This is a genomic window from Novosphingobium sp. ST904, from assembly GCF_001298105.1.
Lineage (GTDB): Bacteria > Pseudomonadota > Alphaproteobacteria > Sphingomonadales > Sphingomonadaceae > Novosphingobium.
In genome coordinates this window covers 57,046-111,600 of record NZ_LGJH01000151.1, presented here as the reverse complement: position 1 = coordinate 111,600, position 54,555 = coordinate 57,046, and the positions used below count along the sequence as shown (strand labels likewise).

At 67.0% G+C, this 54,555-nt stretch carries 50 protein-coding genes and 3 pseudogenes (1 of these 53 only partly in view); 29 read left to right on the top strand and 24 right to left on the bottom strand.

Annotated features, from left to right (window positions below; all coding sequences use genetic code 11):
• Positions 1-162 precede the first annotated feature (162 nt).
• Positions 163-543: a hypothetical protein gene (locus ADT71_RS16920; protein ID WP_054438672.1), complete on the top strand. Its 381-nt coding sequence runs from the start codon at positions 163-165 to the stop codon at positions 541-543.
• Between the two features lie 48 nt (positions 544-591).
• Positions 592-1,358 (top strand): IS5 family transposase gene (locus ADT71_RS30485; protein WP_132470547.1). Its coding sequence is split into 2 segments (ribosomal slippage): positions 592-904 and positions 904-1,358, totalling 768 coding nucleotides; the frame shifts between segments, so codons are not numbered across the junction.
• Between the two features lies 1 nt (position 1,359).
• On the opposite strand, the gene ADT71_RS16905 is transcribed toward ADT71_RS30485, so the two are convergent.
• The 3 genes from ADT71_RS16905 to ADT71_RS16895 all read right to left on the bottom strand — a co-directional run bounded on the left by ADT71_RS16905 (position 1,360) and on the right by ADT71_RS16895 (position 2,549).
• Positions 1,360-1,623 carry a DUF6356 family protein gene (locus tag ADT71_RS16905; protein WP_054438669.1) on the bottom strand — a complete coding sequence of 88 codons (264 nt, stop codon included), beginning with the start codon at positions 1,621-1,623 and terminating at the stop codon, positions 1,360-1,362.
• A 36-nt stretch (positions 1,624-1,659) separates the two neighbouring features.
• The gene (locus tag ADT71_RS16900; protein ID WP_054438668.1) at positions 1,660-1,890 is read right to left on the bottom strand and encodes a hypothetical protein; all 231 of its coding nucleotides are present in this window, start codon (positions 1,888-1,890) and stop codon (positions 1,660-1,662) included.
• Positions 1,891-2,078: 188 nt separating this feature from the next.
• Positions 2,079-2,549, bottom strand: a complete 471-nt coding sequence (locus ADT71_RS16895) for an Lrp/AsnC family transcriptional regulator (protein WP_054438666.1) — start codon at positions 2,547-2,549, stop codon at positions 2,079-2,081.
• A gap of 115 nt (positions 2,550-2,664) precedes the next feature.
• Between ADT71_RS16895 and alr the strand changes: the two genes are divergently transcribed.
• From alr to ADT71_RS16880, 3 genes are read left to right on the top strand one after another with little or no spacing between them, the layout of a single operon-like run.
• Positions 2,665-3,792 (top strand): alanine racemase, encoded by a 1,128-nt coding sequence (alr, locus tag ADT71_RS16890; protein ID WP_054438664.1) that lies wholly within the window; start codon positions 2,665-2,667, stop codon positions 3,790-3,792.
• A complete protein-coding gene (locus ADT71_RS16885; protein WP_054438661.1) occupies positions 3,789-5,039 on the top strand; it encodes a D-amino acid dehydrogenase in 1,251 nt (416 codons plus the stop codon). Before alr ends, ADT71_RS16885 begins: the two co-directional genes overlap by 4 nt.
• 38 nt (positions 5,040-5,077) lie before the next feature.
• Positions 5,078-5,425 (top strand): RidA family protein, encoded by a 348-nt coding sequence (locus ADT71_RS16880; protein ID WP_054438660.1) that lies wholly within the window; start codon positions 5,078-5,080, stop codon positions 5,423-5,425.
• A 12-nt stretch (positions 5,426-5,437) separates the two neighbouring features.
• Here ADT71_RS16880 and ADT71_RS16875 read toward each other — a convergent pair whose 3' ends face one another.
• The 9 genes from ADT71_RS16875 to ADT71_RS33880 form a co-directional block, all read right to left on the bottom strand.
• Positions 5,438-6,301: a CopD family protein gene (locus ADT71_RS16875; RefSeq protein WP_156336641.1), complete on the bottom strand. Its 864-nt coding sequence runs from the start codon at positions 6,299-6,301 to the stop codon at positions 5,438-5,440.
• Between the two features lie 4 nt (positions 6,302-6,305).
• Positions 6,306-6,683 carry a copper homeostasis periplasmic binding protein CopC gene (copC, locus tag ADT71_RS16870; RefSeq protein ID WP_054438658.1) on the bottom strand — a complete coding sequence of 126 codons (378 nt, stop codon included), beginning with the start codon at positions 6,681-6,683 and terminating at the stop codon, positions 6,306-6,308.
• 124 nt (positions 6,684-6,807) lie between these two features.
• Positions 6,808-7,296 (bottom strand): Lrp/AsnC family transcriptional regulator, encoded by a 489-nt coding sequence (locus tag ADT71_RS16865; RefSeq protein ID WP_054438688.1) that lies wholly within the window; start codon positions 7,294-7,296, stop codon positions 6,808-6,810.
• 16 nt (positions 7,297-7,312) lie between these two features.
• On the bottom strand, positions 7,313-8,002 hold the full coding sequence (locus ADT71_RS35065) for an aminotransferase class III-fold pyridoxal phosphate-dependent enzyme (RefSeq protein WP_255351660.1): 690 nt from the start codon (positions 8,000-8,002) through the stop codon (positions 7,313-7,315).
• Entirely contained in the window at positions 7,942-8,727 is a 786-nt protein-coding gene (locus ADT71_RS35060) for an aminotransferase class III-fold pyridoxal phosphate-dependent enzyme (protein ID WP_255351659.1), read from the bottom strand. Before ADT71_RS35060 ends, ADT71_RS35065 begins: the two co-directional genes overlap by 61 nt.
• A 111-nt stretch (positions 8,728-8,838) precedes the next feature.
• Complete coding sequence (locus ADT71_RS16855; RefSeq protein WP_082370414.1) at positions 8,839-9,912, bottom strand: tartrate dehydrogenase; 1,074 nt, start codon at positions 9,910-9,912, stop codon at positions 8,839-8,841.
• A 63-nt stretch (positions 9,913-9,975) separates the two neighbouring features.
• A complete protein-coding gene (locus tag ADT71_RS16850; RefSeq protein ID WP_054438656.1) occupies positions 9,976-11,454 on the bottom strand; it encodes an NAD-dependent succinate-semialdehyde dehydrogenase in 1,479 nt (492 codons plus the stop codon).
• Positions 11,454-12,305: a GNAT family N-acetyltransferase gene (locus ADT71_RS16845; protein WP_054438654.1), complete on the bottom strand. Its 852-nt coding sequence runs from the start codon at positions 12,303-12,305 to the stop codon at positions 11,454-11,456. Before ADT71_RS16845 ends, ADT71_RS16850 begins: the two co-directional genes overlap by 1 nt.
• Before the next feature lie 114 nt (positions 12,306-12,419).
• Positions 12,420-13,070 (bottom strand): ABC transporter ATP-binding protein, encoded by a 651-nt coding sequence (locus ADT71_RS33880; protein WP_054438652.1) that lies wholly within the window; start codon positions 13,068-13,070, stop codon positions 12,420-12,422.
• Here ADT71_RS33880 and ADT71_RS33875 point away from each other — a divergent pair.
• The 5 genes from ADT71_RS33875 (at position 13,041) to ADT71_RS32250 (ending at position 19,919) form a co-directional block, all read left to right on the top strand.
• On the top strand, positions 13,041-13,415 hold the full coding sequence (locus tag ADT71_RS33875) for an RNA polymerase sigma factor (protein ID WP_231635962.1): 375 nt from the start codon (positions 13,041-13,043) through the stop codon (positions 13,413-13,415). The genes ADT71_RS33880 and ADT71_RS33875 overlap by 30 nt on opposite strands.
• On the top strand, positions 13,412-14,452 hold the full coding sequence (locus ADT71_RS16830; protein WP_054438648.1) for a FecR domain-containing protein: 1,041 nt from the start codon (positions 13,412-13,414) through the stop codon (positions 14,450-14,452). The genes ADT71_RS33875 and ADT71_RS16830 overlap by 4 nt, the downstream gene beginning before the upstream one ends.
• A 136-nt stretch (positions 14,453-14,588) precedes the next feature.
• Entirely contained in the window at positions 14,589-17,705 is a 3,117-nt protein-coding gene (locus ADT71_RS16825; RefSeq protein WP_082370408.1) for a TonB-dependent receptor, read from the top strand.
• A 106-nt stretch (positions 17,706-17,811) separates the two neighbouring features.
• Complete coding sequence (locus ADT71_RS16820) at positions 17,812-19,299, top strand: PD40 domain-containing protein (protein WP_197283056.1); 1,488 nt, start codon at positions 17,812-17,814, stop codon at positions 19,297-19,299.
• Positions 19,233-19,919, top strand: coding sequence for a S9 family peptidase (locus tag ADT71_RS32250; protein WP_054438641.1), 687 nt, complete (start codon positions 19,233-19,235; stop codon positions 19,917-19,919). Before ADT71_RS16820 ends, ADT71_RS32250 begins: the two co-directional genes overlap by 67 nt.
• Here the strand turns inward: ADT71_RS32250 and ADT71_RS16810 are convergent.
• Positions 19,832-20,287, bottom strand: a complete 456-nt coding sequence (locus ADT71_RS16810) for a helix-turn-helix domain-containing protein (RefSeq protein WP_082370406.1) — start codon at positions 20,285-20,287, stop codon at positions 19,832-19,834. The two genes, ADT71_RS32250 and ADT71_RS16810, sit on opposite strands and share 88 nt — an antisense overlap.
• Positions 20,288-20,389: 102 nt before the next feature.
• Between ADT71_RS16810 and ADT71_RS16805 the strand changes: the two are divergent.
• A pseudogene (locus ADT71_RS16805) lies at positions 20,390-21,507 on the top strand (NADH:flavin oxidoreductase).
• Positions 21,508-21,739: 232 nt separating this feature from the next.
• Here ADT71_RS16805 and ADT71_RS31460 read toward each other — a convergent pair.
• Complete coding sequence (locus tag ADT71_RS31460) at positions 21,740-22,177, bottom strand: hypothetical protein (RefSeq protein ID WP_156336638.1); 438 nt, start codon at positions 22,175-22,177, stop codon at positions 21,740-21,742.
• A 68-nt stretch (positions 22,178-22,245) separates the two neighbouring features.
• Here ADT71_RS31460 and ADT71_RS31455 point away from each other — a divergent pair, with 68 nt between their 5' ends.
• Both ADT71_RS31455 and ADT71_RS16795 read left to right on the top strand, forming a co-directional pair.
• The gene (locus ADT71_RS31455) at positions 22,246-22,536 is read left to right on the top strand and encodes a hypothetical protein (RefSeq protein WP_156336635.1); all 291 of its coding nucleotides are present in this window, start codon (positions 22,246-22,248) and stop codon (positions 22,534-22,536) included.
• Between the two features lie 106 nt (positions 22,537-22,642).
• Positions 22,643-23,245: a TetR/AcrR family transcriptional regulator gene (locus tag ADT71_RS16795; protein ID WP_054438638.1), complete on the top strand. Its 603-nt coding sequence runs from the start codon at positions 22,643-22,645 to the stop codon at positions 23,243-23,245.
• Between the two features lie 82 nt (positions 23,246-23,327).
• Here ADT71_RS16795 and ADT71_RS16790 read toward each other — a convergent pair whose 3' ends face one another.
• Positions 23,328-23,537 (bottom strand): hypothetical protein, encoded by a 210-nt coding sequence (locus ADT71_RS16790; protein WP_054438636.1) that lies wholly within the window; start codon positions 23,535-23,537, stop codon positions 23,328-23,330.
• A gap of 33 nt (positions 23,538-23,570) precedes the next feature.
• On the opposite strand from ADT71_RS16790, the gene ADT71_RS16785 reads away from it, so the two are divergent.
• The 3 genes from ADT71_RS16785 to ADT71_RS33870 all read left to right on the top strand — a co-directional run bounded on the left by ADT71_RS16785 (position 23,571) and on the right by ADT71_RS33870 (position 27,199).
• On the top strand, positions 23,571-25,919 hold the full coding sequence (locus ADT71_RS16785; RefSeq protein ID WP_054438635.1) for an adenosylcobalamin-dependent ribonucleoside-diphosphate reductase: 2,349 nt from the start codon (positions 23,571-23,573) through the stop codon (positions 25,917-25,919).
• A gap of 105 nt (positions 25,920-26,024) precedes the next feature.
• On the top strand, positions 26,025-26,798 hold the full coding sequence (locus ADT71_RS16780; protein ID WP_231635961.1) for an FAD-dependent monooxygenase: 774 nt from the start codon (positions 26,025-26,027) through the stop codon (positions 26,796-26,798).
• Positions 26,795-27,199 carry an FAD-dependent monooxygenase gene (locus tag ADT71_RS33870; RefSeq protein WP_231635960.1) on the top strand — a complete coding sequence of 135 codons (405 nt, stop codon included), beginning with the start codon at positions 26,795-26,797 and terminating at the stop codon, positions 27,197-27,199. The genes ADT71_RS16780 and ADT71_RS33870 overlap by 4 nt, the downstream gene beginning before the upstream one ends.
• Before the next feature lie 77 nt (positions 27,200-27,276).
• Here the strand turns inward: ADT71_RS33870 and ADT71_RS16775 are convergent, their stop codons facing one another.
• Positions 27,277-28,947 (bottom strand): M28 family metallopeptidase, encoded by a 1,671-nt coding sequence (locus ADT71_RS16775; RefSeq protein ID WP_082370405.1) that lies wholly within the window; start codon positions 28,945-28,947, stop codon positions 27,277-27,279.
• A gap of 577 nt (positions 28,948-29,524) precedes the next feature.
• Between ADT71_RS16775 and ADT71_RS33865 the strand changes: the two genes are divergently transcribed.
• Together ADT71_RS33865 and ADT71_RS16770 are read left to right on the top strand one after the other, a co-directional pair.
• Positions 29,525-29,806 carry a hypothetical protein gene (locus ADT71_RS33865; protein ID WP_231635959.1) on the top strand — a complete coding sequence of 94 codons (282 nt, stop codon included), beginning with the start codon at positions 29,525-29,527 and terminating at the stop codon, positions 29,804-29,806.
• Positions 29,749-31,479: a DPP IV N-terminal domain-containing protein gene (locus ADT71_RS16770; RefSeq protein ID WP_231635958.1), complete on the top strand. Its 1,731-nt coding sequence runs from the start codon at positions 29,749-29,751 to the stop codon at positions 31,477-31,479. The genes ADT71_RS33865 and ADT71_RS16770 overlap by 58 nt, the downstream gene beginning before the upstream one ends.
• A gap of 26 nt (positions 31,480-31,505) precedes the next feature.
• Here the strand turns inward: ADT71_RS16770 and ADT71_RS16765 are convergent, their stop codons facing one another.
• Together ADT71_RS16765 and ADT71_RS16760 are read right to left on the bottom strand one after the other, a co-directional pair.
• Positions 31,506-32,327 (bottom strand): protein-glutamate O-methyltransferase CheR, encoded by an 822-nt coding sequence (locus ADT71_RS16765; protein ID WP_054438633.1) that lies wholly within the window; start codon positions 32,325-32,327, stop codon positions 31,506-31,508.
• A gap of 23 nt (positions 32,328-32,350) precedes the next feature.
• Positions 32,351-35,769, bottom strand: a pseudogene (locus tag ADT71_RS16760) (response regulator).
• A gap of 408 nt (positions 35,770-36,177) precedes the next feature.
• Between ADT71_RS16760 and ADT71_RS16755 the strand changes: the two are divergent.
• Positions 36,178-37,848, top strand: a complete 1,671-nt coding sequence (locus ADT71_RS16755; protein ID WP_054438631.1) for an ATP-binding protein — start codon at positions 36,178-36,180, stop codon at positions 37,846-37,848.
• The gene (locus tag ADT71_RS33860) at positions 37,827-38,207 is read left to right on the top strand and encodes a response regulator (RefSeq protein ID WP_054438629.1); all 381 of its coding nucleotides are present in this window, start codon (positions 37,827-37,829) and stop codon (positions 38,205-38,207) included. Before ADT71_RS16755 ends, ADT71_RS33860 begins: the two co-directional genes overlap by 22 nt.
• A gap of 24 nt (positions 38,208-38,231) precedes the next feature.
• On the opposite strand, the gene ADT71_RS16745 is transcribed toward ADT71_RS33860, so the two are convergent.
• Together ADT71_RS16745 and ADT71_RS16740 are read right to left on the bottom strand one after the other, a co-directional pair.
• Complete coding sequence (locus ADT71_RS16745) at positions 38,232-38,948, bottom strand: TetR/AcrR family transcriptional regulator (RefSeq protein ID WP_054438627.1); 717 nt, start codon at positions 38,946-38,948, stop codon at positions 38,232-38,234.
• A 91-nt stretch (positions 38,949-39,039) separates the two neighbouring features.
• A complete protein-coding gene (locus ADT71_RS16740) occupies positions 39,040-39,552 on the bottom strand; it encodes a hypothetical protein (protein ID WP_054438626.1) in 513 nt (170 codons plus the stop codon).
• A 192-nt stretch (positions 39,553-39,744) separates the two neighbouring features.
• Here ADT71_RS16740 and ADT71_RS16735 point away from each other — a divergent pair, with 192 nt between their 5' ends.
• The 7 genes and pseudogenes from ADT71_RS16735 (at position 39,745) to ADT71_RS16710 (ending at position 46,968) form a co-directional block, all read left to right on the top strand.
• Positions 39,745-40,917 carry a hypothetical protein gene (locus tag ADT71_RS16735; RefSeq protein ID WP_054438624.1) on the top strand — a complete coding sequence of 391 codons (1,173 nt, stop codon included), beginning with the start codon at positions 39,745-39,747 and terminating at the stop codon, positions 40,915-40,917.
• 30 nt (positions 40,918-40,947) lie between these two features.
• On the top strand, positions 40,948-41,754 hold the full coding sequence (locus ADT71_RS16730) for a sulfotransferase (protein WP_231635957.1): 807 nt from the start codon (positions 40,948-40,950) through the stop codon (positions 41,752-41,754).
• A gap of 219 nt (positions 41,755-41,973) precedes the next feature.
• Complete coding sequence (locus tag ADT71_RS33855; RefSeq protein ID WP_231635956.1) at positions 41,974-42,135, top strand: hypothetical protein; 162 nt, start codon at positions 41,974-41,976, stop codon at positions 42,133-42,135.
• Entirely contained in the window at positions 42,132-43,049 is a 918-nt protein-coding gene (locus ADT71_RS16725; RefSeq protein WP_231635955.1) for an alcohol dehydrogenase catalytic domain-containing protein, read from the top strand. Before ADT71_RS33855 ends, ADT71_RS16725 begins: the two co-directional genes overlap by 4 nt.
• Positions 43,050-43,161: 112 nt before the next feature.
• Positions 43,162-44,241: a Gfo/Idh/MocA family protein gene (locus tag ADT71_RS16720; protein WP_082370404.1), complete on the top strand. Its 1,080-nt coding sequence runs from the start codon at positions 43,162-43,164 to the stop codon at positions 44,239-44,241.
• A gap of 63 nt (positions 44,242-44,304) precedes the next feature.
• Positions 44,305-45,914 (top strand): annotated as a pseudogene (locus tag ADT71_RS16715) (inorganic phosphate transporter).
• Positions 45,915-45,939: 25 nt separating this feature from the next.
• On the top strand, positions 45,940-46,968 hold the full coding sequence (locus tag ADT71_RS16710; protein WP_231635954.1) for a transporter: 1,029 nt from the start codon (positions 45,940-45,942) through the stop codon (positions 46,966-46,968).
• On the opposite strand, the gene ADT71_RS16705 is transcribed toward ADT71_RS16710, so the two are convergent.
• The 3 genes from ADT71_RS16705 to ADT71_RS16695 all read right to left on the bottom strand — a co-directional run bounded on the left by ADT71_RS16705 (position 46,955) and on the right by ADT71_RS16695 (position 51,400).
• Positions 46,955-48,310, bottom strand: coding sequence for a dicarboxylate/amino acid:cation symporter (locus ADT71_RS16705; RefSeq protein ID WP_054438622.1), 1,356 nt, complete (start codon positions 48,308-48,310; stop codon positions 46,955-46,957). The genes ADT71_RS16710 and ADT71_RS16705 overlap by 14 nt on opposite strands.
• 116 nt (positions 48,311-48,426) lie before the next feature.
• Positions 48,427-49,950, bottom strand: a complete 1,524-nt coding sequence (locus tag ADT71_RS16700) for an alginate export family protein (protein ID WP_054438681.1) — start codon at positions 49,948-49,950, stop codon at positions 48,427-48,429.
• A gap of 136 nt (positions 49,951-50,086) precedes the next feature.
• Positions 50,087-51,400 (bottom strand): MFS transporter, encoded by a 1,314-nt coding sequence (locus ADT71_RS16695; RefSeq protein ID WP_054438620.1) that lies wholly within the window; start codon positions 51,398-51,400, stop codon positions 50,087-50,089.
• Between the two features lie 348 nt (positions 51,401-51,748).
• Between ADT71_RS16695 and ADT71_RS16690 the strand changes: the two genes are divergently transcribed.
• Together ADT71_RS16690 and ADT71_RS16685 are read left to right on the top strand one after the other, a co-directional pair.
• The gene (locus ADT71_RS16690) at positions 51,749-52,672 is read left to right on the top strand and encodes a helix-turn-helix domain-containing protein (RefSeq protein WP_197283054.1); all 924 of its coding nucleotides are present in this window, start codon (positions 51,749-51,751) and stop codon (positions 52,670-52,672) included.
• Between the two features lie 193 nt (positions 52,673-52,865).
• Complete coding sequence (locus tag ADT71_RS16685; RefSeq protein WP_054438680.1) at positions 52,866-54,206, top strand: MFS transporter; 1,341 nt, start codon at positions 52,866-52,868, stop codon at positions 54,204-54,206.
• 7 nt (positions 54,207-54,213) lie between these two features.
• Here the strand turns inward: ADT71_RS16685 and ADT71_RS16680 are convergent, their stop codons facing one another.
• On the bottom strand, positions 54,214-54,555 hold the end of the coding sequence (locus ADT71_RS16680; protein WP_054438617.1) for a LysR family transcriptional regulator. Its footprint extends 546 nt past the window's final position; the window shows 342 of its 888 coding nt (coding positions 547-888); the start codon falls outside the window, past its right edge; it ends in the stop codon at positions 54,214-54,216.

Sequence of the window (54,555 nt, the reverse complement as noted above, 5' to 3'; positions counted from 1 at the left end):
CGCGATATACACTTCGGGAATGATCGTCGGTCATGCCAACATGGTAGCTCAAGCATTCAGAGCAGTCACCCGGAAACGAATTTGTCCACGCCGCCTAGGCCGTAAACTCATAAAGCGGCAGGGGTGATTGCGATCCGCTGTTTGATCGTGGATGCTGTGCCCATGGCTGGCATTATCAAACTCGACGACGGAAGCGATCTTTATGCCTCGAACATGGGCTTGGGTGGTGCGTTGGAGCGCATTGCCCGCTCAGTCTCCGACAACGATACTCGGCTTGCCCGGTGGCTGCTTGACGTGGCGCAGCGAACCGGAGGCTTTATGGACTTCGACCTTCGCGGCCTTAGCGCGGCAAACCGCGCTGCGTTTTGGACGGGGGTCGATCGCGCCAACGAAAGCGTCGCAGACTGGGATCAAGAGACATCTTTCAGTCCTACGGTTGGAGTGATTCGCCTGTTTCACGAAAGGCGTGGTGCCCAAGGGGCTGTCAGCGACGAACGTGTCCCGGAGATCGATCTCGACGAGATTTGGTTCGACGCGAAATAGCCCGAACATGGGTTGGACTTCCTCGCTGGTTTCTGATTCACGCTCGGCATGAGCCGGTACGACCTGACTGACTTCGAATGGCGCGTGATCGAACCCGTGCTGCCCAACAAACCGCGAGGCGTGCCCCGCGTCGATGATCGGCGCGTGTTGAATGGCATCTTTTGGGTGCTGCGGTCCGGCGCGCCGTGGCGTGACCTGCCCGAGCGCTACGGGCCACGCACCACTTGCTACAATCGCTTTGTGCGATGGCGGAAGGCCGGTGTCTGGGACCGGATGATGGACGCCGTCACCGCCGCTCACGACGGCGACATTCAGATGATCGACAGCACTTCCGTTCGCGCCCATCAGCAGGCCGCGACGGCAAAAAGGGGGATCGAGATCATTGTCTCGGTCGATCACGAGGCGGACTCACGACCAAAATCCACGCGCTCGTCGATGCCCAAGGCCTCCCGATCCGGCTCGGCCTGACAGCCGGACAAGCGCATGACGGACAGATCGCCGACATGCTGCTCGACAATCTCGGGCCGCACACCATCGTGCTGGCCGATAAAGCCTATGACGCTGACCGCATCCGTGCGCTGATCGAGGGGCAAGGAGCCACTCCGAACATCCCGGCAAAATCCAATCGGAAGTGGAAACCCTGCTTCAGCAAAAGGCTCTACCGCAAGCGCAACCTCATCGAGCGGTTCTTCTCGAAGCTGAAGCACTTCCGCCGCGTCGCCACTCGCTACGATAAGCTCGCCGCCAACTTCCTCGCCATGGTCCAACTCGCCTCTGTGCGGCTGTGGCTCCGCGCTTATGAGTCTACGACCTAGTTCAGATCTCGTATTCGAGCTGCATGGCGAACGGTGCCGTGGAAACGGGCTGGGTCTGGCGAGGCTGGCGGCGGGTCATCTCGCCGTGCAGCTTTCTGATCATGTTGCTGCCGGTCCGGGTATGGAAACCTGGAATGAACCCGTGAATGATCGTGCCGAGCCCGGCGAGGATCATGAGCAGGCCGAAGCGGCCGGCCACATAGAAATGCTCGCCGTAAGTCTCGTTTACCGCTTCGGGATGGTCGACGAATAGTTTTCTGAGCATTTCAGGCTCCTGTCGAACTGGAGGGAACCCGCGCCCTCAGGCGGTCGGCGGGTAGGGATGATGGCCGAAGACCCAATGGGTGCGGGCATCGGATGGCGCTTCGACGAGAAGCACTTGTGCCCGGTGCCCGTTCATCCCGGCCTGGTGCGCGGCATCGACAGCCCGGTTGAGGGCATCGCGCTGGTTGGCGAAAGCTTCGAGGATCAGCCCGTGCAGGCTGACGGCCCATTCCATGCCCTTGCGGACGACGTGAAAATCGCTGTGCATGATGGTCGTTCTCCCTTCTACTGATGTGTTCAGGCGATATGTTCAAGACAGGCGATAGCTCGCTTCGTGTATTGTCAACTTGAATGGTAGAGAAGGGCGAGTCAATGGCCTTGAGCGGACGGATCGCCGGGGCGCGCACGGTTCGTCGGCTTCCCGCCACCGGTCGGCGAAGGCGCTGGACGGTGGCTCTAACGCCGCCCGGACCGCTTGGGGCGCAAGGCGTCGCGCATGGCGAAACTGGAGCTGATACGGGTTACACCCGGCATCCGGGACAGGATTTCGCCGTGGATCGTCTCATAGGCGGCTACGCTGTCCGTACGGACGCGAAGCCAGTAGTCGACATCGCCCGTCATCAGGAAGCATTCGCGAATTTCCGGACACTGGCGCACTGCGTGCTCGAACTTCGAAAGGTATTCCTCGGTCTGGCGGTCCAGCGTGACCTGCACGAGGACATCGACCCCGCGCTCGTCTTCCTCTCCGCTCCCGGTGATGACCGTGTAGCCCCGGATCACGCCGCGTTCTTCCAGGATCCGGATGCGGCGATGGCAGGCTGAGGCCGAGAGGCCGACCTCCGTGGCGATTTCCGAGTTGGGGCGGCGGGCATTGAGCCGCAGCAGGCGGATGATGGTGCGGTCGATGGAATCGAGTGGTTCTGACATCGTTCTGAATCTGCCGAATGATCGTGCGAAATTATCGCAATCTTCGCAAGGTTGACGCAAGATTGGGAGCCTATTTCGTATAACCGTCGATAATCTGCGAGGAAAGGAGGGCTGCATGACGACATTGGCTACGGCAGGTGCCGTGCTCCGGATCGATCTCGGTGCATTGGTGGAGAACTACGCCATTGTCGGGCGGCAGGTCGCGCCTGCGCGGGTGGCGGCGGTGGTCAAGGCAGATGCCTATGGCATCGGCGCGGCACGGGCGGTGGATGCATTGGCCGATGCCGGGTGCAGGACGTTCTTCGTCGCCGTGCTCGACGAGGCGGCAGCGCTTATGCCCTTGCTGCCGCCGGAAGCGGAATTGTTCGTCCTCAACGGTCTTCAGCCCGGCGCGGAGGCGGAATGCGCGGCGAGCGGGGCGATCCCCGTGCTCAATTCGCTCGATCAGATCGACCGCTGGTCCAGCCTCGCCCGGGCGCGAGGCCAGTGGCTGCGCGGGGCCTTGCAGGTCGATACCGGCATGTCGCGGATGGGAATGTCGCCGCAGGAGGTTGCCCTTCTCCTTGGCGAGCCGGACCGTCTGCGCGGTGTGAAGCCGGTCATGCTGATGAGCCACTTCGCCTGCGCCGACGAACCGGACCATCCGTTCAACGGCGAGCAGGCCGCGTGTTTCTCGCGCATCGCGAGCGGTTTTCCCGGCCTGCCCCGCGCGCTCGACAATAGCGGCGGGGCTTTCCTTGCGCAGGACCACCTCGACATCGTGCGTGCCGGGATCGCCCTTTACGGCGGCGCGCCGCATGGCGGCGTGAACCCGATGCGCGCGGTAGTGTCGCTGGAGGCGCGGATCGCCCAGCTTCGCACGGTTCCGGCGGGAACGGGGATCGGCTACGGCCTTACGCATCGCGCCCTGCGGGAAACGCGGATCGCGACGATACCGGTCGGCTATGCCGATGGATTGCCGCGCACGCTGGGCAACCGCGGAAGCGCTTTCGTTGCGGGCATTCGGGTGCCGATGGTGGGCCGGGTGTCGATGGACAGCATTACTCTGGACGTCACCAATGTGCCGGAGCGCCACCTTCGCCCCGGCGCGCCGGTCGAGATCCTCGGCCCGAACCAGACGATCGACGATCTGGCCCGCGATGCCGGCACGATTTCCTACGAGATTCTAACCCAGCTCAGCCGCCGCTATGCAAGAGACTATGTCCCGGCGGCCGGTCTGGCACAGCGGAGCGTCGCACGATGAAAGTTGCGGTACTGGGAAGCGGCGTGATCGGCGTCACCTCTGCATGGTATCTGGCGCGGGCTGGGCACGAGGTGGTCGTCATCGACCGGCAGCCCGGCCCCGCTCTGGAAACCAGCTTCGCGAATGCCGGGGAGATTTCGCCGGGCTATGCCTCGCCCTGGGCCGCCCCCGGCATTCCGGCAAAGGCCCTGCGATGGTTGTTCATGGAACATGCGCCGCTCGTCCTGCGGCCACGCCCGGACATGGCGATGCTCCGCTGGCTGGCGGCGATGCTGGGCAATTGCAACGCGCGGTCCTACGCCGTGAACAAGAGCCGCATGGTCCGCCTCGCGGAATTCAGCCGCGACCAGCTGATCGAACTGCGCCGGGAAACCGGCATCCGCTACGACGAACGCAGCCAGGGGACGTTGCAGCTGTTCCGCGAGCAGAAGCAGATGGACGGGATCGCCAAGGATATCGCGGTCCTGGAGGCGGACGGGGTTCCCTTCGAAGTGCTCGACCGGGCAGGATGCCTGGCGGCGGAACCGGGGCTGGCGGCAAGCGAGGCCCGGCTGGTGGGCGGCTTGCGGTTGCCGAACGACGAGACCGGGGACTGCTTCAAGTTCACCAATGCGCTGGCAGGGATGGCGCGCGACGCGGGCGTACGGTTTGTCCACGATACCGCGATCACCGGCCTGTCCCGATCCGGCGGACGGATAGACCATGTCGTGACGGCGGCGGGAAAGCTGGTTGCCGATGCCTATCTCGTGGCGCTGGGCAGCTATTCGCCGCAACTCCTGGCGCCTCTGGGCATTCGGCTGCCCGTCTATCCGGTGAAGGGCTATTCGATCACCGTGCCGGTGTCCGATCCCGCGCTCGCGCCGGTATCGACCCTGCTCGATGAAAGCTACAAGGTGGCGATCACCCGGCTGGGCGATCGCATCCGCGTGGGCGGAATGGCGGAAATCTCGGGCTTCTCCAGGGATCTGCCGCAAGCGCGGCGCACCACGCTGGAGTATTCGCTGGGGTCGCTGTTCCCCGGCGCGGGCGATGTGTCCAAGGCTTCGTTCTGGAGCGGCCTGCGCCCTATGACGCCCGACAGTACGCCGGTGATCGGGCCTACCGGCATATCCAACCTCTTCCTTAATACCGGCCACGGCACGCTCGGCTGGACGATGGCCTGCGGTTCCGCCCATGTGATCGCCGACATCATCGGCGGCCGGGCGCCCGCCATCGAGGCTGCCGACCTCGCCATCTCCCGCTATTGAACCCGAGTTTCCATCCAGAATCGCCAGGAGTTGATTGCATGACCATTACCCGCATCGAACAGGGCCCGCGCATGAGCGAGGCTGTCATTCACGGCGATACGATCTATCTCGCGGGGCAGGTCGGCGAGCCCGGCGATGACGTGACCGCCCAGACCCGCACCGCGCTTGCCGAGATCGAAGCTCTGCTGAAGCAGGCCGGCAGCAGCAAGAACCACTTGCTCTCGGCAACCATCTGGCTGGCCGACATCGCCGATTTCGAGAAAATGAACGCGGTTTGGGACGACTGGATCGCCGATGCACCGGCTCCTGCCCGCGCCACCGGCGAATCCCGTCTGGCCTCGCCCGACTACAAGGTCGAGATCATCGTCATCGCCGCACGCGCCTGAGGGAACTGGCTGTCAGCCGCCGTGGGGGTCGAGTTGCCCGGCGAGGGCAACCACCCCCACGATCCCGAGCCCGCAGGCCGTTTCCAGCATCAGCGAAAGGCGCAGCCGCCGGGCTCGCCCCGGCGTGCGGCGTTCAAGCGCGGGCACCAGCCGCCAGCGGTTATCGGCGGCGAGTGCGAGCATGGCGAGGAACAGCGCGAATTTCAGCGCGATCAATCGCGGCCACCAGCCTGAAGGCAGTCCGCCTGCACCGCCGATAAGCCATGCATTGGCCAGTCCGGTCAGGAACAGCACGGCGACGATCACGGTGCCGGTCCGCGCGAAAGCGGACAGTGCGGCGATAACGGCGGCGTCCTTTCGCCCGCCTCGGCCCATCAGCGCGGAGAGAAAAGCGAACAGCGCGCCCAGCCACAGCGCGGCGGCGCCCAGGTGCAGCACGTCGCTGGCCCGGAGCAGCACGCCCCAGGGCGCTTCGCCCGCGCCGGCATGACCTGCCCATGCGGCGCTGGCAAGCGCGGCAAGGGCTAGCGGTGCAAGCAGCAGCGGCGCGGGGCGCAGCGCCAGCAGCACGAGGAAGGCGGTCAGGGCGGCGGCGCGCAAGGTCAGCAGTAGCCCGAGCGGCGTTGCCTGAAGCACGGCGGTAAAAGTGGCGGTATCGAGATCGCCGATCGCGAGGCCCGCCATGGCCGCGACATTGGCAAGCGCCCACCACAGCGAGGTGATGAGCGCGCCCGCCGCGAGCAGCATCAGCGCAGCTCGTTCGCCTCCGCCGAAGCGGGCGCGGCGCTGGATCAGGGCGTGAACAGGCAGCCCTGCCGCCGCGAGCAGCAGCACATAGCTGGCAAGGCGCGCGGCAACGAGGCTGCCCGTTTCCATGGGATCAGCGGACCGTGAAGCCGTAGCTGCCTTCGATGCGGTGCTGGTCGGCGGCGACCGCGTGCCAGGTCAGTTCGTAGGTTCCGGTGGGAAGCGGGCGGGGCAGGGCTATGGTCATCGTCTTGCCCTTGGCCCTGGCGGCAATCCCTTTGATCGGCATCGGTTTGTGATCGGCCATGCCCGGCATCCCGGTCATCACCAGGTCGATGCCGGAGAGCGGCGCGACGAGGTCTTCGGAGAAGGTCAGGGTGATCGAGGTGGGCTTCGCCACCGCCGAATTGGCGGCGGGCGGGGCGCTCAGCAGCTTGGGATGCGCCAGCGCAAGGGAAGGAAAGGCGGCCAGCATGACGGCGGCAGCGGCGGCAAGTGCAGTGAGACGCATGGGTTAGCTCCGGTTCCATGCCCGGGGGACGATGCCTTCCGGGCTTGCAGGACATCATACGCGCCGCCCGGCCTCATCCCTCGCCGCGGCCCACGGCAATTTCGCGGGCGCGCGGCGCGGCGGTTCAATCCCCGAACAGGTTCTGGATCGGGAAGTGATGCTTGATGAACGGCGATTTGATGACGATGTAGCTGAAGTACTTTTCGATGCCGTAATCGTTTTCGAGCATTTCCTCGATGAGCGACTGGTAATGCGTGACGCCGCGCGCGACGAATTTCAGGAGGTAGTCGTACCCGCCGCTGACCAGGTGGCATTCGACGATTTCGTCGATCTTGGCGATCCGGGTTTCAAAGCGGGAAAAGTCCCCGCGCCGGTGCTCGCCCAGCGTCACTTCGGTGAAGACGGTGAGGAATTCGCCCAGCTTGTTGAGATTGATGTGCGCGCCGTAACCGGTGATGTAACCGGCCGTTTCCAACCGCTTGACCCGGGTGAGGCAAGGGCTGGGAGACAGGCCGACAGCATCGGAAAGCTCGACATTGGTGATACGCCCCGCTTCCTGAAGCTTGGCGAGGATCTTGAGGTCGATCCGGTCAAGTTTGGGGCCTATCGCCATGTCGTCTTTTTCCTTGTCAGCAACCCGTCGCGGCACGGATGTCGGGCATCTCCAGCAGCGCGTCGAGAGCACCTTCCACGCGATCGAATATCATGTCCATCTCGCTCGACGTGCAGCTCAGGGCGGGCGCGAAACCTATCACCGCATTTCCGAAGCAGCGCACGATCACGCCCTTTTCCCAGGTAAGCGCGGAGAGCCGCCCGCCGATGTCCAGCGCAGTGTCGAACCCGGCCTTGGAGCCCTTGTCGCTGACCAGTTCGATGGCGCCTAGCAGGCCGCGTCCGCGCGTATCGCCCACCAGCGGATGTTCGCGCATGCGTTCGAGATGCTGCGCGAAACGAATGCCCGTGCGTTCGCCGTTCTCGAGCAGTCCCCCCTCCTGGTACAGCCGCAGCACCTCCAGCGCGATCGCGGCGCTTACCGGATGGCCGGAGTAAGTGAAGCCGTGCCCGATCGGCAGGCTTTCGGGCGCGGCGTCGGCGATGGTTTCATAGATGTGATCGGCCATGAGCACGGCGCCCATCGGCGCGTAGCCCGAGGTGAGGCCCTTGGCGAGGGTCATGAAATCGGGCGAGACGTCTTCCGCCTCGCAGGCGAACATCGGGCCGGTGCGCCCGAAGCCGGTGATGACCTCGTCCACCAGCATCAGGACGCCCAGTTCGTCGCAAGCCTGCCGCAGGGCCTTGAGCCAGCCCCTGGGCGGCACGATGACGCCGCCCGAACCCTGGATCGGCTCGCAGCAGAATGCGCCACGTTGTCCGCCCCGAGTTCGGTGACCTTTGCCTTGAGCGCGGCCACGCTGGAGGCGATCACCGCCGCGTCGTCATGGCCCTCCGGGTGGCGGTAGGGATAGGGCGATGCGATGTGGTGCTGCCAGGGCCGGGGCAGATCGAACCCGCGATGGAAGTTGGCCAGCGCGGTCAGCCCCGCACCGTTCGAACTGGAGCCGTGGTAGCCCCATTCGAGGGCGATGAAATGCTTCTTCTGCGGTTTGCCGATGGCATTGAAGTAGTGGACGATATAGCGGATCGCGCTGTCCACCGCGTCCGAACCGCCCAGCGTGAAGTAGACGTGGCCAAGTCCTTCCGGGGCGAGCCGGGTCAGTTCGTGGGCCAGACGGATCGCCGGCTCGTTGCCGAAGTGGAAGTAGCCGGTGGCATAAGGCAGCCGCCGCATCTGTTCGGCGGCGACCTCGACGATGCTCTCCCGCCCGTAGCCCACATTGACGCACCACAGACCGGCGAACGCGTCTAGCACCCGCCGCCCGTCGACATCGGTAAGCCACATGCCCTCACCCGATTGCAGGATGCGGGCGCCGTGGCGTTCATGGCCCCGGAACGATGTGACCGGATGGATCAGGTGCCGGCGGTCCAGTTCCAGCAATCCCTGGTTATGACTGCGGGTGATAGGGGAAGTCTGAAGGTCTGTCATGGGAGACAGATTATGCCGTCGGTTCGGCCGGTTGCGCCGAAACGGGAGCGATCCGGCAGCAGGATCGCCAATTTGGGGGGGGGGCGCGGCATATTATGCCGCACCCCGTTCCTAGAGGGATTCGGCGATCGCCTTGCCGCAGGAAAGCGTATCGGCGCTGCCGCCCAGATCGCCTGTCCTTCCGCGGGGCGAGACGAGTACGGCCTCGATCGCGGTCATGACCGCTGCTGCCGCTTCGGCTTCGCCGAGATGTTCGAGCATCATCGCGGCGGACCAGATCTGGCCGACCGGATTGGCGATCCCCTTGCCGGCGATATCGGGCGCTGAGCCGTGGACCGGCTCGAAGAGAGAGGGGTGCGTGCCCTCGGGATTGATATTGCCCGAAGGGGCAACGCCGATGGTTCCGGTGCAGGCGGGGCCGAGATCGCTCAGGATATCCCCGAAGAGATTGGAGGCGACGACCACGTCGAAGCGCTGCGGATTGAGCACGAACTGCGCGGTCAGGATGTCGATGTGATACTTGTCATGCGTGACATCCGCGAATTCGCGGGCGATCGCTTCCACCCGGCCGTCCCAGAACGGCATGGTGATGGCGATCCCGTTGGATTTGGTGGCGCTGGTCAGGTGCCGGCGTTCACGGCGGCTGGCGAGGTCGAAGGCATAGCGCAGCACGCGGTCAACGCCGAAGCGGGTCATCACGGTTTCCTGGATCACCACCTCGCGGTCGGTGCCCGCGAACATGTGCCCGCCGACCGAACTGTACTCCCCCTCGGTATTTTCGCGCACGACCCAGAAATCGATGTCGCCCGGCTTGCGGCCGGCGAGCGGGCAGGGAACGCCGGGCATGAGCCGGACAGGACGCAAATTGACGTACTGGTCGTATTCGCGGCGGAACTGAAGCAGCGATCCCCAGAGCGAGACATGGTCGGGAACGGTGTCGGGCCAGCCTACCGCGCCGAAGAACAGCGCGTCGACCCGGCCGATGCGCGCCTTCCAGTCCGCGGGCATCATCTCTCCGTGGCGAAGATAGTAATCGCAGGACGCGAAGTCGTGCCACTGGAGATCGAGTTCGAAACCGAAGCGGCTTGCCGCGGCTTCGAGCACGCGCACGCCTTCCGGCATGACCTCCTTGCCGATGCCGTCACCGGGGATGACGGCAATCGAGTATTTCCGGGCGGCGTTCACGGGCTGGACCTTTCTCAAACGTGTCGGAACAACGAAAAAAGGCGGCGATGGCCGCCGGGAGGGTCAGAAATCGAGGCCGCCGATGTGGAAGGCCTTGGTCTCCAGATATTCCTCGATCCCGGCCTGTCCGCCTTCGCGGCCGAGCCCGGACTGCTTGATGCCGCCGAACGGCGCCATTTCCATGGCAATGCTGCCGGTGTTGAGCCCGATCATGCCGGCTTCAAGCCGTTCCGCGACGCGAAACGCGCGGGCAAGATCGCGTGTGAAGAAATAGCTGGCCAGTCCGTAAGGCGTGTCGTTGGCAAGGTTCATCGCCTCGTCCTCGGAAGCGAAACGGAACAGCGGGGCGATCGGGCCGAACGTTTCCTCGCAGGCCAGCTTCATGCCGGGTTCCGCCCCGGTCACGACCACCGGCCGCACGAAATTGCCGCCCTCCCGGCCCGATCCCCGCGCCGAGATCCGCCCGCCTCGCGCCAGCGCATCGGCGAGGTGACTTTCGACCTTCTCGGCCGCTGCGGCATTGATGAGCGGACCGGTGGTGGAGGCGCCATCGAAGCCCGGTCCGCAGTGCAGCGCCGATACGGCGGCTTCCAGGCGGCGCGCGAACGCGTCGTGGACGGCATCGTGGACGAGGATGCGGTTCGCGCAGACGCAGGTCTGGCCGGAATTGCGGAACTTGCTGACCATGGTTGCCCGCACGGCGAGGTCGAGGTCGGCATCCTCGAACACCACCAGCGGGGCGTTGCCGCCCAGTTCGAAGCTCAGCCGCTTCAGCGTGCCCGCGCACTGCCGCATCAGCATGGCACCGACGCGGGTGGAGCCGGTGAAGGACAGCTTGCGGACCGCCGGGCTGGAACAGATCGCGTCGCCAATGGCGTCGGGGCGGCCGGTGACGACATTGATGACGCCTGCCGGAATGCCCGCCCGCAGTGCAAGGTCGGCAAGGGCGAGCGCGGTGAAGGGGGTGAGATCGGAAGGCTTGATGACCACCGGGCATCCGGCAGCCAGGGCAGGCGCGCATTTGCGCGTTATCATCGCCGCCGGAAAGTTCCACGGCGTGATCGCGGCGCTGACGCCGACAGGCTCCGCGAAGACGAGGACGCGGCGGTCGGCCTCCGGGCTGGCGACATTGCGTCCTCCCACCCGGCGTCCCTCTTCGGCGAACCACTTGATGAAGCTGGCGGCATAGGCGATTTCGCCGCGCGCCTCGGCCAGCGGCTTGCCCTGCTCGGCTGTCATGATGCGCGCAAGGTCTTCGGTGCGCGCAAGGACAAGCGCGTGCCAGCTTTCGAGCAGGCGGGCGCGTTCATGCGCGGTCCTCGCGCGCCAGCCCGGCCAGGCGGCGCCGGCGGCGGCAATGGCGGCTTCGGTTTCGCTTGTGCCGCAGTCCGGCACCGAGCCGATCGTGCGGCCGGTGGCGGGATCCTCGACGCCGACCGCCGCCGATCCGCATGGCAACCACTCGCCGCCGATCAGCGCGGCTTCGCGAAACAGCGTGGGGTCGTCAAGCCGGGGGAGCCCGGTGGCATCCGGCGTGGCCATCAACCGAGCGCCTGCGAAACGAGCCCGAACAGGCGGCATCGTTCGTCGAAGACCGGCGCGGTGCCGCGCACCATGGTGTGGACTTCGCCCACCTTGGGCAGGCCGATCTCTTCGAGCCATTCGGAGAAGCCGCTGTCGGCGGGCACGTCCAGCCGGCAGAACGAGCCCGCGTAAGCGCCGATCCAGTGGCTGGCGAGGGCCTTCGCGCCGGCAAGGTCTGGGGCGACGATCGGGCCGACCGACCAGCCGCGTCCGAACCGGCGCATGTTGGCGAAGCCCACCGGAACGTGGTCCTGCGCCAGCACCACGGCGCTACCGCTGCGGCCAAGGCTTTCGAACAGCTTCCCGCGGCCCATGCCGGTGGCGCGGTCGTAAAGATGCGCAAGGTCGGAATCGGCGCCGCCGAGCGGCCGCACGCGTTCGCCCGGGCGCAGCTGCGCCAGCGGCACCATGCGTGCCGTGCCCTGATGTTGATGAATGCGGCCCAGGGGTTCGAATCCGAACTTGCGATAGAGCGGCGTACCTGCCTCGGTGGCGTTGAGCAGGACCGTGCAGCCGGCAAGGCGGCCCAGCATGGCCTCCATCATCCGGCGACCCAGTCCCCGGCCCTGAAATTCGTTGGCGACGATCACCATCCCCAGGGTGGCGAACGTCGGGGCATAGCGCCAGGCCATCGTCGTGCCGACGATCCGGCCTTCGCTTTCGGCTACCAGCCCTTCGCCAAGAGCGAGGTAGATTTCCCAGTCCTCGTGCCGATGCGGCCATTCCTGTTCGTAGGAAAGTTCAACGGCGCCGTTGACGTCGTCGGGGGTCATTTCGCGGATCAGAATCGTATCTTCTACAGTCGCCATTGCTCGTTCCCTCTGGTTTTCGGGGGCCGTGGCCGGCCTTCTGATCTTGCCTCGCGCCGCGATTAGGCGCGGGCCCGTGGCATCGGGTGCCGCTGTTGCGCGCTCAACGGCAGATTATTCCGCCGCCAGCACTTCGGCGGGGTGGTGGCACAGCCATGCCTGTTCGCCCTGCCTGCGCAGCGGAGGCGGCTCGCAGTTGCAGCGGCCCCGAATGGTCACGCCGCAGCGCGGTTCGAACCGGCAGATCGCGAGATCGGACGGGAAACCCGCTCCTCTTGCTCGCGTGGCGCCGGCGTCCAGCCAGCCCGGCTCCATGCGCGGAACAGAGCTGAGCAGGAGGTCGGTATAGGGGTGGTGCGGCCCGCGCGCGAAAGCGCTTCCGGAGGCCGTTTCCACGGCACGGCCGCCATAAAGCACCAGGATGCGGTCGCAGAACGCTCGCACGGTAGAGATGTCGTGGCTGATGAACATGACTGCGATGCCGAGTTCCCGGCGCAGCCCGTCGATCAGTTCGAGGATCGCCTGACCGACGATGGTATCGAGCGCCGATGTCACTTCGTCGCAGATCAGCAGGTCGGGCTCCGCCGCCAGTGCCCGCGCGAGGTTGACGCGCTGCTTCTGCCCGCCCGACAGCGCCCTGACATTGCGGGTGGCGGTCTCGGCCGGGAGCTGGATCAGGTCGAGCTCGGGGATCGCGCGGAAGCAGAGGACCTCACGCAGGAGGTTTTCGAGCGGATGCTGCGGCACGATTCCGGCGTCGACCACCCCGACGCCTTCGTGTTCCAGATCGCCGTGAACCTGCTGGCCGACCGGCACCGCCGCTACCGCGTGCGCGAGCGTTATCGCCATTTCGTGGAAGCGGAGGAGCGCCGCGACGTCGAGTTCGTCGATCCCCATGCGATCGCGAGCGGACGGCAGGGGGTGGAGCAACTGGTCCGCGCGCTGGAGGCGCTGCCGGAGCGCACACGGACGATGTTCGTGCTCTACAAGTTCGAGCAGCTCAGCCAGGACACCATCGCCGAGCGCTACGGCATCTCGAAAAGCGCGGTCAAGCAGCAGATCGCCAAGGCCATGGCCTTGCTCGCCTCCCGGATGGGAGACGTAAAATGAAGGATTCCGTCATCACCGATACCGTCGATCCGCGCGCCGAAGAGGCCGCGTCCTGGTATCTTTCCCTCACTGACGGCTCGATGAGCGAGGCCGACCAGGCGCAGTTCGACGATTGGCTGGCGGTGCCGGACAATGCCGATGCCTTCGCCGACATGGCGCGGATGTCGCGCACGCTGGACGGTCTGGGCGAAGAGCCCGACATCATCAGCCTGCGCACTGCCGCGCTTTGCGACTACGAGGACCGCACCGACAGCGGGCGGCGGCGCGGCGAAGTGCGCAAGTCGCTGTTCGCGGTCGCGCTGGCGGCCTCGCTGCTGCTGGCCTTCCTCGGCGTCCTGTCGGTGTGGGGCGATCATTCGCAGCGCTATGCCACCAGCATCGGGGAGCGGCGCACGGTCCTGCTCGACGACGGATCGCAGCTTGCCCTCGACGGCGATTCCACCGTGGACGTGGATCTGGGGCATTACCGGCGTTCGCTCGTGCTGGTGCGCGGCCGCGCGAGGTTCAACGTTGCCAAGGACCCGCTGCGGCCCTTCACCGTGACGGCGGGCAACCGCATCGTCGTGGCCACCGGCACGTCGTTCTCCGTCGAACTGCTGGGCAGGGACGTTCACGTCCAGCTCTTCGAGGGGCACGTGGCCGTCGTCAATCGCACCGCGGGGCGCGGCATGGCGCCAAGCGAGCAGTTCCGGCCGCGCCGCCTTGCGTCCGAACCGCAGCTCACGCCCGGCAACGAGATGGTTGCACTGGCACAGGGTGTCGAGGCACCGCGCGTTGCGCCGTTCCAGATCGGCGCGGGGCAGGCGTGGCAGGACGGCGAACTGGTCTTCGAGAACACGACGCTGGCCAGCGCGGTGGAACGCGTGAACCGCTATTCGCGCCAGCCGATCGCGCTGGCCGATGCGCAGACCGGGGCGATCGTCGTCAACGGGGTGTTCCGGGCTGGCGATGCGCGTGCGTTCCTTGACGGCGTCACCGCGCTCTATCCGATCGAGGTCAGCGCCGAGGGCGACGGCTGGAAGATCGAGCGGCGCTGAAAAGGCAGGATCGGGGAAGGAAAAAGCGGCGCCTGACGCTCGGGACTGAAAAAAGTTTCCGGGACGGCGCTGTCCCTCCGGCGGCACCGCGCGTCTCACCCTGCGGCAACAATCAATCAAACAGGGGTCGCAAAACATGGGGAAATTTCTTGCTGCATCCCGCTGGGGTGCGGGCAGCGCCGTTGCAGCGGTATTGATGGCGCAGGCGGTTCCGGCCTTTGCCGAGGAACAGCGCTTCGATCTCGACATTCCGTCGCAGAGCCTGGGCAGCGCCCTGCGCAGCTTCGCTTCGGCGGCGCGGCAGCAGGTCATCTTTGACGGCGCTTCGGTGGCGAACCGCACGGTGCCTGCACTCAAGGGCAGCTTCACCGCCCGCGCCGCGCTGGGCCAGCTGCTGCGCGGCACCGGGCTGACGGCGGAGCAGGGCGCGTCGGGCGTCTTCGTGGTCCGCCGTGCTCCGGTGTCTCCAGTACCGGCTTCGCAGGCGCAGCCGGCGGCCGATACCGGAGGCGACGAACCCGAAATGACCGAACTGGTCGTGACCGGCTCGCGCATCCGGCGCACCGAGTTCGATTCCCCGATCCCCGTGGTGGCGCTCCAGAAGGAGGACATCTCCGAGCACGGCTACCGCGACCTTGCCGAAGCCCTGCAGGACATTCCCGGCGTGGATCAGGGCCTCAACCTTTCGGCAGGCCAGACCTCCACGCAGACCAACGGCCTTTCGACCGTCAGCCTGCGCGGCCTCGGCCAGAACCGCACGCTTACGCTGATCGACGGTCATCGCACCGTGTCCAACGTCGGCAATTCGAACGCGGTGAGCCTCAGCACGATCCCGACCTTTCTGGTGGACCGGATCGATGTCAGCACGGGCGGTGCTTCGGCCGTCTACGGGTCCGACGCGATCGCCGGTGTCGTCAACATCATGACCGACAACAACCTGATCGGCATCAAGGGAAGGGCAGCGGGCACCGCCACGAACGACGGCGGCGGCGACGGCACGGAATACTCGCTCGCCGCAGGCGGCAAGTTCCTTGACGACCGGCTTTATCTGATGGCCACCGGGACTTACGAGAAGCAGTACGCCCTCAGCGCAAGGGATCGCGACTGGGCACTGGAATCGGTCAGCTACGATGCCACCAGCAACACGGTCTCCTCGCCCGCGCTCAGCAGCTACACGCCGGGCGGACGCTTCCTCAGCAGCCGCGGCGCCTATTATTATGACGAGAACGGCCTTCAGTCGGGTTTCGTGACGGCCGAGAACGGCTACGATTCCCGCACCAACGGCACGCTCATCGTCCCGCGCGAGAGCATCAGCGCGGCCGGCAAGATCGGCTACGAATTCAGCGACAGCCTCAAGTTCAAGGCGACGGTGCTCTATTCGCGGATCACCACCAATTCGCTTCGCGAACCCTATTACCTGTCCAACTCGTCCAGCTACGGCGTCAACGACGAGTTCACGCTGGGCCGTCTGTCCCGCACCAATCCGTTCGTGCCGGACGTGATCGCCGCCGCCTCGACCAGTTCCGGGATCGATTTCCGCCGCCGCCTTACCGAGGTGGGCCAGATGGCGATCGACAACAAGCGCGAGACCTGGCGGACCTGGGCCGGGTTCGAGGGCACCGTCTTCGGCAACTGGAACTGGGACGTGACTTACGGCTTCGGCCGCTTCGAACAGAACCAGACCCGGACCAACGGCGTCAATTACCAGCACGTCCAGTACGCCCTCAACGCGACCCGGCTGAGCGACGGTTCGATCGTCTGCGCCGACGAGGCCGCACGGTCGGACGGCTGCGTGCCGCTCAACATGTTCGGCATCGGCTCGATCAGCGATGCCGCCGCCGACTATATTCGCGGCAATGTCTGGTATCAGTCGATCAACAGCCAGCACACGCTCAGCGGCAACCTCACGGGCACGCTGTTCGAACTGCCCGCCGGTCCGGTCCAGATCGCCACCGGCTTCGAGCTGCGCCGCGACCATACCGAGACCCATACCGACGAACTGACCGCGAGCGGCTACAGCAACTTCGCCTATATCCCCGAATATGCGGGAACGGTGAAGGTCGGCGAAGCCTATGCCGAGGCGAATGTGCCGCTGCTGCGCGACATTCCGCTGATCTATCGCCTCAGCCTCGACGGGGCGGTGCGCGTGGCGCGCTACAACCTCTCCGGGGTCGGCACCACGCTGAGCTACCGGGCAGGCGCGCAGTGGGAACCGGTTCACGGCATGAACCTGCGCACCACGTTCAGCCGCGCCCAGCGCGCGCCGGACACGACGGAGCTCTATTCGCCGCCGCGTGACGACTACGACACCGTGGTCGATATCTGCAGCGGCGTTACCGCCGCCACCGCAGGAACGGTTGCCGACAACTGCCGCAGCAACGCCGGGATTGCCGCAGCCATCGCGGCGGACGGCGTGTTCAGGCAGGACAGCACCAGCGTGAACGCCCCCAATGCCGGCAATGCCGATCTCAAGGAAGAGACCGCCTATACCTTCACCGCCGGCGTGGTGGTGAACCCCGGCTTCCTTCCCGGTTTCCAGGCCAGCGTGGACTATTACGACATCCGGGTGAAGGATGCGATTTCGGCGCTGTCGAACACCAACCAGATGCTCGAATGCTATTCGGATGCGGAAGGCTACGGCAACCGCTTCTGCGATGCGATCACCCGCGATGCCGAGGGTCAGATCACCCGCCTGGTGAACCAGCAGGAGAACCTCGACGAACTGCGCGCCCGCGGCATCGACGTGGCGGTGGCGTACCAGTTCCGCCCGGAAGTCATCCCCGGCAACATCCAGTTCTCGCTCAACTACAACCACCGGCTGGAACTGGGCACGAAGTATCAGGGCATCGCCAGCCAGTCCTCGGAAAACTGGCTGGGCGAAGTCGGCACCTCGAAGGACAGCGCCAAGGCCAGCCTCGCCTGGAACTCCAAGCGCTTCATGCTGAAGTGGACCACGGTCTACATCGGCAAGGCCGTGGACAGCAACGAGGCGGCGGCCAGCTTCGCGGCGGCAGGGATCACCGATCCGCTGTTCCTCAATGTGCCGGCCTACTGGCGCCATGACCTGAGCTTCCGCATCACGCCGCCGCTGGCCAACCCGAACCTGCGGATTTTCGGCTCGGTCCGCAACGTGTTCAACAAGTACGGACCGTTCCTTCCGGACGGCACCGAAAGCGGCAGCCAGTACAACTACAACTCGGTCTATGGCGTGACCGGCCGTTCCTTCACGCTCGGAGCCCAGTTCCAGTTCTGAGCCCGGCGCGGGGGAGGGGCGGTTTCTCTCCCCCCGTACATTTTCAAAGTCCATCCCCCTCCCGGCGGTGCCTGCGTGCCGCCGGCCTTTTTGACGCGAGATGCCCATGGTCGCCGCTTCCCGAATGTTCCGTTCCCTGCTTCTGGCCGCCGCGCTGGCGCCTGCCCTGCCCGCCGTTCCGGCCTTCGCCGGAGAGGATGCCGCCGTGCGCGCGCGCGCCACGATGGGGGCGGTGGGCCTGCTGAGCATCGCGCGGGCAGGCAGTTCGCTTCCCGCGAACGACGGTTCCTCGATCCTCTACCGGGTGTCGCAGGCGGACTGGAAGAAGAACCACGCGGTGACGGAGCTGTGGAGCGTCGATACCGCGTCGGGCAAGCCGCGCCGGATGCTGGCGGACGGCGGAACCGATGCCGCCTGGTCGCCCGATGGGCGCTCGATCGCCTTTGTGGACCGCCGGGACGAGGACAAGGCGAGCCAGATCTACCTGCTTCCCGCTGATGGCGGCGAAGCGCGCAAGCTGACCACGCTGCGCACCGCCCCTGCCGATCTGGTCTGGTCGGGCGACGGCAAGTCGATCTATTTCCTGGCGAACCTTCCCGACGGCAAGGAACTGGCGGCGCGCAAGAAGGAGCGCGACGACATGGTCGCCTTCGAATCCCCCGGCGCCCGCCGCGCATTGTGGAAGGCCGATCTCGCCACCGGCAAGGCCGAGAAGATCGTCTCCGGAGACTTCGAGGTGCGCGGCTTCGATATTTCCGCCGATGGCGGCGTCTTGCTCTACCGGCGCGCCACCTCGCGGCTGCTCGACGATCAGGCCGCCTCGGAACTGTGGGTCCGCGTGAACGGCGATAAGGGTAACGGCGCGGATCGCCGGTTGACCGACAACGATTACCAGGAAATGGGCGCGCGCCTTGCGCCCGACGGACGCTCCGCGCTGTTCCGCGCCAATGCGCGCGACGGGCATTACGGCACGTTCAACGCCAATCTTTTCGTGGTGGACCTCGCCACCGGGAAAATCCGCGAACTCGCCGATGGTCCGCCCTGGGCGATCGAGGAGGCGCTGTGGTCCGCCGACAGCCGCACGATCTACTTCACCGCGCAGGAAGGCGTGCGCACCGGGCTCTACGCAGTGCCGGCCGCCGGTGGCCGCTGGCGCAAGCTGGCGGGCGGGGACAGCGTGATATCCTCCATCGCACTTTCCCGCGACGGGCGGATGCTGACTTATACCGAACGCAGCGCGCTCCAGCCCGAGGAAGTGCTGCGGCTGGACCCGCGCAGCCCGCGCCCGGTTCGCGTCACGCACCTCAACGACGGCATCGCCGAGCGCTACCGCCTGCCGCGGCAGGAAGCGATCCACTGGACCGCGCCGGACGGACAGGCACTGGAAGGACTGGTGACCTACCCGCTCGACTATGTGCCCGGCCATGCCTATCCCACGATCGTGCAGAGCCACGGCGGTCCGCGCTCTGCGGACCAGTTCAACGTCTTCGCCTATGGCCGTTTCCTGCCGCTGCTGGCGCGCGCGGGGTGCTCGTGCTCAGCGTCAACTATCGCGGCGGCACCGGCTACGGCGACACGTTCCTCCAGGGCATGAATGCGGGCTACTTCCGCCATGCCGACAAGGACGTGCTGTCCGGCGTCGACGAACTCGTGCGGCGCGGCATGGCCGATCCCGACCGGCTCGGCATGATGGGCTGGAGCGCGGGCGGCCACATGACCGCCCGGTTGGAGACGGTCACCGACCGTTTCAAGGCGGCGGTTGTCGGCGCGGGCGCGGTGGACTGGCCATCGATGTATCTCGGCTCGGACACGCGCTGGCAGCGCAAGGAGTGGTTCGTGACGCCGCCTTACGGCACTACCGCCCGGCGTGATCTCTATCAGGACTATTCGCCGCTCGCCGCCGTCGACAAGGTGACAACGCCCACGCTGATCCTGGCCGGTGCGCAGGACGAACGCGTACCCTCGGCGCAATCGGTGATGTATTACCGCGCTCTCTCGGCGCTCGGGGTGGATACCGCGCTCTACCTTGCCCCGCGTGAGCCGCACAACTTCCGCGAACTGCGCCACCGCCTGTTCCAGATCAACGTGCAGATGGACTGGTTCTCCGCCCGCGTGTTCGGCGGGACTTACGAGGCGGAAAAGGCCCCGGCTTCCGGCAAGGGCGAAGATGCGGCCGAAACGGATGCCGCATTCACGGGCGCGCCGGCCGAGTGATCGGCTTCAGGCGCGCGCCGGTCGAACGCCTGGCGCGCCGCTTCGACTTCGTCGAAATTATCCACGGTCCAGCGGTACAGCGTCTTGAACGGCGCGTGGAGCGAGCGGCCGAGCCCGGTGATCTCGTACTCCACACCCACCGGCGATGTCGGGATCACCCGGCGCGAAAGCAGGCCGTTGCGCTCCAGCTTGCGCAGGCACTGGGTGAGCGCCTTCTGCGTCACGCCTTCAAGATGGCGCTTGATCGAGTTGAACCGCATCGGGCCCGGGTCCAGCACGGTGAGGACCATCATCGACCACTTGTCGGCGATCTGGTCGAACAGCAGGCGGCTCGGGCAGTTGATGTCGAAGTGCTGGCATTCGGGCAAGCGGTATCCTCCAGTATACCTAGGCTATCAAAGGTGCCTCATTGACGCTAGGTTTCCAGATTATACCTAATGGCCACCTGCTTCAACGGAGACTTTTCGAGCATGTCGGCATCCGCCACCGAAACCCTGTTCCGCCCGATCACCATCGGTTCGCTCTCGCTGCCCAACCGCATCGTCATGGCACCGATGACGCGCGGCTTCGCGCCCGAGGGTATTCCCGGCGCCCCGCAGGCGGCCTATTACCAGCGCCGTGCCGAGGGCGGCGTCGGTCTGATCCTCTCGGAAGGCACGGTCGTCGATCGGCCCGCGTCGCGCAACATGGCGGGCATTCCGCTGTTCCACGGCGATGAGGCGCTGGCCGGCTGGGAACAGGTTATCGGCGCGTCCACGCCGCCGGCGGCAAGATGGGCCCGCAGATCTGGCACACCGGATCGACCGTCGGCCCGGACGGCTGGGACCCCGGCGTGCCGGTTGAAAGCCCCTCAGGCCTGCTCGCCCCCGGCCAGCCGCGCGGAGAGGCGATGAGCGAGGAAGCCATAGCCGACACCGTTGCCGCCTTCGCCCGCGCCGCCGCCGATGCCAAGCGCCTCGGCTTCGATACCGTCGAGATTCACGGCGCACACGGCTATCTGATCGACCAGTTCTTCTGGGCCGGCACCAACGAGCGGACGGACCGCTACGGCGGCGCGACCATTCGCGAACGTTCGCGGTTCGCGGGCGAAGTGGTTTCGGCGGTCCGCGAGGCGGTTGGCCCCGGATATCCGATCATCCTGCGCCTCAGCCAGTGGAAGCAGCAGGACTACCGCGCCCGTCTGGCCGAAACGCCCGAGGCGATGGCCGATTGGCTGCAGCCCCTGGTCGATGCCGGTGTCGATGTCCTGCACTGCTCGCAGCGCCGGTTCTGGGAGCCGGAATTCGCCGAAATCGACGGTGAAAAGGGCCTCAATTTCGCAGGCTGGGCCAAGAAGCTGACCGGTGCGACCACGATCAGCGTCGGTTCGGTGGGGCTCTCGGGCGAGTTCCTGGCGGCCTTCGGCGGCGAAAGCTCGCAATCGACCGGCCTCGGCGATCTGGTCGAGCGTATGGAGCGCGACGAATTCGACCTGATCGCGGTGGGCCGCGCGCTCATCAGCGATCCCGACTGGGTGGCCAAGGTGCGTGACGGCGAAGGCGAAAAGCTCAAGGGCTTCGACGCAGCCGCGCTCGGCGAACTGGTCTGATCGGTTCCCTGCCGCGGAGCATGGCCTTCATGCTCCGCGGCAGGAAATTCCCCCTCTCCGCTCAGGCCGCGCATCCCTCCGCGCCTGCCGATGGCCGTCTTGTAAGCCAGCCGTAAGGTAAGCCGAACTAGGCTGCGCGAACGTGCAGACCGGGCCGGTTCCGGCCGGCTGCGTGTTATCGGATCAGCGCATGCAAGTGGGGGATGGTGTCCAAGATGATCTCGGCCGTCGGTCATTCCGGGGAAGATTTCGGCACGCTAGGTGACGAGGGGCGTGAGCGGCACGCCCATGGCGCAAGTCTGCTTGCGGGCGGGTTGTTCGCGGCGAAGGCCCTTTCGGCTCGGGGCCCCGCGCGCGGGCTGCGGCTGCTGGCGCTGGCGCTGTTGGGCGGCGTGGCCAGTTGCGGCCCGGCGAAGATCGTCGAGGCACCGCCGCCGCCGCCGCCGGTCGTGGTGATCCCGCCCCGGCCGATGCCTCCGGTAGGCGCCGCGCCCAACATGGTGATCCCCGCGCTGGCGGCGGACGGCCTGCGCCATACCGTCAACACCGGGGTTTCGCCCGCGCAGGCGTGTGGAACCTGCGCTCCGCCTACAATGTCGCGGCGCTCAACTGCATGGGCGCGCAATATGCGCCGATCCTGCCGGGCTATGCCGATTTCCAGAAACGCCATGCCAAGCGCTGGCGGCCGCGAACAAGACGCTGGACAAGGAGTACCGCACCCGCTTCGGCGCCAAGGGCGTGCGCGAACGCGAGGCGTACCAGACCCAGGTCTACAACTTCTTCGCCCTGCCTCCGGTGGTGCCTGCGCTCTGCAATGCGGCGCTGGCGCTGACGGTCGATCTCGAAAACGTGCCGGCGGGCCAGCTCGATGCCTTCGCGCCTTCCGGCCTTGCGAAAGCGGAAGCGCCGTTCACGGAATTCTACAACAGCTACGAGCAGTACCGTGCCGACCTGGCGGCGTGGGAAGCCCGTTTCGGCGCGGCCAGCGCCGCTGCGGTCGAGGCGACCCCGCTGGCGGCGGCGAGATAGCGGCGCGCACGACGCCGATCTCTCCCGGTGCATTTCTCCTTTCCGCGTACTATAGGGTATGCGGATAATGCACGCCCAAAGGGCGGCACGACAGGAGAAGTGGGCAATGACGCGTCTGACGCGAAGTGAAAGCCAGGCGTTGACGCGCCTGCGGCTGTTGAAATCCGCGCGCGACCTGTTCCGGCGCGATGGCTATGCGGTAACTTCGGTGGACCGGATCGCCGAAGCCGCCGGCTACAGCAAGGGCGCGGTCTATTCCAACTTCGAGGGCAAGGAGGCGATCTTCCTCGCCGTGCTCGAAACCGAGTCCGAGGAGAACCTCGGCAAGCTGCTGAAGCGCCTCGATCGCGCCGAAACGCTGGACGCGGTGGTCGATGTGCTGGCCGAATGGGCGGATGAACGCTCGAAAAGCGGCGGATGGTCGCTCACCGTGCTGGAACATGCGCGAGTCGCGCCGATGGGTTCGGCCTCGCTCCGGCGGCAGGAGGAGATCGTGCGCGCACAGTGGCGCAGGCTCGGCGCCTATCTGCTCGGACGTTTCCCGGGGGTTGCCTCCGATGGCGAAGTGCTGGGCGCGCTGCTGTTCGAGATCGCTTATGCCCCCGCGCTCACTTTCGTTACCGCGCCTGGCGCCGGGGCGCTCGTCCGCTTTGCCCTGCCGCCGCTGCTGGCCCGCGAAAGGCAGGGCGAGTTGGCGATCGCCGGATGATAATTTCGGGTCGGGGTTGAATTTCAAAGACCGGGCAGTATCCTGAATCCCATCGGTGTCCGGTTCGCGGATGCCGCGGAGATTACCTCATGAACGATCGCAACAGGCGCTTCGGCGCCCTGTGTCCGCGCGCCTCCGGCAGGCCGCCGTCGCCCCGCGAACCGGCGCGCCAGAACCGCCGCTGAGCCTGCAAAGCCGGCGTGCGCGAACCGCCGCCGGTCTTTCCGTCCGCTCCGACAACCAGAATGCCCATCCGGTCGTTATCCAGGTTTCGGCCCGTGATGACGCGCACCTCCCGTATTGATCCATCCGGCAAGGAACCATCATGTCGATCTCGAATTCGCCCGGTCCGCTCGACCAGCCCGTCACCCTCCACGTCTGGAAGGAGAAGTACCGGCACGCCGACGAGCAGAGCCCCTCGGACACGTTCCGGCGCGTGGTGGCGGGCGTCTATGCGAAGGACGACGGCGCGCACGCGGCTCAGGCGCTCGCGGCTCTGGAGGCGCGGGACTGGGTGCCCGGCGGGCGCATTTTCGCGGGTGCGGGCACCGGCAAGCGGGTGACGTGGATCAACTGCTTCGTCAGCCCCACGATCCAGGATTCGATGGATACCGAGCCGGACCTGCCCGGCGCCGGGATCATGGACGCGCTCAAGGTCGCGGCCTTCACCCAGCAGCAGGGCGGCGGCATCGGCATGGATTTCGGCACCATCCGGCCCGACGGGGCCGTGGTGGGGCGGACCAACTCGGTCTCTTCGGGCGTGATCCCGTTCATGGTGATGTGGGACGGCATGTGCGTCACCATCCGCTCCAGCGGATCGCGGCGCGGGGCGATGATGGCGATGCTGCCCATCTGGCACCCTGACGTGATCGCCTTCACCGAGGCGAAAACCCGCAAGGACGTGCTCAGGAACTTCAACGTCTCGGTCGCGGTGACGGACGATTTCATGGCCGCACTGGACGCCGATGCCGACTGGGACCTGGGCTTTCACGTGCCGCGCGCCGATGGCGCCCATGTTGCGGTGACCGAGCGCGACGGCCGGCCCTGGTACGTCTACCGGCGGATCAGGGCGGCGGACCTGTTCGACCTCATCACCCGCACGACTTACGAATATGCCGAACCGGGCGTGGTCTTCATCGACCGGGTGAACCGGCTGAACAACCTCTCCTATTGCGAGACGATCTCGGCCACGAACCCTTGCGGGGAACAGCCGCTGCCCCCCAATGGCGACTGCGATCTGGGCCATGTGAACCTTGCGAACATGGTGCTCGAACCTTTCGGCGATGCGGCGCGGGTCGACTGGGAGCGGCTGAAGGAGACCGTGCGGATCGGCGTGCGGTTCCTCGACAACGTGCTGGAAACCTCGCCTTTCCCGACCGAGGAACAGCGCCTCGAAGCGCAGGACAAGCGCCGTGTCGGCCTTGGCTTCACGGGGCTGGGCAACCTGCTCCAGCAGTTGCGCCTGCCCTATGGCCGCGATGCGGTGCCGATGGTGGAGGAGATTTGCGCGTTCATGGCGGCCGAGGCCTATCGCGCCTCGATCGAACTGGCGCGCGAGCGTGGCAGCTTCCCTGCCTATGACGCGGAGGCGTTCGGGCGCGCGCCGATGCTGGACCGTCTGCCGCAGGACATCCGCAAGGCCATCGCGAAGCACGGCATCCGCAACGGCGTGCTGCTGACGATCGCGCCCACGGGCACGACCAGCATCTTCTACGGCAATGTCAGTTCCGGCATCGAGCCCAGCTTCTCCTGGCGCTACAACCGCGCCGTCGTGGTTGAGCAGACCGCGACCGAGCAGAAGACCGAGAGCTTCGCGGTCGAGGACTATGGCTGGTATCTCTACAGCCGCCTGCCGGAATTCGATCCGGCAGCGCCGCTGCCGCCCTATATGGTGACCGCGCTGGAGCTTTCGGTGGAGGATCACATCGCGGTTGCGGCGGCGGCGCAGAAGTGGATCGACGCGGCGATTTCCAAGACCATCAACTGCCCAGCCGACATGTCCTACGATGCGTTCAGGGCGGTCTACCTCACCGCCTGGGAAAGCGGGATGAAGGGCTGCACCACTTATCGGCCTAGCGGGGTGCGCGGTTCGGTCCTGTCGGAACCTGTGGCGCAATCGTCGGCGGAACCGAAGCAGGAAGCCGGGCAGCCCGAACCAGCGAAGCCCGCCTTTCCGGGCGACACGCCCGTGCCCGCCCGCCCGCAAGTGCTGCCCGGCAAGACCATCAAGATCAAATGGCCGGTGGACGGCGAGAACTACTACCTGACGATCAACGACTATGTTGCCGAAGATGGTCGGCGCATTCCCTTCGAGATCTTCATCAACACAAGTTCGGCGGAGAACTTCGAGACGATGGCCGCGCTGACCCGCACGCTTTCCGCCGTCTGCCGCCGGGGTGACGCGCGCTTCATCTTCGAGGAACTGGAACGGGTCCACTCGGCCAAGGGCGGGGCTTTCGTGGCGCTCGATCACGATACCAAGGGCAGCTACGCGCCCAGCCTGATCGCCCTGATCGGCCGCATCCTGCGCGAACATGCGCAGGGGCAGGAGGAAGGGGCCCCCGCTTCGGGGGCGGGCGAGGGGGAGGAGTGCCCCAACTGCAGGCAACCGGCCGCGCACATGCAGGAGGGCTGCCTTACCTGCACCCAGTGCGGCTTCAGCAAGTGCGGCTGACCTAATGCGCCCATGGCAGGCGGAGATTGACGCGGGTCATTTCGCGCCTCTCGCCCGCCTGCCATGGGAAGCCATCAATCGCTTTCGAATGGCTCGGAAATTCGCATGACGAGATATGACGTGATCGTGGTCGGCGGCGGGCCGGCGGGGCTTGCCTTTGCCCGCTCGCTCGCCGGGACCGGGCTGAAGTTGGCGCTGGTCGAACGGCAGCCGCGCACGGTGCTTGCCGAACCGGGATGCGACGGGCGCGAGATCGCCCTCACGCACCGTTCGGAGGCCTCGCTCAAGGCGCTGGGGGCATGGCAGGCGATCGATCCGGCCGAAACCTCGCCCTTGCGCGAAGCCCGCGTGCTGAACGCAGGCTCTCCCTTCGCGCTGGCCTTCGATACCGGCGGCACGGGGGAGGACCGGCTCGGCCAGCTCGTGCCCAATCACCTGATCCGCCGCGCGCTGTTCGCGGTCACTCACGCGCAGCCGGGGGTGGACCTGCTGGCCGGCACGGCGGTGTCTTCGGCGCGGGCCTCGCGGGAGGGGGCCGTGGCCGAACTCGCGGATGGCCGCAGGCTGGAGGCGCGCCTGCTGGTCGCGGCGGATTCGCGGTTCTCGGCGGTGCGCGAACAGCTCGGCATCGCGGCGGAAGTGAACCGCACCGGACGCGCGATGATGGTCTGCCGTGTCGCCCATGAACGCGACCATGAAGGGATTGCCACCGAGTGGTTCGACTATGGCCAGACCATCGCCATGCTGCCGCTTCGCGGGCGGATGTCCTCGGCGGTGCTGACGCTGGATGCTGCCGGGATCGAGGCGCTCGCCGCGCTGGACGCCGAGCGCTGGGGGCCGAGATCACCCGGCGCTTCCAGTCGCGGCTGGGGCGGATGACGGTGGTGCCCCAGCCGGGAATGGCGGGCCCCGGAGTCTATCCGCTGGCGACGACTTATGCGCGCCATTTCGCGGCGGAGCGTGCCGCGCTGATCGGCGATGCCGCCGTGGGCATGCATCCGGTGACGGCGCATGGCTTCAACCTGGGGCTGGCCGGGGCGCTGCGGCTGGGCGGGCTGGTGGCCGATGCGGCGCGCCATGGCCGCGACATCGGCTCGCCCTGGCTGCTGCGCCGCTACGAGGCGGCGCACCGTTTCGCCAGCCGCCCGATCTATGCCGGGACGAACGCCATCGTCGGGCTCTATACGGCGGAGCATCCCGCGGCGAAGGCGGCGCGCCATGTGGCCTTGCGGGCGCGCAGCGGCTGCCGCGCCTGCGCCATGGGGTCAGCCGGATGCTGATGAAGCCCTGACGCCTGCGGACATACTTGCGAGGACCGCCCCCGGACCGCCGTGTGCGGCGGCGCGTCCGGTTTGCCTCAGGGACGCTGGGCGGCCGTGGCGTCGCGGGTGGCGCGGAATTCGCTGTCCTGCGACCAGTTCGGCCAGACATGGCCGTTCGCAAGGCGATTGCCGAGGTTGTAGAGCAGCGTCATGTCGCCGACCCAGCTGCTGGTGTTCCAGCTGGCGTCGTACTCGTCGGCGGGCTGGTGATAGCGATCGCGCGTGTAGATGTCGGCCAGTTCCTTGCCGCGCGCCGCGCCGCCGTTCACCAGTTCGTTGCCCGCATCGTAGGAGATGGCGGGAACGCCGCGCTTGGCCATCGGGAAGTGGTCCGACCGGTAGAAGCTGCCCGCTTCCGGCCGCGAGTCCGGGGTGTAGTGCCGGCCCAGCTTGCCGCCTTCCTCGGTCAGCATGGTCAGCAGATCGAGCTTGGCCGCGCCGGAGATGCTGAAGTCCGTGGTCTTTTCGATTGCGAAGGGGCCGTCCATGTTGATGACCCCGGCGGTGGTGGCCAGCGGGCGCAGCGGGTTGTCGGCATAGAATTCCGAGCCGAGCAGGCCCTTTTCCTCGGCCGTCACGGCCAGGAACAGGACCGAACGCTGCGGCGGCGGGCCACCGGCATAGCTGCGGGCGAGTTCGAGCAGGGCGGCGGTGCCGGAGGCGTTGTCGAGCGCGCCGTTGTAGATGCGGTCGCCCTTCGCATCGGGCAGGCCGACGCCGAGGTGATCCCAGTGGGCCGAATAGATCACCGTCTCGTCCGGGTATTTCGAACCACGCACGAGACCCGCCACGTTGTAGGACGTGATGATGTCCGACTTGACCGCATAGTCGGCGCTCATCGTCGCCTTGAGCGGGATCGGCTGGAAGTCCTTCTTGCGCGCGGCGGCCTTGGCCGCTTCGAAATCGATGCCCGAAGCCTTGAGGAGCTGCGCGGCGAGATCCTTCTGGATCCAGCCTTCCATCTGCGTGTGCGCGGCCTTGGGATCGGCGCGCACGATGTCGAACATGGTGTTGGTGTCGGAGTTCTTCACGGTGGCCCAGCCGTAGGAGGCAGGCGCGCTTTCATGGACGACCAGCACGCCCGCGGCGCCCTGGCGGGCGGCTTCCTCGTACTTGTAGGTCCAGCGGCCGTAATAGGTCATCAGCTTGCCGCCGAAATCGCCTTCGCCGCCCTCGAAATCGGGATCGTTGACGAGCACGACCATGATCTTGCCCTTGAGATCGACGCCCTTGAAATCGTCCCAGCCGCGTTCGGGGGCCTTCACCCCGTAGCCGACGAAGACCAGCGGCAGGTCCTTGAAGGCGACCGAGGACTGGCCGGTTTCGGCGGCGCGCACGGCGATCTGTTCACCTTGCGAAAGCGGGGTGGCGGCGCTGCCGATGGTCATCGCAAGGTTGGGCGTGCCGACGATGTTCGACATGCGCAGCGGCACGCTCTGGAACCAGGAACCCTTGTCTCCGGCGGGCTGGAGCCCGGCGGCCTTCATCTGCGCGGCGATGTAGTCGATGGTCTTCTTCTCGCCGGGGGTGGCCGGGCCGCGTCCCTCGAAATCGTCGCTGGAAAGCGTCTTGATGTCGTTCGAGATACGGGCGACGTCGAACTTCGGCGCCGGCGCGGCCAGGGCGGCGGTGGATGCCGAAAGCAGCGCGCCAAGCGCCAGCGTGCGCAGCGACTTGCGCGGGAAACGGAAGGTGAGGGAGGTCATCGAAGCTCCTTGGCCGGTTGGCCGGACAGAGGTCTGGATCGGATCGATCCGCTGCCGCCCAAAATGCCGATCCGGCGGGCAATGTCGATAGGGCGGATGACGGTTTTTCGACAGTTTGCGTGTTCGGCGGCAGCGCAATCGATTTCGCGGGAGAACCATGGCGCAAGCGGAAATCGCGCCTTGCAGCCTGCGCGTAATATCGTATACGATCTTATTTTCTGCTTTGCGCTCCCATCGCATACGAGGTTTTCCGCCAGATGTCGTCTCTTGCCCGCGCTCCGCGTTTCATCGGAATTGCCGCGGTTTGCGCCGCGATCCTGTCGTCCGCCGGCGCCTTGGCGGCGCCCGGACGCGCCGATATCGACCGCTCCATCGCCCTGCGCGAGAACTGGCAGTACCTCACCCGCGACGTGGCCTGGCCCGCGCACTGGACGCCGGACGGCGCCGCCTTCTCCTATCGCAAAACGGTGGAGGGCGGCTTCGCCTTCGAAACCGTGGACGCCCGCACGCTTGCGCGCAGCCCCGCCTTCGACCAGCAGCGCCTTGCCGCCGCATTGACGGCGCGCTGGGCCGCCCGGTGCAGGCGCTGCGCCTGCCGTTTGCCGATTTCGACTATGCCGGAGACCGCCAGACCATCCAGTTCTGGCTCGACGAGGACGGCTGGCGCTGCACGCTGGCGGACTATGTCTGCGGGAAGCAGGAAGACCCGCGCCGTCCGCGCGGCTTCGGCGTCGTGCGCGATCTTTCCATTCCGGCGGACAATCACCGCGACTTTCACCCGACGGCAAGTGGGAAGCCACGGTGGAGGACGACAACCTTGTGCTGCGCGCCGCGGGCACCACGCAGGCCGTCCGCCTGAGCACGGACGGATCGGCGGGCAATTTCTACGATCCCGAAACCATCGCCTGGTCGCCCGACAGCCGCCACCTGATGATCTACCGCGTTCGCCCCGGCTACGCGCGCCATGTCCTTCGGGTCGAGGCGGCGCCGGAGGGCAAGGGGCAGCCGGGCCTGCGGACCCAGCTCTATCCCAAGCCCGGCGATGCCGTGGATCAGGAGCAGCCGGTGCTGTTCGACGTTGCCGATAGGCGCCAGACCGTGGTGGACCCGGCGCTGTTCCCCAACGCCTACGAACTGTCCGGCCCGCGCTGGCGGGCAGACGGCAGGAGCGTGGAATTCGATTATGTGCGGCGCGGCTTCGGGCAGGCGCGGATCGTCTCGGTCGATGCCGCCAGCGGCGCGGCCCATGCCGCCGTCACCGAGGACGCGAAGACCTTCGTCTATGCCGATCGCCGCTATTCCCACGATGTGAAGGGGCTGGGCAACGAGATCGTCTGGGCTTCCGAGCGCGACGGCTGGAACCATCTCTACCTGATCGACGGGCGCACCGGCAAAGTGAAGAACCGCATCACCACCGGCCAGTGGGTGGTGCGCGAGGTCGTCAGGGTCGATGACGAAAAGCGCCGGATCTGGTTCGTCGCCAGCGGCATGAATGCGGGCGAAGACCCCTATTTCCGCCATTACTACAGCATCGATTTCGATGGCCGGAACCTGACGCCGCTCACCCCCGAGCGTGCGGACCACACCGTCAGCTTCTCGCCCGACATGCAGTTCTTCGTCGATACCTATTCGCGCGTGGACCTGCCCAATGTCAGCGAACTTCACCGCACGGCGGACGGCGCGCTGGTGCAGACGATCGCCAAGGGCGACATCAGCCGCCTGACCGCTGCCGGGTTCCGCGCGCCGGAAGTCTTCACCGCCAAGGGGCGTGACGGCAAGACCGACATCTGGGGCCTCGTCGTGCGCCCGCGCGATTACGATCCGGCGAAGAAGTACCCGGTGATCGAGAACATCTACGCCGGGCCGCACGACAGCTTCGTGCCCAAGAGCTTCTGGCCCTTCGGCTATCATTCGGGCGGCGACAAGGTGATCGGGATGCAGGCGCTGGCCGATCTCGGCTTCATCGTCGTCCAGATCGACGGCATGGGCACGGCCAACCGGTCCAAGGCGTTCCAGGACGTGGCGTGGAAGAACCTCCAGGATTCCGGCTTCCCCGACCGCATCCTGTGGCACAAGGCGCTGGCCGCGAAGGACCCCGCCTACGACATCGGCCGCGTCGGCATCTACGGTGCCTCGGCGGGCGGGCAGAGCACGCTCAACGCGCTGCTGTTCCATGGCGATTTCTACAAGGCGGGCGTCGCCATGGCGGGGTGCTACGACAACCGCATGGACAAGATCAGCTGGAACGAACAATGGCTCGGCTGGCCGGTGGACAAGAGCTATGCCGATGCCTCCGGCGTGGACAATGCCGCGCGGCTGCAGGGCAAGCTGTTCATGATCGTGGGCGAGCAGGACAGCAATGTCGATCCCGCCTCGACCATGCAGGTCGCCGATGCGCTCATCAAGGCGGACAAGGACTTCGACCTGCTGGTGGTGCCCGGCGGGGAGCACAGCGTGGGCCGTTCCACCGGCCCGATCGACTATGTGACGCGGCGCTTGTCCGAGTTCTTCGTGCGCAGCCTGCAGGACTGACGGCCGCGGGGCCTGCACCGGCCCCGCTACTGGCGCTGGTAGATCCGTTCCTCTCGCGCGAAATCGCGGAAGGCTTCGGCATGCGCGGAGAAGCGCAGGCTTTCCTTCGCGCCGAGGCCGAGGAAGCCCTTGCGGATCAGCGAATCCCGGAACAGGCCCACCGCCCGGTCCTGAAGCGCGCGGTCGAAGTAGATCATGACGTTGCGGCAGGACACGAGGTGCATCTCGGAGAACACCGCGTCGGTCACGAGGCTGTGGTCGTGGAAGACCACGCGTTCGCGCAGCGCGGGATCGAAGGCGGCGCCGTCCCGGCCTTGCGTGTAGTAGTCCGTCAGCGGCGCGGCGGCGCCCGAGAGCCGGTGGTTCTCGGCAAAGGCGGCCATCCGGTCCAGGGGGTAGACGCCGCGCGCGGCGGCGGCCAGCGCATCGGGGTTGATGTCGGTCGCGTAGAACTGGGTGCGTTCCTCCAGCCCTTCCTCGCGAAACAGGATGGCGAGCGAACGGAGTTCCTCGCCCGTGCTGCATCCCGCCACCCAGACTTTCAGCGAGGGATAGGTCCGCAAGTGCGGCACCACTTTTTCGCGCAGGGCGCGGAAGTAGCCGGGATCGCGGAACAGCTCGCTGACCTGCACGGTGAGGAAGGCCAGCAGGCGCGGGACCATGGCGGGATCGTGCAGCACGCGGTCCTGCATCGCCGAGAAGGTTTCCAGCCCCATCAGTTCGCGCGCCTGCCGCAGCCGCCGCTTGACCGAGGCCTGCGCATAGTTGCGAAAGTCGTAGTGGTAGCGCCGGTGCAGCGCCTCCAGCAGGAGGTGGATCTCGATATCCTCGACGGCTTGCTCGTCCATGGCGCGATCCGTGTCCACCGGGCTCAGCGCGGCATCCAGACGCGGACCAGCGAGAGCAGCTTGTCCACGTCCAGCGGCTTGGCCATGTAGTCGTTGGCACCGGCGGCGATGCAGCGTTCCTGGTCGTCCGGCATGGCCTTGGCGGTGAGGGTGATGATCGGCAGCTTCGCCCAGCGCCCGTCCTTGCGGATTTCGCGGGTGGCGGTGAGGCCGTCCATCACCGGCATCATCACGTCCATCAGCACCAGGTCGATCCGGCGGGCGGCGTCGTCCCCGGCGCGGGCCAGCGCATCGATGGCTTCCTGCCCGTTGCGCGCGATCTCGATCACCGCCCCCTGCGGTTCGAGGATATGCGTCAGCGAGTAGATGTTGCGCACGTCGTCCTCGACCACGAGGATGCGGCGGCCTTCGAGGATCGCGTCGCGGTTGCGCGCCTGCCGGATCATCGACTGCTGCTCCTCGGGCAGCTCGGTCACGACCTGGTGCAGGAACAGGGATACCTCGTCGAGCAGGCGCTCGGGCGAGCGGGCGCCCTTGATGATGATCGAGTCCGAATAGCGGCGCAGGCGCTGCTCGTCGTCCGCCGAAAGATCGTGGCCGGTATAGACGATCACCGGCGGGAAGGCATAGGTCCCCTCCCGGGACAGCGTTTCCAGCAGGGTGAAGCCGCTGGCATCGGGCAGGGCAAGGTCCAGCACCATGCAGTCGAAAGTCTGGTCCCGCAGCAGTTCGAGGCATTCGGCGCCGGTGGCAGCGCCCACGGTCTCGACATCGCCGGAAGCCAGCAGGCGGCCCATTGCCTCGCGCTGGACCGGATCGTCCTCGACGATGAGGATGCGGCGCGTGGCCGAGGCCAGTTCCTCGCGCTTCACCGGCTTGACGAGATAGCCGACCGCGCCAAGCGTGAGCGCGGTCTGGGTATGATCGCTGCCGGACACGACGTGGACCGGGATGTGCCGCGTCTCCACATCGCGCTTCAGGTGGTCTAGCAGGGCGAGGCCGGACTGGTCGGGCAGGCCGATGTCCAGCACGACCGCGCTGGGCCTGAAGGTTCGCGCCAGCTTCAGCGCTTCGGCGGCGGTGCCGCTGACGAGGCACTGGAAGCCCATTTCGCGCGACAGGTCCCGCACGATCCCGGCGAAGGCGGCGTCGTCTTCCACCACCAGCAGGATGCGCTGGTTGCTCACCAGCCGGTCGCGGTCGTCCTCTATCTGCTGGACCGGGCTGGCCGGGGCGGGCTGACTGCCGCCATGCGGGGCCAGCGGAAGCAGGCGGGCGGGAAGATCGGAATGCCCGCCCATCTGAACCTGCGCCTGAACCTGCGGTCCGGCCAGCGCCGCGTCGTAGGCGAGCGGCAGCGACAGGGCGAAGCGGCTGCCCCGGCCGGGCGTGGAGGACAGCGAGATGCCGCCGCCCAGCAGGCGGGCCAGTTCGCGGGAGATGGAAAGGCCGAGCCCGGTGCCGCCGTACTTGCGGTTCACCGTGCCGTCCGCCTGGCGGAACGCCTCGAAGATCGCCTGCTGCTGGCTTTCGGGAATGCCGATGCCGCTGTCTGTCACCGAAAGCAGGATGCGCGCCTTGCCGTCCGCTCCGGCGGCTTCCGGCTCGATGGCGAGCCTGACGCTGCCGCTTTCGGTGAACTTGAAGGCGTTGGACAGCAGGTTCTTGAGGATCTGCTCCAGCCGCTGGCGGTCGGTATCGAGCGTGGCCGGGCAGCCGGGCGCGACGTGGATCTCGAAATCGAGCCCGCGATCGGCGGCGACCGGCTGGAACACCTGCCGCATGTCGCTGGCCAGACGCTCGACCAGAACGGTTTCCGGCCTGACCTCGAGATGCCCGGCCTCGATCTTGGACAAGTCGAGGATGTCGTTGATGAGCGCCAGCAGGTCGTTGCCGGAGGACTGGATGGTGCGCGCGTACTGGACCTGTTCGTCGGAAAGGTTGGCGCGCGGATTGTCGCCCAGCAGCTTGGAGAGGATCAGCAGCGAATTGAGCGGCGTGCGCAGTTCGTGGCTCATGTTCGCGAGGAAGTCCGACTTGTAGCGGCTGGTCTGCTCCAGTTCGCGGGCCTTGGCCTCGACCGCGGCGTTGGAACGGGCGAGATCGTCGCGCTGGACCTCCAGGAGCTGCGCCTGTTCCTCAAGCTGCGAATTGGTCTGTTCCAGCTCTGCCTGCTGCAGTTCCAGCCGCCCTTGCGATTCCTTGAGATTGCGGCCCTGTTCTTCCAGTTCCTCGTTGGAGGAGCGCAGTTCCTCGCTCTGGACCTGCAGTTCCTCGGCATGGTGCTGAAGGTCGGCACGGTAGCGGGCAGAGCGCAGGGCGATCCCCACCGACGCGGAAATCTCTGCCAGGAAGGTCATGATCTCGGGGCCGACGGGATGCAGGAAGCCCAGTTCGATCACGCCGTGGACGACATTTTCGGCTATGGCGGGGGCGATGACGAGATGGCGGGGCTTGTCGCTGCCGAATGTCGAGCCGATGGTCAGGTAGCCGTCCGGAATGTCCGACAGCAGCACGGGTTCGCCGTCCGCCGCGACCTGGCCGAGCAGCCCTTCGCGGTGGGAGAAACGCTCGACGATCCCGGCGCCTGCGGGAACACCGTAAGCGGCGACGCGGCGGTAATGGCCGCGTTCCCCCGCGAAGACGGCGCCGGCCTGGGCGCCCGCGAACCGGGTAAGGAAGGCCAGGATGCTCTCGCCCAGCTGCTCCGCCGGCTGGTCCCCGATCACGGCGCCGGCAAGGCCGACCTGCCCGGATTGCAGCCACGCACGCTGCTCGGCCGCCGCCGCGGCCTTGCGGATCAGGAAGCCGACGGTCAGCGTCAGCGCGATGCCGAGGCAGCAGGACAGCACGCCGCTGATCCATGCGGACCGGTAGGCCTGCTCCATTTCGGCGAGCCGGGTCTGGCGCAGCCGCGCCTCTTCCCGCTGCATGTCGCAAGCTGCGCGCGAACCGCGTCCATTTCCAGCTTGCCGCGATCGGTGGCGACGATGGCGAGCGCGCCCACCATGTTCCCGGCCTTGCGCGCCGCGATGGTCTCCTTCAGCTCGGAAAGCTTGGCGTCGATATGGCGGCGCAGGGGCGCGATGCGGGCCTGCTGCTCGTCGTTGTCCTCAGTCAGCGAGGCGATCTTCGCGACCCGCGCATCCACGTCCGCCAGCGCCGCATTGTAAGGGTCGAGATACTTGTCGCTACCGGTGAGCAGATAGCCGCGCTGGCCGGTCTCCGCATCCTGAAGCGAGGACAGCAGTTCGTCCAGCGCCACGATCACCGAATGGGAATGGACGATCCGCCGCGCATCGTCGCGCAGCACCGTCACGTTGAAATAGGCGAAAGTTCCGCTGACCACGAAGAACAGGATGGCGACGGCGAGGCCGAAGGTCGTGCCGGGATCGAGCCGGAAGCGAGCCTTCAGGCCGGAGGTCGTAATCGTCGATGGCATGCGTGCGCCCTGTTGTATCGGCCCGTGGAATCCGGCCTTCGGAACATCCGGTGTGCTCGATTGCGGCGGATGCGAACGGATAGCAAGAGCATCTTGTTCACGTTCGCATCCGCCGCTGCGGGAACATCGCGCGCGGCCGGGAGTTGACGTTGGCGTCAAGCAATTCTCGCTTGCGAAGAGGGTGGTGGACTTGAATTTTCCAGGGGGCGCCGGCGAACTTTCCGGTCTTGTCAGGAACCACGATTGGGCCGCGACGCCGCTTGGTCCGCTGGAGGCGTGGCCGGCGGGGCTGAAGGCCGTGGTCGATCTGGTTCTTTCGGCGAAGGTGCCGATGGCGTTGCTCATGGGGGAGCGCGGGACGATGATCTACAACGATCCCTACATCCCCATCGCCGCCGGGCGCATCCGATGTCGCTGGGCTCCAGCGTGCTGGAAAGCTGGTCGGAAGTGGCGGACTTCAACCGCGGGATCATTGCCGATGTGCTCATGGGCGGATCGCGCAGCTTCGCCGACCAGGAATTCCTGTTCGAACGCAGCGGATGCCCCGAACCGGCCTTCCTCGATATCGATTATTCCCCGGTCCGCGACGATGCTGGCGCCCCGGTGGGGGTGCTTGCGGTGCTGCACGAATGCACCGAGGCGCATCACGCGCGCAGGAAACTGCGGCGCACGGCAGAGAAGCTCGCCTTCCTCGACGCGCTCGGCCAGGCGACCATCAACTGCCGGGACGCCGACGACGTGCTGGCCGTCACCACCCGGATGACCGGGGAGCATCTTGGCCTGTCGAACTGCGCCTATGCCGACATGGACGAGGACCAGGACGGCTTCACCATCCGGGGAGACTGGCACGCGCCGGGCGTACCCTCGATCCTGGGGCACTACAGCCTCGCCGATTTCGGCAGCCTTGCGGTGCGCGAACTGCGGGCCAACCGCCCGCTTATCGTCAATGACAATGCCCGCGAACTGCCCAGTCACGAGGCCCGCACCTTCCAGGACATCGGCATTGCCGCCACGATCTGCATGCCGCTGGTCAAGTCCGGCCGCCTCACCGCGCTCATGGCGATCCACGACAAGGCGCCGCGCGTCTGGAGCGACTACGACCTGGAGATCATCGCCGAAGTGACCGAGCGGTCATGGGTCCATGTCGAACGCGTCTCGGTGGAGGCGGACCTGCGCCTGAGCGCGGATGCCTTGCGCGAACTGAACGAGACGCTCGAACGCCGGGTGGAGGACCGCACCCGCAAGCTGCTGGAAGTGGAAGCGGCGCTGCGGCAGGCGCAGAAGATGGAGGCGGTGGGCCAGCTTACCGGCGGGCTGGCGCACGATTTCAACAACCTGCTGACCGGGCTGGGAGGCAGCCTCGAAATGCTGTGGCTGCGCGTCCGGCAGGGGCGACATGACGATCTGGAGCGCTATTTCGACGCCGCCGAAGGCGCGGTGAAGCGCGCGGCGTCGCTGACGCACAGGCTGCTGGCGTTCTCGCGGCAGCAGACGCTGGACCCGCAGCCGACCGGGGTGGACCGTCTCGTCGCCGACCTGGAGGAACTGGTGCGCCGCACGATGGGACCGGCGATCCGGGTCGAGGTGCGCGGCTCCACGGGATGGCCGGTGCTGATCGATCGCAACCAGCTTGAGAACGCGCTGCTCAACCTCTGCATCAACGCGCGCGATGCCATGCCGGACGGCGGCACGCTGACGATCGCCACGCAGGGCCGGACCATTGAGGGACACGATGCCCGCCGGCTCGGCCTGGCGCCGGGCGATTACGTGGTTCTCGATGTTTCCGATACCGGCACCGGCATGTCCGCCGAAGTCGCTTCGCGGGCATTCGATCCTTTCTTCACCACCAAACCCTTCGGGCAGGGCACCGGCCTTGGCCTCTCGATGATCTACGGCTTCGTGCGCCAGTCCGGCGGGCAGGTGGTCATCGACAGCGAGCCCGGGAAAGGCACCAGGATGTCGATCGTTCTCCCCCGTCACGGCGTTGCGGCGGCGCCCGAGGTTTCCCCGGCAGAGGACGGCGCGCCCGACGCGCCGGCGAAGGGCAGGTCATCCTCGTGGTGGACGACGAGCCGATGATCCGCATGCTCGTGGTCGAAGTGCTGGAGGAAGCCGGTTTCGTCGTGCTCGAAGCGGGTGACGGCCGCTCGGCGCTGGGCATACTGGAGGCCGCGCCGCGCATAGACCTGGTGGTCACCGATGTCGGCTTGCCGCACGGCATGACCGGGCGCGAGGTGGTGGATATGGCGCGGGTGCAGCGGCCCGATCTCAAGGTGCTGTTCATCACCGGCTATGCCGAGAACGTCGTCGCCTCCAACGGCCAGCTCGAAAGCCTTTCGGCGATCATGACCAAGCCGTTCGAGATCGCCGCGCTGGTGGGCAAGGTCCACGAACTCCTCGCGCCCACCGCTGCCGACGCGCGCCCGGCGGGCGGATAGGCACTGGGTGAGGCGGCGGCAGGGTCAGCCGGAATCGGAACCGGTGCCGTGCAGCATGAAGTCGAGCATCGCCGCGTCGATCTCGTCATCGCCTGCCAGACCGGCGGGGAACAGCATGTCGCGGAACAGGACGTTGCCCAGCACCGCCGCGAAGGACACCCGCACCATCAGCCGCGGATCGACGACCGGCTGCGTTCCACCATCCTGCGCGCCGTCATCCTGCGACTTCGCGCCTTCTCCCGCCTCGTTCCGGCGGCGCACGCGATGTGCGCGCGTGGCCGCGCCGCGTTCGAAGTAGGCGTTGAGGCTGTCTATCGCCCGCGCGCTTGCGTCCTGATCCTCGCCATATGTCCCGGCCGTCAGCGCCGCCATCAGCAGCGGGGCATGATCCTTGAGAAAACGCCCCAGCTCCGAAACGTAAAGCCGCGCATTCTCCCGCCGCGCGGCTTCGCCGGGCCCGCCTGCGTCGGGGCTGGAATCCGTGATCGAATGCTCGGCATTGAAGCGCTCCAGATGGCGGTCCAGCGGGGCGAACACGGCTTCCTGGAACAGCGCGGCCTTCGAGGGGAACGTGCGGAACAGCTGCGCCTCGGTGCTTTCGGCGCGCCGGGCGATCGCCGCCGTCGTCGCCCCGGCATAGCCGCAGCGGCGGAACTCCTCTTCCGCCGCTTCGAGCAGGCGGCGCGTCACTTCCTGCGAACTGCGCCGCTTGCGGCGCGCGGGTTTCGTCGCTTCGTCCACTTCCGCTCCATCGATGGCCGCGATATCCCGGCGCGGCCCGTTTAGGGGACGGCGCGGGTTTGTCCAAACGGCCGGTAGCGCCGGTCTGCTCTCAATTCCTCGGCACCGAGGCGAAAAACGCCAGCCCCGCTTCGCCCGGATAGAGATATTCGAGATAATGCCCCAGTTCCGGCACGTCGACGAAGCAGGCCTGGAGCAGCGGGGTGCGGCTTTCGTAAGGCATGGCCCAGCCATTGCCCTGCGCGCCCTGCCGCACGCCCTGCCACTGGGCCTCGTCATGGATCAGGAAGCCGAGGTGGTGGTGCCAGAGGCGGAGGCCTTCGCCCGGCGGCTGGCGGCTCATGTAGATTTCGGAGCCGGGGCCGGAAGCCTCGATCAGTTCGTACATCACCGTCCCGTGCCAGGCGAGTTCGGCCCTGATCCAGCCCCCTGCCGCAAGCTGCCCTTCCAGCACGCAAAACTCCCGGATGCCGAGGCGGCGCGAGAACAGGTCCCGCGCGGCGGCGATGTCGTTGGTGGCATAGGCCATCTGGAAATGCTCGGCGAGGAGCAGCCCCGATCCGGGGGCAAGCGTTCCGGCAGGCCGCGCAAGCGAGAGCGTCATCGTGAACTCCGTGAAGGGCGTTCATGATAGTATCCGCTATCTACGTCGGACAAGTTCGCACTGACGACCCATGCCCCGGCGTTGGCCGAGGCGTTGCCGCCCCGAATGTCTTGCGAGGCGGTCCTGCGCGAATATAGATAGCAATCACTATCTAATCATGCCGGTCGCGAAACCGGCGGAGAGGCCAGCGTCATGGAGATCGAGCCGAGCATCCTTGCCTACCTGACCGGGCTGGAAAGCGCGGTCGCCAATCTCCAGGACACCTGGCGGCCCGACGATCCCGCCTATCGCGCCGACGTCTATCGCCAGACGATGACCAGTCTCTCCTACGCCTATTTCGCCTATTTCCACGCCACGCCGGAACACCCGGACTGGGCTCCGCTGTGGAACCCGGTCTACACGCTCCAGCCCAACCCGGACGACATCTACGTGCAGTCGCCGATCCGGGGCGACCTGACCTACCGCGTCTCGGGCAATCGCGGGACCTGCCGGATACTCTCCTTCACCAGCCAGAAGGTGCAGTCCGGCTCGGTGGACGTGATGCCGCGTCCCAACGGGCACAACGAGGTGGACGACATCGACCTCGGCCTTGCGCCGGGCGAGGATTTCTCGGTGATCTTCAGCGCCGAACGTCCCGCCGGATATGAAGGCAAGTGGGCGCGGATCGATCCGGAGGCGGGGTATCTCTACTTGCGGTTCCGCAGCTACGACTGGCTGAACGAGATCGACCCGCACCTCTCCATCGAATGTCTGGACCCGGTTCCGCCCAAACCGCGCCTCTCGCCGGAGGAGATCCTGCACCGCATCGGCGAAATGGCGAAGTTTCCGGGCCGCAAGACCCGTCTCTACTATCCCATGCAGAACGGGGTGAAGGAGCGCGTGGGCTTCAACGTGTTCGAGCCGGTGCGCATGGCCGGGGCGCTGGCCAAGCAGGTCTACTGGCCCGCCTGCTTCCGGTTCGACCCGGACGAGGCGCTGGTGATCGAGACGGAGGTTCCCGCGCACGCGCCGTACTGGAACATCCAGCTCAACGATCCCTGCTTCAACGCGCTGGAATATGTCTACCGCATATCCAGTTCCAACGGCCACTATGCCCGCCTTTCCAGCGACGGCCGCTACCGCGCGGTGATCGCGCTGGAGGACCCCGGCGTGCCGAACTGGCTCGATCCGGCAGGCTATACCGAGGGCGGCATCTATGGCCGCTGGTACGACTGCGACAGCGCGCCAGTGCCGACGATCAGGCGGGTCAAGCTGGCAGAGCTGCGCGATCACCTGCCCGCCGATACGCCCGTGGTCACGCCGCAGGAACGGGCCGAGGAACTGCGGCAGCGCGTAAGAGCCTGCCAGCGGCGCCGGCGCTGGTGAACGATAAATCCAACAGGGAGAGTTTAGGCCATGGATCTCGGTTACGATCCGCCAGACCGGTTCCGCACCGCCGTCGACCGCGCGCACGAGATCGTCGCGGGGGAGCTGGGGCATGACGATTTCGGCCCGGACGATTATCTCCCCGGCCTTGGCGTGCTGCTGCATTCGATGGACTACGATCCGCAGTTCACCGAAACGGGGCGGCGCGCGGCCTGGGGACAGGTGCTGGGCGTGCTGCGCAGCCGGGCGGGCGCGATCCGGGCGATGAAGAACAATCCCGGGTTCGATGCCGTGCCGGTTCTGGCGCCGGTGGTCATCACCGGGGTGCCGCGCACGGGGACCACGGCGCTGCACCGCCTGATGGCGGTGGACCCGCGCTTCCAGGGGCTGGAGACCTGGCTGCTCGACGCGCCGATGCCGCGACCTCCGGTGGATCGCTGGCAGGACTATCCCGAATATCGCAAGGCCATGGCGGTGATCGAGGCGCGCTATGCCGCCGCCCCGCAGCGCCGCGCCGCGCACCATGTGGCGGCCGAGGAAGTTCACGAATGCTGCATGTTGCTGCGCCAGTCGTTCGTCTCGAACCTGTGGACCTGCGGCTGGTCCGCGGCGAGCTACGACGCCTGGTGGCAGTGCCAGCGCGAGGATGCGGCCTATGCGCACTATCGCCGCTGCGTGCAGCTGATCGGCATGAACGATCCGGGCCGCCGCTGGCTGCTCAAGAACCCCGGCCATATCGACAACCTCGACCTGCTCTTCGCGGTGTTTCCCGATGCCAGGGTGATCCAGACGCACCGCGATCCGGCAAAGGCGTGCCTTCGCTGGTTTCGCTGCTGATGGGTATGCACCCGGTGCTCGAACAGGGCCGCGCGGACCAACGCGGGCCGATCATGCTCGCGCGGGAGGTGGCGAAGTGGGCCGCCGCGCTGCGCAAGGCGGATGCCGTGAAGGCGCGCCGTCCGGGGCAGGTGCTCGACATCGCGCATCTCGATTTCCACAATCGGCCGATGGCGGTGATGGAGCGCATCTACGGTTTCATCGGCATGGACATTCCCGATGAAACCGCGCGCCTTCGCCCGCCGTATCGCGCAGAAGCCCGAATTGCAGCACGGCGCCCATCGCTACGACATCGCCGACTACGGCATGACCGAGCAGCAGGCGCGCGCGCCTTTCGGCGACTATGTGACGCGTTACGACCTGCTGGAGAAGGCGGCATGAAGGCGGCGGTCTATCCGGGCGGCGGGCAGCCCGTGGTCATCGAGGACGTGCCCGAGCCGCGCCCCGCGCCGGGCGAGGTCTTGATCCGTGTCCACCGCTGCGGCATCTGCGGCACCGACCTGTCGATGACCAGGGGCGGCGCGTGGGACTATGGCCCGAACGCGCGCTTCGGCCACGAATATGCGGGCGAGATCGTCGAGCTGGGCCGCGATGTCGATGGCTGGCGGGTGGGAGACCGGATCGCGGTGCTGCCCTCGGTCGCCTGCGGATCGTGCGAGACCTGCCAGGCCCATGGCAACAATGTGCTGTGCCGGTCGGGCGAGGGCAATGCGATGATGGGCTTCGCGCAGTTCGCCAGCGTGCCCGCCGCCGTGGCGACGCGGTTGCCCGCCACCCTGTCGATGACGGACGGCGCCCTGATCGAGCCGCTGGCGATCAGCCTTTACGGCGCGCGGTTCGCGAATATCGAGCCGGGCGACACGGTGCTGGTGCTGGGTGGCGGTACGGTGGCGCTTTACGCGATCTACTGGGCGCGGCGGCTGGGGGCGGGGCGCATCGTTGCCATGTCGCGTTCGGCGCGGCGCCGGGAGCTTTCGCTGGCGATGGGAGCGGACGCCTTCGTGGCCTATGGCGCGGACGAGGTGGGCGAAGTCATCGAGGCGCTGGGCGGATCGCCGCGCGTGATCTTCGAATGCGTGGGCGCGGAAGGAATGCTGGGCCGCGCGATCCGTCATGCAGGGCCGTTCGGGCGGGTGGTCTCGCTGGGGTTCTGCACCGCGCCCGATCCGGTGATTCCCGCTATCGCCGCGTACAAGTGCGTCTCGCTGCGGTTCGCGGTGGGCTATTCGATGAAGGAGTTCCTCTACATCGCCGACCGGATGGACAAGGGCCACGTCGATCCCGCCACGATCTGACGCGCGATATCGCGCTGGCCGATCTCCCGGCGATGCTGGAGGCGCTGCGCGGGCCGAATGACGAAACCAAGGTCCACGTCCGCTGCAACGACGTCTTTTGAGGAGAAACGACATGGAGAAACCGACCGCGATCGTCGTGGGCACCGGCTTCGGCTGCCGGGTCCATGTTCCGGCTTTGCGCGCCGCCGGGTTCGCGGTGGCCGCGCTTGTCGGCACCCGGCCCGACCGGCTGGAGCGCAAGGCGGCGGAGGCGAGCGTCCCGGCCTTCTTCACCGATCTCGGCGCCGCCATCGAGCGGACCGGCGCGCACCTCGTCACGATCGCCGCGCCGCCCGCCAGCCATGCGCCGCTGGCCTTCGCGGCCATGGCGCGCGGCTGCCACGTGCTTTGCGAGAAGCCTTTCGCGATCGACGCGGCAGAGGGCGCGGCGCTGCTCGATGCGGCGGAGCGGGCGGGTATCGTTCACATGATCGCGCACGAATTCCGCTGGTTGCCCGAACGCGCGCTGCTGGGCCGCGCCATTGCCGAGGGGCTGATCGGCACCCCGCGCTTCCTGGCGATGGACCAGTTCATCCCCTTCTGCGCCGATCCCGGCGCGCGGCTGCCCGGATGGTGGTTCGACACGGCATCGGGCGGCGGCTGGCTGGGCGCGGGCGGTTCGCACCTGATAGACCAGGTGAGGACATGGCTGGGCGAGTTCGAGAGCGTGTCGGCCCGCCTGCTGACCGTATCCGACCGCGAGAACGGCGCCGACGACAGCTATTCGCTGCGCTTCCGCCTGGCGAGCGGGGCCGAGGGATCGATGCAGCAGAGCGCCGGGGCCTGGGGCGCGCCCGCCAGCCTGCTGCGCTGCGCGGGCACGCGGGGAACCGTGTGGATCGAAAGCGGCAAGGTCCTGCTGGCGGACCGCACGGGCACGCGCGAGCTGCCGGTTCCGGACGATCTCGTGCTGCCCGCAGCGCCCGGCTTCGAGCTGGCACCCTTCATCCGGCTCTGCGAGGCCCTGCGCGCCAGGATCGAGGGTGCGGGGGGTGAGGGGCCGGTGGCGATCCCGACATTCCGCGACGGGCTGGCGGCGATGCGGGTCATGGATGCCGTCCGCGCCTCATCCGCGGCAGGCGGCGCGCTGCGGCCAGTGGAGCCTGCTTCCGGCCTGGAGCCTGCTTCCGGCCCGGGCGGCGGCGCAGCATAAATGTCATGAAACCGACGTAAGGCTTTCGTCTCCCCATTCGAGGCGAAACGATGAACGCGACCCTTGCGCCCAGGCCGATCGACACGGCCGGAACCCGGCCCGACCTTTGAAAAGGGCCTTGGCGCCGCCGGCCGGATCGGGTTCGGCGCGGCAATCGTGGCCGCGCTCGTCTATGTGGCCTTCAGCGTCTATTCCGATGCCGCCGCCGTGGGCGTGGAGCCCACCACCTACCTGCCGTTCATCCTGCTGTTCATCGCCCTGCTGATCGCGCTCGGCTTCGAATTCGTGAACGGTTTCCACGATACCGCCAATGCCGTGGCCACGGTGATCTACACCAATGCCATGCCCGCGAACGTCGCGGTGGTCTGGTCGGGCTTCTTCAACTTCCTCGGCGTGCTGGTTTCCACCGGCGCCGTGGCGTTCGGCATCGTTTCGCTGCTGCCGGTCGAACTGATCCTGCAAGTGGGATCGAGCGCGGGCTTCGCGATGGTCTTCGCACTGCTGCTGGCGGCGATCCTGTGGAACCTCGCCACCTGGTGGCTGGGCATTCCCTCGTCCAGTTCGCACACGCTGATCGGCTCGATCATCGGCGTGGGCGTGGCCAATGCGCTGATGCACGGCAAGAGCGGCACCGCGGGCGTGGACTGGGGCAAGGCGCCGAGATCGGCCAGGCCCTGCTGTTCTCGCCGCTGATCGGCTTCGGCCTTGCCGCGCTGCTGTTCGCCGCGATGAAAGTGCTGGTCCGCAAGAAGGAACTCTACGAGGAGCCGAAGGACGGCCTGCCGCCGCCGTGGTGGATCAGGGCGCTGCTGATCTTCACCTGCACCGGCGTCAGCTTCGCGCATGGTTCGAACGACGGGCAGAAGGGCATGGGGCTCATCATGCTGATCCTGATCGGCACGGTGCCCACCGCCTATGCGCTGAACCGCGCCGTGCCCGAACGCTACACGGCGGAATTCCACGCCGGCTCGCTGGCCGCCGGAGCCGCGCTGGACGAGGCTTCGCCCCCTCCCGGCGTCCCGCTCGATCCCGCGCAGGCGCGCAGCCGGGTCACGGCCTATATCGCCGACAAGACATTGGCCCCCGCCACGCTTCCCGCGCTTTCGGTGCTGGTGCACGACGTGGACCGGCAGGTGACCGACTATGGCTCGCTGGCGAAAGTGCCGGCGGCGGCGGTGAGCAATATCCGCAACGACATGTACCTCGCCTCGGAAGCGATCAAGCTGCTGGGCAAGCAGAAGCCCGCCGCGCTTTCCGGGCAGGCGCAGGAAAGCCTGGCGACCTACAAGGCCTCGCTCGATGCGGGCACGCGCTTCATTCCCACCTGGGTCAAGGTGGCGGTGGCCATCGCGCTGGGGCTGGGCACGATGGTCGGCTGGAAGCGCATCGTCGTCACCGTGGGGGAGAAGATCGGCAAGACCCACCTGACTTACGCGCAGGGCGCCGCCGCCGAACTGGTGGCGATGGGCACGATCTTCGGGGCGGACCATCTCGGCCTGCCGGTCTCCACCACCCATGTCCTCTCGTCCGGCGTGGCGGGGACGATGGCGGCGAACCGTTCGGGCCTCCAGATGAGCACGGTGCGCAACCTGCTCATGGCCTGGGTGCTGACGCTGCCGGTCTCCATCGTGATGGCGGGCGGGCTCTACATGCTGTTCTCGCAGGTTCTCTGACGGGTTCCGGCCGCGCGCTGCCGCCATGAGCCATGACCTGCCCCGTCTTCTTGCCGCCACACAGGGCGCCGGCGCGCCGCTGGCGGATGGCGGCATGGGGCCGGGCCTGATCTGGGGCATGGACCTGACGGACGAAGGCGCCTTCCCCGTTGCCGATTGCGAACGCCCGCCGGAAGGCCGCTTCCGCTGGCTTCATCTCAATCTTGCGCACCAGCGCACGCGAAGCTGGATAGAGCGGTTCGAAGCGGTTCCCCCGGCCGTGCGCGAACTGCTGCTCTCGCCAGACACTCACCAGCGCGCGCTGGTCGACGGCGGCACGGTGGCCTGCGTGCTTCACGATTTCGAACGGGATTTCGACGTGGCCGATACGGCGCGCGTGGGCGGGCTGCGCATGGCGCTGGCGCCGGGGCTGATGCTGACGGCGCGGCTTCATCCGATCCGTTCGGCCGATATCGTGCGGACCCGGCTCTCGCGCTGCGGCGCCGGCTTCGGGGCGGCGCAGGCGCTGGAACTGCTGGCGGGCGCGATCAGCGAGAACATCGCCGATATCGCCCGCTCGCTCAGCGCCGACGTGCAGCATGTGGAGGACATGTTCCTCGACGCACGCGATCCGCCCAAGGCGCGCGACCTGATCGGCGTGCGGCGGCGGCTGGCGCAGATACAGCGCCTGCTTACGGGAATGCGCGGGGTGTTCCAGCGGCTGGAGAAGGACGAGGAACTGCCCGAGGCGCTGCTGCCCGGCGTGGAGAAGATCGCCCAGCGCATCCAGTCGCTCGACGGGGACGTGCAGGGCGTGCAGTCGCAGTTGCGGCTGCTGCGCGAGGAACTGGACATCCAGGAGGCGCAGCGGACCAACCAGAACCTCTACATCCTCTCGATCGTGACCGCGCTGATGCTGCCGGCCACGCTCGTGACCGGGATCTTCGGGATGAACACCGGCGGGTTGCCCTTCGCGCAGGGGCCTTACGGCACGATCCACGCCACCCTGTTCGCGGGCGGCGCGGCCATCGCGACTTATCTGCTGCTGCGCTGGATGGGCTTCATGCGGCGCTAGCGCGGGGCGCCTCGATGTCGCCGGTCTGCATCGGTCCGCGAATGCCGAGGCGCTGGGCGACAATGGTGGGCACCAGCGCCTGTCCCGCCACGTTGACGGCGGTGCGGCCCATGTCGAGGATCGGGTCGATCGCCAGCAACAGCCCCACGCCCTCGAGCGGGAGCTTGAGCGTGGAGAGCGTCAGCGTCAGCATGACCACCGCGCCGGTCAGCCCCGCCGTGGCCGCAGAGCCGATCACCGAGACGAACACGATCAGCGCATAGTCCGAAAGCTGGAGCGGCACGCCGTAGAACTGCGCCACGAAGATCGCCGAGATCGCCGGATAGATCGCCGCGCAGCCGTCCATCTTGGTGGTCGAGCCGAGCGGCACCGCGAAGGCGGCGTAGGAACGCGGCACGCCGAGGCGCTCGGTCACTTCCTCGGTCACCGGCATGGTGCCGACGGACGATCGCGAGAGGAAACCGATCTGGATCGCCGGCCAGGCCACCGAGAAGAAGCGCAGCGGGTTGATCCCGTGCAACAGCAGCAGCAGCGGGTAGACTGCCAGCATGACCACCGCGAGCCCGATATAGACCGCGCCCGCAAAGGCGCCGAGCGCGGAAAGCGCGTCCCAGCCGTAGCTGACCACGGCATTGGCGATCAGCGCCGCCGAGCCGAGCGGGGTCAGCGCGATCAGCCAGCGCAGCAGCTGGCGCAGCACGAGGTTGGCCGAAGTCATGAAGGCCAGGAACGGCTCCGCCTTCGCGCCGATTTTCACGGCGGCCGCGCCCACGGCAACGGCGGCGATGATGATCTGCAGCACGTTGAAGGAGACGGCGGTAGTGGCCGCGCCGTCTTCCAGCGTGGTGGCGGCGGTAATGCCGAGGTAGTTGGCCGGAACCAGCCCCTTGAGGAAATCGAGCCAGCCGCCGACCGATGCGGGCGCATGGGCCGCGCCCGCATCGACATGGGCGTGAAGACCGGGCTGGATGGTCAGCCCCAGCGCGATGCCGATGAGCACGGCGATCAGCGCGGTGATGGCGAACCACAGCAGGGTCTGCCCCACCAGCTTCACCGCGTTGTCGAGCCCGCGCAGCGCGGCGACCGAGGCGATGATCGCGGTGAACACCAGCGGCGGAACCAGCGTGCGCAGGAGCTGGATGAAGATCTGCGCCACGGTGTGGAACGTCTCGCTCGCGCCCGAGGCAAGGGCGCTGTCAGGCCCGAGCTGGCGGACCAGCAGGCCCGCGGCAAGGCCCACGACCATGCCCAGCAGCACCTGCACGCCGAAGCCGGGCCACCTTGAACCGGACGATGGGACACCGGGGTGGCGCGAGGCGCTGGTTTCGGGGGTCTTCGCCATGCAGAATTTGCCTTCAGGTCGTGAGAATTCGTTCCTTTCCAGCGGAAAAGGCCCCCGCGCGGGCGAGGGCCTCCCATTTCGTGACTTCTTGCACGCCGCGCAAGAGTGTTCGGGTGTCAGAACCGATAGTTCGACATGACCCCGAAATAGTTGCCCTTCCTGGCTCCAGCCTCCTCGAAGGCGGAGCCGGGGGCGAAGTAGGTTTCGTAAAGGCGGAAGCTCAGACGCCGGGTGGCCTGCCACGACATTTCGAGGTTGAGCGCCGTGCCGACATAGCGGGTGCCGTCGTAAGGTGCGAACGAAGAGCCCGCCGGGCCGATGTAGACACCGTCGGCCTTGCTCTGGCGCCAGAGGAAGTCCGGCCCGGCCATGACGGTCACGTTGTCCAGCGGCTTCAGGGTCAGCGAGGGGTAGAGGTCCATGAGGTTGGAGAAGTTGAAGAACGCCGCCTCGCTGAACAGCGGCAGGCGGGGGGCGGCGGCCACGAAAGTGCCGGCCTTGCCATCGGTCAGGTCATGGTCGCCGCTGAAGGCATTGGCGCGCAGGCCCAGGCGGGGCTTCATCGGCAGGCCGGGCCAGGTATAGCCGGCTTCGAACAGCACGCCCCAGGCGCGGATGTCCTGATCCGCGAACGTGCCGCGCTGGAGCGTCCCCTCAAGGTCGAAATCGAAGCGGGCGTTGCGTTTCCACAGGCGCGCGCCCCAGTTGGTGCGGTGGTCCGCGCCCGCGCCTTCGCGCAGCGTCGCGTTGTCGCGCGTCATCTCGTACCAGTAGACGTCGGTGCCGAAGCCCGCCACGCGGTTGGGCGCGCTGACGTAGATCCCGTGGAACGCCTTGGAGGAATCCGCCCCGTCATCGAGGGTGCCCGGCTTGATCTCGACCGGGCGGGTGGCGAAGGCGTCGACCGAGATCTTGCCCGGCAGGATATAGGTCGCGCGCACGCCCTGATAGGTGAAGCGCATGTTGAGCCCTTCGCGCACGCCCGCCAGCTTGCCGTTGCCCAGCGGCATCTCGAAGCGGCCGGGGCGCAGGGTGATCTTGCCGGCATCGCCCAGCGGCACGGTCACGTCGACGAAGGCCTGGTAGACGTCCAGCTTGTCGCGGTTGGGGCCGGTGGCGAAGCTTTCGCCATATTCGCGGTTGTCGCCCAGTTCGAGATAGGCGCGCAGGTTCGGGCCGAGGTGGAGGTCTCCGATCAGCCGCAACCGGCTCTGCACCGGGTTGTTGCTGTCGTTCGCCCTGAGGCCCAGCGCGGAATGGTGCCAGTCGGTATAGTAGACCCGCGCCTCCCCGCCGAGCGAGAGGTAGACGTCGTCATTGTCGCCCAGCGGGATGTGGCGGATCCTGTCCATGATCGGGGCATCGGAGGCGGGGCGCTTCGACCAGTCCTCGGTCCAGCGGATCGCCTGCGGCACGCCGGGAGGGCCCTTGCGGCCGCCGGGGACCGCTTCGGCAGGCGCGCCTTGCGACTTTGCCGGGCGGATGCCGGGCGGCGCGGCGGAGGATTGCGGGCCGCCGGCGGCGTCCTTCGTGTCGTTGTCGGGCGCGACGGACTGCGCCGAGGCGGGCGTGACATGCACCAGAGAAAGCGCTGCGGTGGCGGCGAGCAGACCGGCGCGACCCGGAAGATTGCAAAACATTTTCAGACTCATCCTCATGGCGGGGGGGGCGAGGTCGCGGCGGGAATTCCCGCCGCGCCTCCCGTTTTCGGCCCGGTTTTTCCGTTCAGCCTGTTTTTTGGGGGGCGCGGCCCGAAGTGCCGCACCCCTGGTGCGATCAGGCGATCGCGTTTTCGCGGTAGCGCACCATGGCCAGCGCGATGCCGCCGACCAGCGTGCCGCAGGCCATCACGAAGGCCACCAGCGCCAGCGACGAACCGCCCGCGAACAGCAGCCCGGCGGTGATCGGGCCCAGCGCCGCGCCGGCGCGGCCGACGCCGATCACCAGGCCGTGCCGCCCCGCCCGCAGCGAGGCGGGGAAGGACTGCGCGATCACCGCGTAGAGACCCGCCGTTGCGGCATTGGTGAAGAAGCCGCCGATGCAGGCCATGATCGAAAGGCTGGCCAGCGTGGTGAAGCCCTGGCCGAACATCGTCACGGCCGCCGCGCCGCAGATCATCGCGCCGATCACCAGCGGGCGCACGCCGATCTTCTGGGTCAGCAGGCTGAGCACGATCGAGCCGCTGGCGCCGCCGACATTGGCCCAGACCAGCACGCCGCCGGCGGAGGCGGGCGGGAAGCCCATGTCGACCACGATCTTGGGAATCCACTTCACCAGGAAGTAGAAGGTCATCATGTGCGCGAAATAGGCGACGATCAGCAGCACGGTGACGCTGGCGATGCCGGGGGCGAAGAATTCGCCGAAGCTGAAGCGGCGGGGTTCCTCGTCGCGCGGAGGCAGTTCCGACAGCGCCGCGCGGCCCTGGCGCACCATCGTGCGGTTGATCTTCTCCAGCGCGCCGGCCGGGCGCTTGTGCAGCAGGAAGGCGATGGTTTCGGGCACCAGCCAGAGCACCAGCGGGATGAAGGCGGCGGTGATGATCGCGCCGAATTCGAAGACCGACTGCCAGCGCCCGGTGGTGCCGAGCAGGAAGGCCGCGATGGAGCCGCCGACGATGGCGCCCATCGGATAACCGCCGGCCATGATCGCCACCGAGAGGTTGCGGCGGCGTGCGTTCGAACATTCCGCGACGATGGCGTTGGTGGCCGCGAGCATTCCGCCGATGCCGAGCCCGGTGAACAGGCGGAAGGCGGAAAGCACGGTGAGGTTCTGCGCGGTGGAGGCCAGGAACATGCCGCTCGCCATGACCACGAGGCAGGCCAGGATGGTGGGACGGCGGCCGATGCGATCGGCCATGGCGCCCAGGATCAGCGCGCCGATGCCCATGCCGATCAGTTCCATCGACAGCACCAGGCCCAGCGCGGCCCGGTCTATGCCCCATTCCTTCGAGATGCCCGGCGCGGCGAAGCTGATCGACAGCACGTCGAAACCGTCCAGCGCATTGAGCGCGGTGGCCACGGCAATGGCGATGATCTGCCGGCGATGCATGGGCTCGCGGGCGATAAGTGCCCGCGGATCAGTGTTACTCATATCCTCTCGACCTGCTTTCCGTATTCGAAGTTCGGTGGTGTCGGTTGTGCCGGGGCTCTGTCGGCCGGCTTGTCGCCGGCTCGGTTGTTGGCGGGCTGGGCCGCGGGGTCTGGAACGGGACCCGCTTCGCACGGGCGCCGATCCGCGGTGGGCAGGGAGACGGCGCGGGAACGAAAGGCTTGTCGAAGGAGGGGGCGGGCTCGCGGCCGGGCGACCGGGGCGGGGGTATCCTCTCCAAAGGCATCGTCTCCGCGCAGTCCGGCCTTCGTTGATACGACTTGACCGCTGCGGATTGCCTATTTTTCCCGCAGCGCTTAACCGGAGTCCATGGTGGAATCTGAAAATCGGATGGACTTTTCGCCAAACTTATTGCCGAACGGTAACGAACGTGACGATCCCGGCGGTGCTGCGGTCCCGCGCTACATCCTGTATGGCGATGCCAGCGAACGGCCGGACTGGTTCGTCAATATCGAACCGCTGGACAAGCGCTGCCGTGAACGGGGCTGGCTGATAAAGCCGCATACGCACCCGCGCATGACCCAGGTCGTGTTCTGTGCGGCGGGCAGCGGCACCATGACGATCGAAGGCGATACCGCGCCTTTCGCACCGGGCTGCGTCATGGTCGTGCCGCCGCACCGGATCCACGGATTCCACTACGCCGAAGCCGCGAACGGCTGGGTGATCACGATCGAGACGCACTATCTCGATGACCTTCTCGTCCGTGCGCCGGAACTGCGGCGCGTGCTGAAGGAGCCGGGCGTCTTCGCGCTGTCGCAGGACGGCCTTGCCGAAGTTTCGCCGACGATGGAGCGCATGGCCCACGAACTCCAGAGCGCGCGCAAGGGCGGGGCAATCGGCGCGGAAATACAGCTCATGTCGGTACTGCTGCTGTTCCTGCGGCTATGGCCGTCGGACGACCGCGCCGCGCCCGTGCTCGGCAGCCGCGCCGATCTGGTCCGGCGCTTCCGCGAACTGGTGGAGCGCAGCTACCGCGCCCAGCCGCTCCTGCCCGATCTTGCCGGCGAACTCGGCGTCAGCGTTTCGCAGCTCAGGCTGGCGTGCAAGACGGTGGCGGGCATCTCCCCGATCGAGATCGTCCACGACCGCCTGCTGTCGGAAGCCAAGCGCTGCCTCAGCTACACCCCGATGAGCGTGACCGAGATTGCCGACTGGCTGGGCTTCAGCGACGTCGGGTATTTTTCGCGCTTCTTCACCAAACTGGCCTCGGTTCCGCCCACGGCGTTTCGCCGGCAGCACGGTGCCGCTTTCTGAGCGTTCGGTACCGTTCTGTACCCTCCAGGTGTCGTTCAGTCGTGCCCGAACGGCGCGCCCGCGGCCTATTCAGCCAATTTCTGGATCGATCTCTGCCGCATTCAAGATGGACTTGAAGCGGCCGCGACCCTAGCGCTTCAATCTAGCCGGGAAACGATTGCATAGCCGGCGGGAGAGGGGTCGCGTGAAGGAAATGCAGAGCATCGGCGTGCCCGGCGCAGGGGCGCCGGAAAAGGGCGAAAAGCCGACCTGGGTACGCCAGCGGATCATCGCGCTGATCTTCCTCATAACGACCATAAACTACGCGGATCGCTCGACTTTTTCGATAGCGGGCAGCGAGGCGTCGCGGGAGCTCGGGCTCGATGCGGTGCAGACCGGATTCATCCTTTCCGCCTTCGCCTGGGCTTATGTCGCGGCGCAGATTCCGGCGGGCCTGCTGCTCGACCGCTTCGGCACGCGGCGGGTCTACACGATCGCCATCGCCTCCTGGTCGCTGCTGACGATGCTTCAGGGCTTTGCGGGGCTTTTCGCACTCCACGTCTTCGCGATGCTCTTTGTCATGCGGCTGCTGGTGGGGGCGGCGGAAGCGCCGTCTTTCCCCGGAAATGCGCGGCTCGTGATCGCCTGGTTCCCCGGTAGCGAGCGCGGAACGGCCTCGGCGATCTTCAATTCCGCGCAGTATTTCTCGCTGGTCGCCTTTGCGCCGCTGATGGGCTGGCTGGTCCATTCCTTCGGCTGGCGCAGCGTGTTCTGGGTGATGGGCGCGATCGGCCTTGCCGGTGCGGCCACCTTCTGGCGCTACATCCGCAGTCCGATGCGGCATCCGGCGGTAAACCGCGCCGAACTCGACCTTATCGAGCAGGGCGGCGGCCTCATCCACATGGACGAAGGCGGCCGTGCTTCCCGCGCGCCGAGCCTTTCGGACATGCGCCGCCTGCTGGCCAACCGCATGCTCGCCGGTATCTATCTCGGCCAGTACTGCATCAACGTGCTGACCTATTTCTTCGTGACATGGTTCCCGATCTACCTCGTGCGAGAGCGGGGCATGAACATCATGGAAGCCGGTTTCGCCGCGGCACTTCCGGCGCTCTGCGGCTTCGTCGGCGGACTGATCGGCGGCTATGTGTCGGACATGCTGCTGAAGCGGACCGGGTCGCTCGATATCGCGCGCAAGGTGCCCCTCACCGTGGGGATGGTCCTGGCGACCGCGATCATCGCCTGTGCCTTCGTGGAGGCACAGTGGCTGGTCATCTCATTGATGGCGCTGGCTTTCTTTGGAAAGGGCGTGGCATCGCTGGGTTGGGCGGTGATGTCCGACGTGGCCCCGCGCGAACAGTCGGGCGTGGCCAATGGACTGTTCAACATGTTCGGAAACATGGCGGGGATCGTGACCCCGATCGTGATCGGCTACATCGTTGCCACGACGGGCTCGTTCGACTGGGCCCTCGGGTTCGTCGGCCTGCACTGCCTGCTGACGATCGTCGCCTTCCTGGTCATCGCAGGACCGATCCGCCGGGTTACACTGGCGGATTGAGGGCGCTTCAGAGCAGCGTCTCGAAGCAGAGCTGGCGCATCACGTCGAGCGCCGGGTTCTCGTTCTCGCGGTGCCAGGCGAGCAGCAGTTCCGCAGGCGCCTCCGGCGTCGTGCGGATCGTGCGCAAGTGCACATCGGTCATGTGCAGGCTCTTGGCGGCTTCCGGCACGATGGCGGCGGCCAGGCCCGAGCGGACGAGGCCCAGCATCGAGTGAATCTGGGTGACATGCTGCACGTAGCTGGGCGTAACGGCGGCATCGGCGAACAGCTTCACCAGCATTTCGTGGAAATAGCCGGCGCCCTGGCGGCTGTACATGATGAGCGGCTTGTCGTCGAAGTCCGACAGGTC

Coding starts and splice junctions, on each gene's coding strand:
- ADT71_RS33855 (WP_231635956.1), top strand. CDS start 41,974: ATGAAACCGCGCGCCTTCGCCCGCCGTATCGCGCAGAAGCCCGAATTG.
- ADT71_RS16705 (WP_054438622.1), bottom strand. CDS start 48,310: ATGGCGAAGACCCCCGAAACCAGCGCCTCGCGCCACCCCGGTGTCCCA.
- ADT71_RS16785 (WP_054438635.1), top strand. CDS start 23,571: ATGTCGATCTCGAATTCGCCCGGTCCGCTCGACCAGCCCGTCACCCTC.
- ADT71_RS16740 (WP_054438626.1), bottom strand. CDS start 39,552: ATGACGCTCTCGCTTGCGCGGCCTGCCGGAACGCTTGCCCCCGGATCG.
- ADT71_RS16730 (WP_231635957.1), top strand. CDS start 40,948: ATGGATCTCGGTTACGATCCGCCAGACCGGTTCCGCACCGCCGTCGAC.
- ADT71_RS16900 (WP_054438668.1), bottom strand. CDS start 1,890: ATGCACAGCGATTTTCACGTCGTCCGCAAGGGCATGGAATGGGCCGTC.
- ADT71_RS16700 (WP_054438681.1), bottom strand. CDS start 49,950: ATGTTTTGCAATCTTCCGGGTCGCGCCGGTCTGCTCGCCGCCACCGCA.
- ADT71_RS16845 (WP_054438654.1), bottom strand. CDS start 12,305: ATGGCGACTGTAGAAGATACGATTCTGATCCGCGAAATGACCCCCGAC.
- ADT71_RS16690 (WP_197283054.1), top strand. CDS start 51,749: ATGGACTTTTCGCCAAACTTATTGCCGAACGGTAACGAACGTGACGAT.
- ADT71_RS16795 (WP_054438638.1), top strand. CDS start 22,643: ATGACGCGTCTGACGCGAAGTGAAAGCCAGGCGTTGACGCGCCTGCGG.
- ADT71_RS35060 (WP_255351659.1), bottom strand. CDS start 8,727: ATGACAGACCTTCAGACTTCCCCTATCACCCGCAGTCATAACCAGGGA.
- ADT71_RS16885 (WP_054438661.1), top strand. CDS start 3,789: ATGAAAGTTGCGGTACTGGGAAGCGGCGTGATCGGCGTCACCTCTGCA.
- ADT71_RS16695 (WP_054438620.1), bottom strand. CDS start 51,400: ATGAGTAACACTGATCCGCGGGCACTTATCGCCCGCGAGCCCATGCAT.
- ADT71_RS16720 (WP_082370404.1), top strand. CDS start 43,162: ATGGAGAAACCGACCGCGATCGTCGTGGGCACCGGCTTCGGCTGCCGG.
- ADT71_RS16780 (WP_231635961.1), top strand. CDS start 26,025: ATGACGAGATATGACGTGATCGTGGTCGGCGGCGGGCCGGCGGGGCTT.
- ADT71_RS31460 (WP_156336638.1), bottom strand. CDS start 22,177: ATGGCGTTTCTGGAAATCGGCATAGCCCGGCAGGATCGGCGCATATTG.
- ADT71_RS16920 (WP_054438672.1), top strand. CDS start 163: ATGGCTGGCATTATCAAACTCGACGACGGAAGCGATCTTTATGCCTCG.
- ADT71_RS16825 (WP_082370408.1), top strand. CDS start 14,589: ATGGGGAAATTTCTTGCTGCATCCCGCTGGGGTGCGGGCAGCGCCGTT.
- ADT71_RS16710 (WP_231635954.1), top strand. CDS start 45,940: ATGAGCCATGACCTGCCCCGTCTTCTTGCCGCCACACAGGGCGCCGGC.
- ADT71_RS16875 (WP_156336641.1), bottom strand. CDS start 6,301: ATGGAAACGGGCAGCCTCGTTGCCGCGCGCCTTGCCAGCTATGTGCTG.
- ADT71_RS16725 (WP_231635955.1), top strand. CDS start 42,132: ATGAAGGCGGCGGTCTATCCGGGCGGCGGGCAGCCCGTGGTCATCGAG.
- ADT71_RS33870 (WP_231635960.1), top strand. CDS start 26,795: ATGACGGTGGTGCCCCAGCCGGGAATGGCGGGCCCCGGAGTCTATCCG.
- ADT71_RS16685 (WP_054438680.1), top strand. CDS start 52,866: ATGCAGAGCATCGGCGTGCCCGGCGCAGGGGCGCCGGAAAAGGGCGAA.
- ADT71_RS16895 (WP_054438666.1), bottom strand. CDS start 2,549: ATGTCAGAACCACTCGATTCCATCGACCGCACCATCATCCGCCTGCTG.
- ADT71_RS16905 (WP_054438669.1), bottom strand. CDS start 1,623: ATGCTCAGAAAACTATTCGTCGACCATCCCGAAGCGGTAAACGAGACT.
- ADT71_RS16850 (WP_054438656.1), bottom strand. CDS start 11,454: ATGGCCACGCCGGATGCCACCGGGCTCCCCCGGCTTGACGACCCCACG.
- ADT71_RS16830 (WP_054438648.1), top strand. CDS start 13,412: ATGAAGGATTCCGTCATCACCGATACCGTCGATCCGCGCGCCGAAGAG.
- ADT71_RS16880 (WP_054438660.1), top strand. CDS start 5,078: ATGACCATTACCCGCATCGAACAGGGCCCGCGCATGAGCGAGGCTGTC.
- ADT71_RS16735 (WP_054438624.1), top strand. CDS start 39,745: ATGGAGATCGAGCCGAGCATCCTTGCCTACCTGACCGGGCTGGAAAGC.
- ADT71_RS33875 (WP_231635962.1), top strand. CDS start 13,041: ATGCTGCGGCACGATTCCGGCGTCGACCACCCCGACGCCTTCGTGTTC.
- ADT71_RS16775 (WP_082370405.1), bottom strand. CDS start 28,947: ATGACCTCCCTCACCTTCCGTTTCCCGCGCAAGTCGCTGCGCACGCTG.
- ADT71_RS16820 (WP_197283056.1), top strand. CDS start 17,812: ATGGTCGCCGCTTCCCGAATGTTCCGTTCCCTGCTTCTGGCCGCCGCG.
- ADT71_RS16765 (WP_054438633.1), bottom strand. CDS start 32,327: ATGGACGAGCAAGCCGTCGAGGATATCGAGATCCACCTCCTGCTGGAG.
- copC (WP_054438658.1), bottom strand. CDS start 6,683: ATGCGTCTCACTGCACTTGCCGCCGCTGCCGCCGTCATGCTGGCCGCC.
- ADT71_RS16755 (WP_054438631.1), top strand. CDS start 36,178: ATGTCGCTGGGCTCCAGCGTGCTGGAAAGCTGGTCGGAAGTGGCGGAC.
- ADT71_RS16865 (WP_054438688.1), bottom strand. CDS start 7,296: ATGGCGATAGGCCCCAAACTTGACCGGATCGACCTCAAGATCCTCGCC.
- alr (WP_054438664.1), top strand. CDS start 2,665: ATGACGACATTGGCTACGGCAGGTGCCGTGCTCCGGATCGATCTCGGT.